The organism is Pseudomonas sp. KCJK8993 (genome assembly GCF_046230915.1).
In the GTDB taxonomy this organism is placed as follows: domain Bacteria; phylum Pseudomonadota; class Gammaproteobacteria; order Pseudomonadales; family Pseudomonadaceae; genus Aquipseudomonas; species Aquipseudomonas piscis.
Genome location: NZ_JBJJLO010000048.1, coordinates 1 through 44,464, shown reverse-complemented (window position 1 = coordinate 44,464; position 44,464 = coordinate 1). Strand labels below are relative to the sequence as shown.

The window sequence follows — 44,464 nt, the reverse complement described above, 5'->3', positions numbered from 1 at the left end:
GATCAGAAGGGCACTCGACCATGATTCAAGATCCCGTCCTGGGTGACTTCCTGCGGCGTATTCCCAAGACCGACCTGCATATCCATCTGCTGGGCGCCATTCGCCCGGATACCCTCGTGGCCCTGGGGCGTAAGCATGGCCTGTCGTTGCCGGCCGGTGACGCGCGGCAAATCTATCGATACCGGGACTTTCCAGGCTTCCTGAATGTCCTGCGCCTGGCCGGGCAATGCCTGGTGGACCGGGAGGACTTTGCCCGGGTGGCCTACGAACTGTTGGAAGACGCCCACCGCAAGGGCAATTGCCGGCACCTGGAGTTGTCGTTCAACCCCACGGTGTTCCTCGATAACCAGGTGCGCTACCGCGTGGTGGTGGATGGCCTGATCGACGGCATGAACGCCGCCCGGAGCGATTTCGCCATGTCCAGCTTGCTGGTTCCCTGTATCGACCGCGAACGTCCGGCAGGGGTGGCCCGGGCCATGGTCGAGCAAGTGCTGGAGCATCGACGTGACGAAGTGGCCGGCATCGGCATGGACTTCGCCGAGGGCAAGGGGCCGCCGCAACGGTTCATCGAGGCCTACCAACTGGCGGCGCGCCATGGCCTGCGGCGCACCGCCCATGTCTGCGAGGACAACCAGCCCCTGGCGCTGGCGCCGCCCACTCACCTGCGGACCTGCATCGAGGCGCTGGCCTGCGATCGCGTCGACCATGGCTACAACCTGCTGGCCGACCCGGAAGCGGTGATTGCGGCCCGGGAGCAGGGCATTGCCTTCAACGTCACCGTGTGCACCGCCAAGAAAAGCAACCTGGGCAACCGCATGGACGCAATCAAGCTGATGCACGATGCCGGCCTGCGCTTGAACATCGGTACCGACGATCCCTACCTGCACCACACCGACCTGGAACACTCCTGGGCCAAACTGTTCAGCCACTGCGGCTGGGGTATCCACCAGGCTCGCCAGCTGGCCCTGGCCGGGGTCGATGCCTGCTGGCTGGATGCTGCTGCCAAGCGGACGTTGCATGAGACGTTCTCCCGGGAAATCGACCGGCTCATCGTCCAGGTCTGGTCCCGGATCAAGCCGCCCTACATCGGCGAACGGGCCGCCTAGGCCAAGCTGTCGCGACGTTCGGGAGTCATCATGATGAGCCATGCCAAGCCCCGGCACCTGCGCCGCTCACAGTGGACGGCGGTGGTGCTGTTGATGTTGATGGGCATCGTCAATTATTTCGACAGAAGCACGGTGGCGATCGCCAACCATTTGTTGAGCGCCGACCTGTCGCTGTCCGCCACGCAGATGGGCTGGATTTTCTCGGCCTTCTCCTGGGCCTATGCCTTTGCGCAATTGCCCAGTGGGGCCCTGGTGGACCGCAAGGGGGCGCGACTGGTGCTCGGCTGGGCCCTGGCGGCATGGTCCGCGGCCCAGGCGGTCTGTGGCCTGGCCACCTCGATGTCGCAGTTGCTGGTGGCGCGGGTCTGCCTGGGCGTCGGCGAGTCACCGCAATACACCGGCGGGGTCAAGGTGGTCAGCGACTGGTTCCCGGTGAGCGAACGCGGCCTGCCCACCGGTGCGTTCCTGGCTTCCACCACCCTGGGCTCGATGATTGCGCCGCCGTTGCTGACCAGCTTGATGGTCACTTTCGGCTGGCGCGGCATGTTCGTCATCATGGGCGTGGTGGGCGGCTCGCTGGCGGTGGTCTGGCTGGTGGTTTATCGCGATCGCAACGAGGGGCGGCTCGGCCCCGAGGACCAGGCCTACTTCCAGGACGACACCGAGGTAGCGGTGCCCAAGGCCAGCTTCGCCGACTGGAAGGGCTTGTTCCTGCATCGCACCACCTGGGGCATCGCCCTGGGGTTCGTCGGCGTGATGTACATGGTGCTGCTGACCCTGGCCTGGTTGCCCGGGTACCTGGCCGGAGAGCGCCAATTGGGCGTGGAAGGCACCGGCTGGGTGCTGACCATTCCCTACCTGTTCGCGACACTGGGCATGTTCAGCAGTGGCTGGGTGGCCGATCGCTTGATCGCAGCCGGTACCAGTCCCATCGCCAGCAGGAAGCTGCCATTGATCGCCGGCTTGTTGGGCGGCGCGTTGTTCTGCGTGCCTTCGGTGTTCGTCGACAGCATCGTTGCCTGCATCGCCTACCTGTCGCTGGCGATGTTCTTCGTCAACTTGGCGGGTGGTTCGGCCTGGGGCCTGGTGAGCGTGGCGGCGCCGCCCCAGCTGGTGGCGTCGCTGGGCAGCATCCAGAATTTCATCGGCTTTTTCGGCGGCTCGTTCGCCCCGGTGGTGAGCGGCTGGATCATCGACCGTACCCACTCCATTGCCCTGGCCTTCGTATTGGCGGCGGGCGTGGCCTGCCTGTCGGCCTTGGCCTATTTCCTCTTGGTCGACCGGCCGATAGCCGCCACGGGCGACCAGGGCCCCACTCAACGCAATGAACCCGACGTGATAATAAAAACAGGAGCCTGATCCGATGTTACCGACCACCCTTACCCACGATTTCATCAAGGGCCTGCCGAAGGCCGAATTGCACCTGCACCTGGAGGGCACGCTGGAGCCCGAACTGAAGCTGGCCCTGGCAGAGAGGAACCGGGTCGATATCGGCCAAACCACCATCGAGGAGATCAAGCGCAGCTACAGGTTCGATTCGCTGTCGTCATTCCTGCAGGTGTACTACCCGGCGATGAACGTCCTGCAGCAGGAGGAGGACTTCTATCAATTGGCCATGGCCTACCTGCACAAGGCCCGGGAACACAATGTCCGCTATGTCGAGCTGTTCTTCGATCCCCAGGCCCACACCAGCCGTGGCATCGCTTTCGAAACCGTCATCAACGGCTATCACCGGGCTGTCCGCGAGAGCCGTGCCCTTGGCGTGGAAACCGCCCTGGTCATGTGCTTTTTGCGGGACATGTCCGCACAGTCGGCCGCCGACACCCTGGAACAGGCCTTGGTGCACCGGGACAAGATCCTCGGGGTCGGCCTGGACTCCGACGAGAACGGCAACCCGCCAAGCAAATTCCGCGAGGTGTTCGGCAAGGCCAGGCAGGCGGGTTTCCACCTGACCATGCATTGCGACATCGACCAGCACAATTCCATCGGCAATATTCGCCAGGCCTTGCTGGACATCCAGGTCGACCGCCTGGATCACGGCACCAACATCGTCGAGGACCCGGAGCTGGTGGCCTATGTGCGGGACAAGGGGATCGGCCTGACGTGCTGCCCGGTGTCCAATGGCTTCGTCGGCGACATGAAGGGCAATGAGATCCTGCAATTGCTCAGGGCCGGGGTGAAGGTCACGGTCAACTCCGATGACCCGGCGTACTTCCAGAGCTATGTGTCCGACGACATGTTCGCCCTGGCGCAGAACTACCCGATGACCCCGGCCGAGATGGTGCAACTGGCGCGGAACTCCTTCGATGCCAGTTGGGCGTCGGCTGACAGGAAGGCTGCGTACCAGCAGGAGATTACCGACTACGTGGCGGGTTATTGAGGGAGAAGGACGGCCTGCCCGAGAATATCGGCAGGCCGGTGTTCCGCGAGCCTTTTAGGCACGCAGTCCATTGAGCAACAGGTCTGTGGCGATGTTCTCCAGGCCCAGTGATGCAACACGGCCCGCCAGGGCCGACTCTGCCAGGCCGGCGAGGGCGTAGTTGAAGAGGTCGGTCAGGCCGATCGCCGTGAGGCCGATCTTGAACAGCCCCTCTTTTTGCCCTCGGATGAAGAAGGCTTCCATGATCTGTTCATAGGTCTGCAGTTTCTGGTCGACCTCCTGTGCACGCGGGGTCTGCGGGGAGCGTCCATAGCTCAGCAGAAAGGCGCAGGCGTCCTTGTGGGCCAGGTGGTTGTGCACCAGCCTGGAGAAGGCCTCCACCAACGGCAAGCTATCCTGCAGGGCTGATTGCGCGGCCTCCAGCATGGTGCTGACGCAGCGCTCGCGCAGTGTGTCGATCAGCTCTTCGCGCGTCTTGGCGTATCGGTAGAGGGTGGTCTTGCCGATGCGTACGGTTGTAGCCAGCTCCTGCAGGGAGGCACGTGGATTACGAGCCAAGGCAATGACGAGTTCGCTGATGACGTGCTCGTCAATGACTGCTGTTCGCATGTGAGTTCCTTCCTTCACTGGGACAAACGCAAAAGTCTACATGGCCAGTCGGTGATTGGGGCAAATTGGCGGATACCGCGCTATCGGTTCCCCATAGCGCGGCATTGCGGGTTCAGTACCAGGCACCTCCCAGCGCCCGGTACAGGGCAACCAGTGCCAGTTGCTGCTCAGTGCTGATCCGGATCAGGCCGAGCTGATCATTGAAGTGGCTGCGCTGGGCCTCCAGGTAACGCAGGTGATTGTCCACGCCCCGCTCGTAGCGAGCCTTGGCCAGGACCAGGGCCTCGCCACTGGCTCCGGCCAGTTCGTTTCTTGCCTGGACCTCCCGGTGCAGGGTGTCGGTGGCATCCAACGCATCGGCCACTTCCCGGAACGCGGTTTGTACGGTCTGTTCGTAGCTGGCCACGGCGGAGTCCTTGCGTACCTTGGCCAGGTCCAGGTTGGCGCGGTTGCGCCCGCCGTGGAACAGAGGCAGCTCCAGGTTCGGGATGAAGGTCCAGGCACGCGAGCCGCCGTCGAACAGCCGAGACATCTCGGTACTGGAACTGCCGAAGGAGCCGGTCAGGGTGATACGCGGGAAGAACGCCGCCCGGGCGGCTCCGATATCGGCATTCCTGGCCCTTAGTACATGTTCGCTGGCGAGGATGTCGGGGCGTTGCTCCAGCAACTGCGAGGGTGCCCCGGGGGAGAGTTGCTGGAGGATGCGCCTCTGCTCGCCCGGTCGGGTGGGCAACAGCTTGGCAGCATCCTGTGTACCCACCAGCAGGACCAGGGCATTGCGTGCCTGGCGCAGCAGGCGTTCGCTGTTTTCCAGGTCGGCCCTGGCATGTTCCACCAGGCCACGTGCTTCCTGAAAGTCCAGGGCGGTAGCCGTACCGTTGGCCAGCTGTTGCCTGACCAGATTCAGCGAAGCTTGGCGTGCCAGGAGAGTCTGGTGGGTCAGCAGGCGTTGACGCTGGGCTCCCTCCAGATTGAGATAGCCTTGGATTGTCTCGGCAATCAGGGCAATGCGTGCGCTTGCTGCCGTTTCTTGTGCTGCCAGGAAGTGCTCCAGTGCCGAGTCGCTCAGGCTGTTGAGCCGGCCGAACAGATCCAGTTCATATTCGGGGAGACTCAAGCCGACCTTGTAGCTGGATGCGACGCCTTCCTTGCCTGAGCTGGAAAGGTCGGCTGGCACATGGGCGCGATGGGCACTGGCATCGGCGTTCAGCGATGGCAGGCGTTCACTGCGCTGGATGCGGTATTGCGCCCTGGCAGCCTCGATATCCAGCAGGGTCTGGCGGAGCGAGCGGTTGTTGCCCAGCGCCGTCTCGACCACCTTGAGCAAGTGCGGGTCGGTGATGAACGCCCGATATCCCTGGTGCCGAGCCTGGCCTGGGGATACCTGCTCCGGCGACTGTGGCCATTGCTCGGCCACGGGCAAGCCCGGGCGTTGGTGCTCGGGCGCCAGCGAGCAGCCGGCGAGTGCCAGGAGCAAAGCCACCAGGGCTGGGTGTTGGTGATGAATACGTGTCACCGGAGTTACTCCTTCAGTGCTTCTGGAACCGTGTCGTTTGGCTGCTGCATGGGCCGCTTCCTGGGCAACAGGCCCAGGACCGAGACGAAGAAGATCGGTACGAGTATCACCCCCAGGAAGGTGGCTGAGATCATCCCGCCAATGACCCCGGTCCCGATCGCCTTCTGGCTGGCTGCGCCGGCGCCGACGGCCAGAGTCAGGGGTATCACGCCGAGGATGAAGGCCATCGAGGTCATGATGATCGGGCGAAAGCGCAGGCGCGCCGCCTCAACGGCTGCCTCCTTCAATGAGCGGCCTTGTTCGAGCAGATCCTTGGCGAACTCGACGATCAGGATCGCGTTCTTAGCCGCCAGCCCGATGATGGTGATCAGTCCCACCTTGAAATAGACGTCGTTGGGCATGCCGGCGATGGTCACCGCAGCCACGGCACCGAGGGCTCCGATGGGAACGATGAGCATGACACTCATGGGAATGGCCCAGCTCTCGTAGAGCGCCACCAGCAGCAGGAACACCACGACAACCGCTAGAAGCAGCAACTGACCGGCCTGTCCGCTGGCGACTTTTTCCTGATAGGACAGGCCGGTCCACTCGTAGCCGATCCCGGCGGGTAGCTGGCTGGCCAGCTTCTCCATCTCCGCCATGGCCTCACCGGTGCTGGTGCCCGGCGCGGCATCGCCGGCAATCTTGATGCTGGGGTAGGCGTTGTACCTGACGATCTGCACCGGGCCTTCTTCCCATTTCAGCGTTACGAAGGCGCTCAGTGGCACAAGGTTGCCGCTGCTGTTGCCGACATAGAGATTGAGGATGGTCTCTGGCCGGACCCGGTCCTCGGCCCGGGCTTGGATCACTACCCGTTGCTGGCGTCCGGCATTGGAGAAGTCGTTGATCACCGCAGACCCGAAGGCATTGGCCAGCGCGTTGCTGATGGCGTCGAAACCCACCCCCATGGCCTGGGCTTTTTCTCGATCGATGGCTACGCGCAATTGTGGTGCTTCGTTCAGTCCTTCCATCATGGCGTAGAGGATCTTCGGGTTGGCGTTGGCTTTTTCCAGCAATTGGTCCCGTGCTTCGAGCAAGGCTTCACGTCCGACGTTGCCGCGATCCTGCAAGCGCAGGGCAAAGCCTCCGGAATTGCCAAGGCCTTCGATGGGCGGCGGACTGATCGCCAGTACAGTGCCGTCCGATGCCTGGGCAAAACGTTCGTTGAGTTTCTGGGTTTCGACGGCAGCGGATTGTTCGGTGTCGCGTTCGGCCCAATCCTTGAGGCTAGGGAAAATCAGCGCGGCATTCTCGCCCATCCCCGAGAAGCTGTAGCCCATCAAGAGGAACGTGGACGCCGTGGCGGGGCGAGCTAGCAGGTACTGTTCCAGTTCGTCGCTGACGGCCGATGTGCGCTCGCGGGTGGCTCCGGGCGGCAACTGGATGTCGACGATCGTATAACCCTGGTCTTCGTTGGGCACGAATGATTCCGGGAGCCGCAGGTAGGTCAGGCCCAGCACTGCCAAGAGGCCCGCGTAGATCAGCATGTAGCGCCCGGTCTGTTTCACCAGGCGAGTGTTGAGCACGCTGTAGCGCTCGGTCAGGGCAGCGAAATACCGATTGAACGCGCCGAAGAACCCGCGCTTTGGCTCATGGCCGTGAATCACCGGCTTGAGTAGGGTGGCGCAGAGTGCGGGGGTGAAGGTCAGGGCGAGGAAGCCGGAGAACAGGATGGAAATGGCCAGCGAGATGGAGAATTGCCGGTAGATCACCCCTACCGACCCCCCCATCAGGGCCAGCGGCAGGAACACCGCGGCCAGGACCAGGGTGATCCCGATGATGGCGCCGGACACTTGTTGCATCGCCTTGGCCGTGGCCTCGACCGGAGACAGGCCCTCCTCGGCCATGATCCGCTCGACGTTCTCCACCACCACGATGGCGTCGTCTACCAGGATGCCGATGGCCAGTACCATGCCGAACATGGTCATCATGTTCACCGAGAAGCCCAGCAGGTACATCACGCCCAAGGTGCCCAGCAGGCACACCGGCACCACGATGGCCGGGATCAGGGTGTAGCGCAGGTTCTGCAGGAACAGGAACATCACCAGGAACACCAGAACCATCGCCTCGAGCAGCGTGTAGATGACTTTCTCGATCGCGACCTTGACGAATCTGGAAGTGTCGTAGGGCACGACGAACTCGACGTTGTCCGGAAAGTACGGGGATAGTTCGGCGAGGCGTGTCTTGACGGCCTCGGCGGTGGCCAGGGCGTTGGCACCTGGCGACAATTGCACGGCGCTGCCTACGGCAGGTTGTCCGTTGAGGCGGGTGGCAAAACTGTAGTCCTGGCTACCAATCTCCACACGTGCCACGTCGCGGAGCTTGACCTGGGAACCATCGGTGTTGGCCCGCAAGACGATTTCGCCGAATTCGGCTGGCGTGCTCAGGGTGCCCTTGACCGCCAGGGTCGCGGTGACCTGTTGTTTGCCGGGTGTTGGCGCGGCGCCGAAGCTGCCAGCGGGGACTTCGACGTTCTGGGCTTTGATCGCGTTGCTCACGTCGTCGATGGACAACCCGAAGCCGATCAGCTTCTGGGTATCGACCCAGACTCGCATGGCCCCCTCTGCGGCAAAGAACTGCAGCTTGCCGACTCCCTGCAAGCGGCGGATCTCCGGGTTGATGGTGCGCGCCATGTAGTCCGCCAGGGCGCTGGTGTCATCGCCGGCTTGACTGTTCTTGTACTTGAGGGCGTAGATCATCAGGAAGCCGGAAGTGGTCTGCTCGACCTCCAGCCCTTGAGTGAGCACCGGTTGGGGTAGCCTGGCCTCTGCCTGCTTCAGGCGATTCTGCACGTCGACCTGGGCCAGGTCCGGATCGGTTCCCGGACTGAAGGTCACGATGATTTCGGCCACGCCGTTGGAGTTACTGGCGGACTCGAAATAGAGCAGGCCCTTGGCGCCGCTGAGTTCTTCCTCGATGACACTGGTAACGGAGTTGGTCAGCGTCGTGGCGGAGGCGCCAGGATAGGTTGCATAAATGTTGATCTGTGGTGGGGCGACATCCGGGTATTGCGCCACTGGCAAGGAGGGGATCAGCAAAAGCCCGAACATCGAGATGAACAGGGCCACGACCCAGGCAAAGTTGGGACGCTGGATAAAAAACGCAGGCATGGTGGGTTCCTCTGCTTCTTGCCGCTTCAGTCAGTCGACGTCTGTCGCGGATGATTTGCCGAAGGCGTGAGGTTGACCTTGTCGCCTGCGCTCAGGCCGTCCAGGTTGCTCACCACCACCAGCTCGCCGGTCTTCAGACCCTCGGTGATGTGCCAGCGTGATGCATGCATGTCTCCCGTCTGGACCAGGCGTGGTTCGAGCAGATTTTCATCATTCACCACCCAGACCTGTGCCTGACCCTGCTTGTCACGCTGGATGGCCCGTTGCGGCACCAGGACCGCCTGGTGATCGGTGCCCTGGGGAGCGCTGACCCGAACATACATGCCAGGCAGCAGCAAGCGATCTTCATTGGCAAAGTGTCCGCGCAGGGTTACCTGTCCGGTACCGGGATCGACCGCTACATCGGCAAACAGCAATTCGCCTTCGCGGTTGTATCGGGTGTCGTCTATCTGTACCCGCAGGCGTTGGTCGGAGTCGGTCGAGAGTGTGCCGTCGGCCAATGCGGCCTTGAGCCTGATGGCTTGCGAGGCTGACTGGTTGAAGTCCACATAGATCGGGTCAAGCTGCTTGATCTCGGCCATTAGCGAGGCCTCGCCCTGGCCGACCAGTGCTCCCTCTGTGACCATAGCCTTGCCGATCTTGCCGGAAATAGGAGCCCTGACGTAGGCGTAGCCCAGGTTCAGTTGGGCCGTCTCCAGGTCTGCCCGTGCGCTGTGCTGTGCCGCCTTGGCGCGTTCCAGCGTGGCGACAGCGGTGTCGAAATCCTCCGAACTGATGGCATTGATCGCGACCAGAGGTTCGTAGCGCTTGACCTTCGATTGAGCATCCATGACATCGGCGCTGGCTTTTGCCAATTCACCCTGGGCCCGGGCGAGCGCCGCCTTCATGGGGGCCGGGTCGATCTCGAACAGCAGGTCTCCGCTCTTGACCTCGGCCCCTTCTTCGAAATGGCGTTTGGTGACGATACCGGCAACTCGGGCACGGATTTCCGCAACGCGTATCGGTTCGACCCGCCCGGGTAGCTGGGCGGTCAGTTGCAGTGTCTGGGAGGCGACTCTCTCGACGCTGACCAGCTTGATGGTCGGCTCTTGTGCAGGTTGCTCCTGCAGGCATCCCGCAAGGCTGGCCGGCGTCAGGCAGGTTACTAGTGCCAGGACTCGGCAGCGGACTTTGCTATCCATTTTTCCCCTCAAAGGCTTAACGGTTTAAAGGGGTGGGATGATTTCATTTGGATTTTTTTGGAGCAATATTGATCCACAATGATTTACAGTGTTTCATTTGGTGCTAAATGTTTCATGGTGCTCCCGTCAGGTGATCGGGTCACCACCGGCTAGCAGGGAGTAGGAAGTGTTCAGGAACAGCCCAGACGAGCGCACATTGCGCTTATTGGCCCAGGCCATTGCAGCTCGGCCCCACGCCACCTTGAGGGAGCTTGCAACGTTGGCGGGGATGAGCAAGGCGAGTCTCCATCGGTTCTGCGGTACGCGGGACAACTTGGTCGAGATGCTTCTCGATCATGCTTCGAAGGTGCTCAATCATCTGGTTATTGGGGCAGAGTTGCATGCCTCCAGTCCGGGTAGCGCCCTGCAACGTTTGACCGCCAGGCACCTGGAGCAGAGCGAGTTCATTCATTTCCTGATGTTCCAGACTCCCCCCGATACCTTGAGGGAGTCCAACGGTGGCGAGCGTTGGCGGGGCTATATCCAGGCCCTGGACGAGTTTTTCCTACAGGGGCAGCAAGCAGGCGCTTTCCGTATCGAGCTGTCAGCAGTGGCCATGTCGGAATTGTTCATGGCGACGGTATGGGCGGTCATCGATGCCGGGCGGCGAGGGCGGATTGCTCGTGCCGGATGCAGCCATATGATCGAGACCTTCTTCCTTTCGGGAACTGGACGGCAGCGGGGTGATTGAGACCTGTGCGGTTCAGTGACTCATATCGCTACGACCATCGCTCACCAGAGCGATGTAGCCAGGTTCACGAGTCTCGTTGGTGGAGAGCCGCTTGCCGATACCTCGCGCAGGGGAAGAATCAGCCGGTTCTATTCACCCGCCGCCCACCGCGATAGGCTCCTGGCGGAAGCCCAGTCCATTGCTTGAAGGCACGTTGGAACGCACTGGGTTCGGAGTAGCCCAGCAGGTGTGCCAGGTCTGCGACGCTCATCGTTCCGCGTGCCAGTTGGGCGCAGGCCAGGTCGCGCCGCAGGTCTTCGCGGATACCGAGGAAGCTGGTGCCCAGGCTTGCCAGCTTGCGTGCCAGGGTTTGTCGGGAAAGCCCCAGGGCCTGGGCTGCAGCGATCTCGGACAGGCTGGCGAAGGGCTCGGCCGCGCAAAGCAGGCTGCGCAGCTGGGTCTCGAGGTGGGGCGCGGGAGCTTGCGCGATCAGGGTCGGCACCAAGTGGCGGGTGAAACGTGCCACTTCCTCGGGGCGACGCATGATCGGGGCACGCAGGCTGGCCACTGGTAGTTCCAGCAGGGCCCTGGTACCGCACAGGGGCTGGTGGCCGAACAGGAAGCGCGATTGCGGGGCGAACGTGGCGAGTTGCTCGGGAAGGACAATCTGGCGCAACGGCAGGGTTTGCCCTGTGAGCCAGCTTGCGCTGTGCCAGAGCGCCAGTAGCAACATATGGGGCCAGAGCGTGGAGTCGGCCTGGGCTTTTGTTCGGGGAACCAGTACCAAGCGGGCACTGTTGAGGTCCTTTTCCAGCTGCCAGGGCCGTGCACCATCGAACAGTTGGTAAAAACGCGCTGCTTCTTCAAGAGCGTCGGCCAGGGTGGGTAGGTGCACCAGCAGTCGCAGCAATTGCGCGAAGCTTCCCAGCGGGACGGGCCGGGCGAAGAACCCGAAGGCTTCGTCGTGACTGGCTCCTACGGCCAGCCGGCTCAAGGCCCGGTAGGTGAGAGGAGCCAGCCGATGACCGTCACGCAGCATCTCCCTGGACAACCCGCAGCGTTGCAGCAGGGCGTCGTGGGTGGTTGCATCCAGGCGCAACTGGGCCAGCAGTTCGCGGGCAAAGCGGGCGGGAATGGTCGGGGCAACGATCCAGTCGGTCATGTCAGTTGAGGCAAAGCGTCATTGGCGGTTGCGCCAGGGTCCTACAAATTGATGCGACCTACCACCCGGGAGCAGCGCAATGAATAACAAGACCTTGCCCGAGCAGCACGACTACATGCACAGCGGTTATGCCAGGACCCATCCCTCGACCGCCGGCAGCCAGGAAGCCGTGGCACCGGCGCTGCTGGAAAACCTTGTCAGGGACTTGCAGCGCGATGGCTTCGTGGTGCTCGAGCGCCTGTTCGATGAGCAGCAGGTGGATGAGATGCGCAGGGCGCTTGGTGGGCTCTTTTCGCATCACACCGGACGCAATGCCTTCGAGGGCATGCGTACCCAGCGTTTGTATGCGGTGATCGCCAAGACCTTGGCTTGCAACCCTCTGGTGGAGCATCCGCTGGTGCTCGGACTGCTGGATCGGATCCTGGCACCGAACTACCTGCTGTCCCAACTGCAGGCCATCAATATCCTGCCGGGAGAGTCCGCGCAGAGCCTGCATTACGATGATGCGTTCTATCCGATGGCGCGTCCGCGGCCACCTTATGGCGCAGCCACGGTCATGGCGGTGGATGACTTCACCGCGGACAACGGCGCCACCCTGGTCATCCCCGGTAGCCATCTCTGGGATGGTCGCCTACCCACCGAGGCGGAGCGGGCCTGCGCGCAACCGGTGGTGATGCCCAAGGGATCGGTGGTGTTCTTTCTCGGCACGCTCTGGCATGGCGGTGGCGCCAATCGCAGCCAGGTACCGCGCTTGGCCCTGACGGCACAGTATTGCGAGCCCTGGGCACGCCAGCAGGAGAACTTCAGCCTGTCGATCCCGCGCGATACCGTGCGCCAGTGCAGCGAACACATCCAGCGTTTGCTGGGCTACTCGATCCATGCGCCGTTCATGGGCATGGTCAATGGCATGCATCCCAAGCGGGTACTGGAGGAGCCCTCCAGCTTGGGCGCCGACTGAGTGCCAATGGCCGTTGGCCCGGTCGAGCCGCTAGCCGGGCCAACAGCGTTTTGCCCGTCAGTCGGTATGCACTGTGAAGATCAGCCGGCGGACAGAATAAACTTTTGAATACCCGGGATATTCTGTAGCCTTGCGCGGCTCCAACGTTGTCCGTGCCTGATGAACTCACTCTCCCGGCGGGGCCCTGAGCGGTCCGGAGCCGGTGGTATACTCGACTTTCGCGCCCAAGCGCCTGCAGGTCTTGCGAACATGACGCAAATTTCCGAACGCCTTCTGGTTCAAGCCCACCTCGACGCCAAGCAACCCGTGCCGTTGAGTGCCGAGCAAGAAGCCCATTTCCGTACCGCCATCGCGGCTGAGCTCAAGGCCCAGGACGCGGTGCTGGTTGCCCACTTCTATTGCGATCCGGTGATCCAGGCCCTGGCCGAAGAGACCGGTGGCTGTGTTTCCGACTCCCTGGAAATGGCCCGTTTCGGCAATGCCCATCCGGCCAAGACCGTGGTGGTGGCCGGGGTGCGCTTCATGGGCGAGACGGCGAAGATCCTCAACCCCGAAAAACGCGTGCTCATGCCGACCCTGGAAGCCACCTGTTCCCTGGACCTGGGGTGCCCGGTGGATGAGTTCTCGGCGTTCTGCGACCAGCATCCCGAGCGCACCGTGGTGGTGTATGCCAACACCTCCGCTGCGGTGAAGGCCCGGGCCGACTGGGTGGTGACTTCCAGCTGCGCCCTGGAGATCGTCGAGAGCCTGATGGACAACGGCGAGAAGATCATCTGGGGGCCCGACAAGCACCTGGGCACCTACATCCAGCGCCAGACCGGCGCCGACATGCTGCTGTGGGACGGTGCCTGCATCGTCCACGAAGAGTTCAAGTCCAAGCAGCTCGAAGACATGCGGGCGTTGTATCCGGATGCGGCGATCCTGGTGCACCCGGAGTCGCCCAGCTCGGTGATCGAACTGGCCGATGCGGTGGGTTCCACCAGCCAGTTGATCGCTGCGGCGCAGCGCCTGCCGAACAAGACCTTCATCGTCGCCACCGACCGCGGCATTTTCTACAAGATGCAGCAGCTGTGTCCGGACAAGGTGTTCATCGAGGCACCTACTGCGGGCAACGGCGCGGCCTGCCGCAGTTGTGCCCACTGTCCGTGGATGGCCATGAACACCCTGGAGCGTACCCTGCATTGCCTGCAGCAGGGCAGCAACGAGATCCATGTGGACCCGGCGCTGATCCCCAACGCCATCCGCCCGCTCAAGCGCATGCTGGATTTCACCCAGGCCGCGCGGATGAAGCTGGCCGGCAACGCCTGAGGCTGTTGTCACGGACAAGAAAACGCCCCGATCCGTCGGGGCGTTTTTCATTGGGGACGGATTATTTCTTCCGCTTGGGGATGCGCACCAACTGGGTGTTGGAATAGATGTCGTGCCAGCTGCGTTTCTGCTTGTCCACCAGCACCCAGAAAAAGCCCAGGCCGGCACATAGCCAGGAGGCGATGGACACCATGAAGCGCAGCAGCGCTTGCCACAGGCTGATACGGCTGCCGTCGGCGTTCTGTACCCGGATGCCCCAGACCTGCATGCCCAGGGTCTGGCCGGAGTGGGTCCAGAACTTGGCGAAGAAACCGAACAGCACGAACAACAGGACCGTGGAGTACAGCGGATCACCATCCAGGGCCCCGGACTCGGTCAGGGCGCGCATGCGGGTTTCGCCAATGATCTGCATCTGGATCAGCTTGTAGATGCCGCCCGTGACGATCAGCAGGGCGACGCACAACAGGAAGTCATAGAACATCGCTGCCAGGCGACGGCCCAGGCCGGCGGCGGGGTATTCGCCCTGGGGGCTTAGCAGGTGTTTGGGCATGACAGGCTCTCGTCTGGAAAAAGAAGCCATTTTACGGATTTGCGCGCACAAAAAAGCCCCTGATGTCAGCATCAGGGGCTTTTTCGTTGCAGACGATTAAGCTTCAGCTTGTACTTCGTCAGCCTGCATGCCTTTCTGGCCTTGCACAGCGATGAAGGTCACTTTCTGGCCTTCTTTCAGGCTCTTGAAGCCGTTACCTTGAATGGCGCGGAAGTGTACGAACAGATCCGGACCGCTCTCTGGAGTGATAAAACCAAAACCTTTCTCGTCGTTAAACCACTTGACGGTACCGCTCTGACGTTGGGACATTTCTTATTTCCTTTGACGCTAAAAAATTAATGACAGTCTCTTCCTTGGGGAAGAGTACTGGGCTGGGTTGCAGGAAAGTAAGAGACGTCGAACGGGTGTAGCAAACTTGTTAGCTACTGCCCAGGTCACGATTCCAAGCGACCCATGCAAACACAGTGGGGAGACTCTACGCCAACTATGGGAGAAAAAACAAGCCCCGCGAAGCCCCGGTTTTACACAGCTTGCCGAGGTTTGGCGGAACTAGCGTGCACGGCTTATTCGATAGAGTTGTTCAATTGTTTTCGAGCGTTATAAGTGCCTTTCAGTATCGAAAATATGCACTGTTTTATGGCGGTGGCGTTACAGATTAGTGCACTTTTAACGCAACCGCGTTACTTATAGAAACAGTCGTTTAGCCGCGATAGTAGCGTTGAGGCACGAATGGCATTTTGCTTACAAGCATTGGCACCTTTTTCCCACGAACTATTGCGCAAACCTGCGTGTCGAGCGCTGTGTACCGGATATCCAGGTAACCCATGGCCAGCGGGCCGCCCAGGGTCGGGCCGAAACCGCCGCTGCAGACACTGCCGATGATATTGCCGTCGGCATCGACGATTTCCGCACCTTCGCGAACCGGCGTGCGCTCCTGGGGCAGCAGGCCGACACGCTTGCGCGCCACGCCCTCTTGCTGCTGGGCGAAGATCACTGCGGCACCGGGGAAGCCACCCGCCCGTGGGCCATCGGCCCGACGGGCCTTGGAGATGGCCCAGAGCAGGCTGGCCTGGATCGGCGTGGTCTGTTCGTTCATGTCATGGCCATAGAGGCAAAGGCCGGCTTCCAGGCGCAGCGAATCGCGGGCGCCGAGGCCGATCGGGGCCACTTCCGGTTCGGCCAGCAGGGCGCGGGCGATCTTCTCGGCCTGGGCCGTGGGGATCGAGATTTCGAAGCCGTCTTCGCCGGTGTAGCCCGAACGACTGACGAAGCAGTCGACGCCCAGCAGCGTCACCGGCTTGAACTGCATGAAGGTCATCTGCGCCACTTGCGGCGCCAGGCGCGCCAGCACGGTGACTGCCGCCGGGCCTTGCAGGGCCAGCAGGGCACGCTCCTCGAACAGCGGCTGGATCTCGCACTGCTCGCCAATGTGCCGGCGCAGGTGGGCCAGGTCCTGGTCCTTGCAGGCGGCGTTGACCACCAGGAACAGTTGCTCGTCGCCCAGGTTGGCCACCATCAGGTCGTCGAGAATGCCGCCTTGTTCATTGGTGAACATGGCGTAGCGCTGCATGCCCACCGGCAGGTCGATGATATCCACCGGCACCAGGGTCTCCAGGGCCTGGGCGGCGTTGGCGCCGCGCAGCAGGATCTGGCCCATGTGGGACACATCGAACAGCCCGGCCTGCTCGCGGCTGTGCTGGTGTTCCTTCATCACGCCCAATGGGTACTGCACCGGCATGTCGTAGCCGGCGAACGGCACCATGCGCGCGCCGAGTTCCAGGTGCAGGCTGTGCAATGGGGTTTTCAACAGTGTTTGGGTGGACATGGCGACTCCTGAAAAATGGACCGAGACCCAGTGTGGGTATCAGCACTCGATGATGTTCACGGCCAGACCGCCACGGGCGGTCTCCTTGTATTTGCTTTTCATGTCGGCGCCGGTCTGGCGCATGGTGCGGATGACCTTGTCCAGGGACACGAAGTGCTGCCCGTCTCCGCGCAAGGCCATGCGCACCGCGTTGATGGCTTTCACCGAACCCATGGCGTTGCGCTCGATGCAGGGCACCTGCACCAGCCCGCCGATGGGATCGCAGGTCAGCCCGAGGTTGTGCTCCATGCCGATTTCCGCGGCGTTCTCCACTTGCTGCACGCTGCCGCCCAGGACTTCGCACAGGGCACCGGCGGCCATCGAGCAGGCCACGCCCACTTCACCCTGGCAGCCGACTTCGGCGCCGGAGATCGAGGCGTTTTCCTTGTACAGGATGCCGATGGCGGCGGCAGTCAGGAGAAAACGCACCACCCCGTCCTCGTTGGCCCCGGGAATGAAGCGCATGTAGTAGTGCAGGACCGCCGGGATGATGCCGGCCGCGCCGTTGGTGGGGGCGGTGACCACCCGACCGCCATTGGCGTTTTCCTCGTTGACCGCCAGGGCGTAGAGGTTGACCCAATCCAGTACCGACAGCGCATCGCGCAGCGCGGCTTCCGGGTGCTTGCACAACTGCCGGTACAGGGCCGGGGCCCGGCGCTTGACCTTGAGCCCGCCAGGCAATATCCCTTCATGCCGGCAGCCGGCATCCACGCAATCCTGCATGACCTGCCAGATCTTCAGCAGGCCCTCGCGGGTCTGGGCTTCCGGGCGCCAGGCGCTTTCGTTGCCCAGCATCACCTGGCTGATGGACAGGCCGTAGGTGCTGCAATGCTGCATCAGCTCCCGGGCGGTCTTGAAAGGAAAGGTCAGTGGCGTGGCGTCCTCGACGATGCGGTCGGCGCCGGCGGCGTCTTCATCGACGACGAAACCTCCGCCCACGGAGTAGTACTCGCGGCTGCGGATCTGCAATCCGGCGCTATCGAAGGCACGGAAGATCATGCCGTTGGGGTGATAGGGCAGGGGCTTGCGGATCAGCGCCAGGTGTTCTTTCTCGTTGAACGCGATGCGCTGTTCGCCGAGCAGGTTGATGCTTGCGCTGCTGCGTATCGCGTGCAGGCGAGCGCCGATGCTTTCGGTATCCACGGTGTCCGGGTGTTCGCCTTCCAGGCCCAGCAGCACGGCCTTGTCGCTGCCGTGGCCCTTGCCGGTGGCGCCCAGCGAGCCATACAGCTCGACCTTGACGCTGGCGGTGGCGGCCAGCAGCTGTTCACGGCGCAAGCCCTCGACGAAGCGCGCGGCTGCGCGCATCGGGCCGACGGTGTGGGAGCTGGAGGGGCCGATGCCGATCTTGAACAGGTCGAACACGCTCAGGGACATGTTGGTTCTCCGGTTTCTTGTTATAGCGGCAGCTGTAAGCCGCAAGCCGCAAGCCGCAAGTCAGAAGTCGGGCAACTCTTGCTTGCAGCTTGAGGCTATTAGCTTGTGGCTGCCTTAAGCGTAGTTTTCGATCGACGGGCAGGCGCACACCAGGTTGCGGTCGCCGAACACGTTGTCGACCCGGCCCACCGGTGGCCAGTACTTGCCTTCGACCAGCGACGCCACCGGATACACCGCCTGCTCGCGGCTGTACGGGTGCGTCCACTCGCCCACCAGTTCCGCCGCAGTGTGCGGAGCGTTCTTCAGTGGATTGTCATCCTTGTCCAGGGTGCCGTTCTCCACGGCGCGGATCTCCTCGCGGATGCGGATCATGGCGTCGCAGAAACGATCCAGTTCTTCCTTGGACTCGCTTTCGGTCGGTTCGATCATCAGCGTGCCGGCCACCGGGAACGACATGGTCGGGGCATGGAAGCCGAAGTCGATCAGGCGCTTGGCCACGTCGTCGACGCTGATGCCGCTGCTGTCCTTGAGTGGACGCAGGTCGAGGATGCATTCGTGGGCCACCAGGCCGTTGCTACCGGTATAGAGCACGGGGTAGTGCTCTTCCAGGCGCCGGGCGATGTAGTTGGCGCTGAGGATCGCCAATTGCGAGGCACGCTTGAGCCCGGCACCGCCCATCATGCGGATGTACATCCAGGTGATCGGCAGGATGCTGGCGCTGCCGAAAGGCGCGGCGCTGACGGCGCCCTGCTTGTTGTCCAGCACCGCGTGGCCCGGCATGAACGGTGCCAGGTGCGACTTGACGCCGATCGGGCCGACACCCGGGCCGCCACCGCCATGGGGAATGCAGAAGGTCTTGTGCAGGTTCAGGTGGGACACGTCGCCGCCGAACTTGCCCGGGGCGCAGAGGCCGACCATGGCGTTCATGTTGGCGCCGTCGATGTACACCTGGCCGCCATTGTCATGAATGATGCCGCAGATCTCGCGGATGCCTTCCTCGAACACGCCGTGGGTCGACGGGTAGGTGATCATCAGCGCGGCCAGGTGCTCACGATGCTCGATGGCCTTGGCTCGCAGGTCCTCGATATCCACGTTGCCCCGGGCGTCGCAGGCGGTGACCACCACGCGCATGCCGGCCATGTTGGCGGTGGCCGGGTTGGTGCCGTGGGCCGAGGATGGAATCAGGCAGATATCGCGGCGGCCTTCGCCACGGCTCTGGTGATAGGCACGGATCGCCAGCAGGCCGGCGTACTCGCCCTGGGAGCCGGCGTTGGGCTGCAGCGACACGGCGTCATAGCCCGTGGCGGCGCAGAGCATCGCCTCCAGTTCGTCGGTCAGTTGCTGGTAGCCGGCGCTTTGCTCGGTCGGGGCGAAGGGGTGCAACGCGCCGAACTCGGCCCAGGTGATCGGGATCATCTCGCTGGCGGCGTTGAGCTTCATGGTGCACGAGCCCAGCGGGATCATGGTGCGATCCAGGGCCAGGTCCTTGTCCGCCAGCTTGCGCAGGTAGCGCATCAGCTCGGTTTCCGAGTGGTAGCGGTTGAACACCGGGTGGCTGAGGATCGCCGACTGGCGTACCAGCGCCGCTGGAATGCGGCTGGAGACGGCCTGGGCCACGCTGGCGAAGTCCGGTACCGGCTTGCCTTCGGCCAGCAGCTGCCACAGGGTTTCGACGTCGGCCTGGGAGCAGGTCTCGTCCAGGGACAGGCCCAGGCGCTCGGCGTCGATCACCCGCAGGTTGATGCGCTGCGCACGCGCTTGTTCATGCAATGCGCCAGTGCGGGCGCCGGTGTGCAGGCTCAGGGTATCGAAGAAGTCCTGCTGTTCCGGGGCCAGGCCGAGTTGCGCCAGGCCCTGGGCGAGGATCGCGGTCAGCTGGTGGATGCGCTGGGCGATCTGCACCAGGCCCTTGGGACCATGGTACACGGCATACATGCTGGCGATGTTGGCCAGCAGGACCTGGGCGGTGCAGATGTTGCTGGTGGCCTTCTCGCGACGGATGTGCTGTTCGCGGGTCTGCATGGCCAGGCGCAGCGCCGGCTTGCCGAAACGGTCCACCGAGACGCCGACCAGGCGGCCAGGCATGTCGCGCTTGAACGCATCGCGCGTGGAGAAATAGGCCGCGTGCGGGCCACCGAAGCCCAGTGGCACGCCAAAGCGCTGGGCGCTGCCGATGGCTACGTCGGCGCCGAATTCGCCCGGCGGGGTCAACAGGGTCAGGGCCAGCAGGTCGGCGGCCACGGCCACCAGGGCATTGGCCCCATGGAAACGTTCGGCCAGCTCACGGTAGTCGAACAGGTCGCCATTGCTGGCCGGGTATTGCAGCAGGGCGCCGAAGAACGGGCTGACATCGGTCAGCTGGCGTTCGTCGCCCACCACCACTTCGATGCCCAGGGGTTCGGCGCGGGTGCGCAGTACGTCCAGGGTCTGCGGGTGGCAATGCACGGAGGCGAAGAAGGCATGGCTGCCCTTGTTCTTGCTCAGGCGCTTGCAGAAGGTCATGGCCTCGGCGGCGGCGGTGCCTTCGTCGAGCAAGGATGCGTTGGCGATCGGCAGGCCGGTCAGGTCGCTGATCAGGGTCTGGAAGTTCAGCAGGGCTTCCAGGCGGCCTTGGGAGATCTCTGGCTGGTATGGGGTATAGGCGGTGTACCAGGCCGGGTTTTCCAGCAGGTTGCGCAGGATCGGCGAAGGCGTATGGCAGCTGTAGTAGCCCTGGCCGATGTAGGTCTTGAACAGCTGGTTGTTGGCGGCGATGGCCTTGATCGAAGCCAGGGCATCGGCTTCGCTCTGGCCGGCGCCGAGTTCCAGCACGCTGGTGCCCTTGATGCTCTCGGGGATCACGCTGGCGCTCAGGGCTTCCAGGGAGTCGAAGCCCAGGCGGTTGAGCATGGCTTGCTCGTCGTCCTGGCGTGGGCCGATATGGCGGCTGATGAATTCGTTGGCGGTGGTGAGGTTGACGGTCATCACGGATTCCTCAGGCTTGGGCGTTGGCTTTGATCAGGCGGTCGTAGGCGTCCTGGTCGAGCAGTTGGCCAACAGTGCCGGCATCGGCAGGAATGAAGCGGAAGAACCAGCCTTCGCCCAGCGGGTCTTCGTTGACCAGTTCCGGGCGGTCTTCCAGGGCCGGGTTGATGGCGACCACTTCGCCGTCCAGGGGCATGTACACGCCGCTGGCAGCCTTCACCGATTCCACGGTGGCGGCTTCGGCGCCCTTGTCGTAGCCCTGCAATTCGGGCAGTTGCACGAACACCACATCGCCCAGGGCGTTCTGCGCGAAAGCCGTGATGCCAACGGTGACGCTGCCATCGGCTTCAGCACGCAGCCATTCGTGATCTTCGGTAAAACGCAACTCGCTCATGGAAACTCCTCAGGGGCCAGATTTCGTCTGGTGGACGCGATTGAATGCTCGTGCGGGGCCGAGCCGAATGGCGATATCCATAGCAAGAACATGGCCAATTTTTATTTATTCTTTATAAATCAATGGCTTGAGTTATTTTGGCGAGCAAATGACTGGATCGGCTGTAGCGAAATCGCTACAGCCCTGGCTGCGAAAAAAACGCTTTGGGGATCAAAGTCTTGGAGAACAGAGGCTTGGCGCGGCTGTAGCGATATCGTTCCGCTGTAGCGCTTTCAGTACAGATGGAGGTCGCTTTTCGCCCGTTTTTTGTAGGAGCGCAGCTTGCTCGCGATAGAGGCCGAGGGCGCTGCGCAGGCTCCAGGCATCGCGGCGTCGTTGAGATTTTCGCGAGCGAGCTTCGCTGCTAAAGAAGCAGTGCAGTCTGCTTCAGGGCTTGCCGGGGATACCGTACTTGCGCAGGCGATGGGCGATGGCGGTGTGGGAGGTCTGCAGGCGGTTGGCCAGCTGCCGGGGCGAGGGGGAATGGGCATAAAGGCTTTCCAGCAGCTCTTTCTCGAAACCTTCCACCGCCTGCTCCAGGCTCTCGACCTCGGCATCGTTCTGGCGCGCCACCGAGGTCCCGGCGATGTCCAGGTCGCCGATGTCCACCAGGTTGCCGTCGCAGATCGCCGCCGCGCGAAAGATCACGTTCTGCAGCTGGCGCACATTGCCCGGCCAGCGGTTGCCCAGCAGCGCTGGGTAGGTGCCCGGGGTCAGCCGGCATACCGGGCGCTGGATCTGGGTGCAGGCCTGCTGCATGAAGTAGCGGGCCAGCAACAGGATGTCCTGGCCGCGTTCGCGCAATGGCGGTACTTGGATGGTCAGCACATTGAGGCGGTAGAACAGGTCCTCGCGGAAGCTGCCCTCGGCGACCATTTTCTCCAGGTCGCGATGGGTAGCGCTGAGGATGCGCACATCGACCTTGATCTCGCGGTCGCCACCGACCCGGCGAAAGCTGCCGTCGTTGCGAAAGCGCAGCTACTTGGCTTGCAGGTAGGGCGACATCTCGCCAATTTCATCGAGGAATACCGTGCCCTGGTTGGCCAGTTCCATCAGCCCTGGCTTGCCCCCGCGCTGGGCTCCGGTGAAGGCGCCGGGGGCATAACCGAACAACTCGCTCTCGGCGAGGTTTTCCGGCAGCGCCGCGCAGTTCAGGGCCAGGAACGGCGCGCTATGGCGAGCGCTGATGGCGTGGCAGGCGCGGGCCACCAGTTCCTTGCCGGTGCCGGTTTCACCCTGGATCAGCAACGGCGCATCCAGGGCCGCGACCCGTTGCGCCCGAGCCTTGAGGGTGCGGATCGCCGGCGACTCGCCGAGCAGGGCATCGAAGCCCTCGGCATGATCGTGGTGCAGGGCCGACAACTGCTCGCCGATGCGATTGGGCTGGTACAGGGTCAGCAGGGCGCCGGCATCGGTGATGGGCATGGCGTCGAGCAACAAGGTCTGGCCATTGACCGTGACCTCCCGCAGCGGCAGGCGAAACCCCTGTTCCAGCAGCGTAGCCAGCAGGCCGGGGTCGGCGAACAGCTCGGCCACGCTTTCTCCCGCAGGCTCGCGGCCGTACAGGGCCACCAGCGCCGGGTTGGCCAGCAGCACCTTGCCGGCGCTGTCCAGGGCCAGCACCGGGTCGGTCATGGCGGCCAGCAGGGCATCGAGCTGCAGGTGGCGGCGTTGCCCGGGGAGGATGTCGACCACCGTCACCGCTTGCACGCCGCGCACGTTGAACAGGGCGTCGCGCAGTTCATCCAGGACTTGCGGGCTCAGGGTCGGGGCGTCGATGTAGACGTTGGGCGGCACCATTTCCACCGCATCCAGGTTGAGGTTGCGCCCGCCCAGCAGGGCCAGGACTTCCTGGGTGATGCCGACGCGGTCGATGAAGCTGACGTGGATACGCATGGGGGTGGCGGAGGGTTCTGGGGCACTGGAGGGGTGCCAGTATGCCTTGGGCGCGGGGCTTAGTCGAAATCGCCGTGGCCGGCGCCGGCGCAAGGTCCGGGGCAGGTGCGCAAGTCTGCCGGCGTGACTGGCGCCGGCAGGCTGGCAACTGCCCGGGGCTTATTCCAGGTGTTCGGGATTCATCGGGTCGCCGGACTTGATGTCCAGTTGCTTGCGCACGTCTTCGAACATTTCGTCGTAGTACTTGTGCAGGGAAGAGATATTGGCGCTCTTGGGCATCCCGTGTTGCTGGGCGATACGCGCGGCATGGCGAGCGAAATCGAAGGCCTGGTCCTTGGCCAGGAAGAACTGTTCCTTGAGGGGCTTGTCCTCGATGGTGCCGTGCAGGGTGAACTGCATGCCCCGGCCCTCCTTGGGGTCCTGGGCCAGTTCGTAGTCGATGCACAGGTTGTAGCTGTAGTCGTCCTTGTTCAGCGCATGGCGCTCGATATGCAGGTGACCGGGCTCAAACATGGCCATAGGCGTTGTCCTCCTGGGCGTTGAAGAAGGGACAGGCCGCGGGCCTGCCCGTATTCTGGCAGCGGGCGTCTACAGGTAGCTGATGCCGGGTTTCGCCGTGCTGATGCGCGTGCCGGCCTGGCCCTGGACGATGGCTTCGATGTCCGAGAGTGAACCGATCACCGCGACTTTTCCAGTCTGCCGGGCGAATTCGCAGGCCGCCTGGACCTTGGGGCCCATGGAGCCGGCGGCAAAGCCCAGCTTCTCGATTTCGTCCGGATGGGCCTGGGCGATGGCCTTCTGGGTCGGCTTGCCGAAGTCGACGAACGCCGCGTTGACGTCGGTGGCGATCACCAGCAGGTCGGCTTCCAGTTGTCGGGCCAGCAGTGCCGAGCACAGGTCCTTGTCGATCACCGCCTCGATGCCCTTGAGCTTGCCGTCCTCGCCATACAGGGTCGGGATGCCGCCACCGCCGGCGCAGATCACGATGCTGCTTTTCTCCAGCAGCCACTTGATCGGGCGGATCTCGAAGATGCGCTTGGGTTTCGGGCTCGCCACCACGCGGCGGAACTTGTCGCCGTCCGCAGCGATGGCCCAGCCTTTTTCCTTGGCCAGGCGCTCGGCTTCTTCCTTGTCATAGACCGGGCCGATGGGCTTGGTCGGGTTCTTGAATGCCGGGTCCTTGGCGTCCACTTCCACCTGGGTCAGCAGGGTGGCGAACGGCACCTCGAAGTCCAGCAGGTTGCCCAGTTCCTGTTCGATGATGTAGCCGATCATGCCCTCGGTCTCGGCCCCGAGCACGTCCAGCGGGTAGGGCGAGACCTGGGTGTAGGCCGCCGCCTGCAGCGACAGCAGCCCCACTTGCGGACCATTGCCGTGGGCGATCACCAGCTGGTTGCCGGGATGGATCTTGGCGATCTGTTCGGTGGCGATGCGGATGTTGGCGCGCTGGTTGTCCGCGGTCATGGGCTCACCACGGCGGAGCAGGGCGTTACCGCCCAATGCAACGACGATACGCATAATGCAGTCCTTCTAGAGTCCGGTGCCGGCGCTACCTGGGCAGCGCCGGTGCCGAAGGGGAATTACAGGTCGGCCAGGGTCGAGACCAGGATCGCCTTGATGGTGTGCATGCGGTTCTCCGCCTGCTCGAAGGCGATGCAGGCCGGGGACTCGAATACGTCATCGGTGACTTCGATGCCGTTGGCCAGGTGCGGATATTGCTCGGCGATCTGCTTGCCGACCTTGGTGTCGCTGTTGTGGAAGGCCGGCAGGCAGTGCATGAACTTGGTCCGTGGGTTGCCGGTGGCCTTCATCAGCTGGGCGTTGACCTGGTAGGGCAGCAGTTGCTCGATGCGCTCGGCCCAGGCTTCCACCGGCTCGCCCATGGAGACCCAGACGTCGGTGTGGATGAAGTCCACGCCCTTGACCGCGGCTTTCGGGTCCTCGGTGAGGGTGATGCGCGCACCGCTTTCCTCAGCGTATTTCTTGCAGCGCTCGACCAGGTCGTCATGGGGCCACAGGGCCTTGGGCGCGCAGATGCGCACGTCCATGCCGAGCTTGGCGCCCACCAGCAGCAGCGAGTTGCCCATGTTGTTGCGAGCATCGCCCAGGTAGGCGTAGCTGATCTCGTGGATCGGCTTGTCGGCGTGCTCACGCATGGTCAGCACGTCGGCGATCATCTGGGTCGGGTGGTATTCGTCGGTCAGGCCGTTGAACACCGGCACCCCGGCGAACTTCGCCAGTTCCTCGACGATCTCCTGCTTGAAGCCGCGATACTCGATGGCGTCGTACATGCGCCCCAGCACCCGGGCGGTGTCCTTCATGCTTTCCTTGTGGCCGATCTGCGAGGAGTTGGGGTCGATGTAGGTGACGTTGGCCCCTTGGTCATAGGCCGCTACCTCGAAGGCGCAGCGGGTACGGGTGGAGGTCTTTTCGAAGATCAGGGCGATGTTGTTGCCCTTCAGGTGCTGCTGCTCGGTGCCGGTGTACTTGGCGCGCTTGAGATCGCGGGACAGGTCCAGCAGGTAGCGCAGCTCACGCGGGGTGTGGTGTTCCAGGCTCAGCAGGTTGCGGTTGTGGATGTTGAAGGCCATGGTGATTTTCCTCGAATTCGCTGATCGGCCCGACCGGCGCCGGGCAGGCGCGGTCGGACAGTGGGTCGTCTAAAGGCTCAGTAGTCGATCGGGTCGCGCACGATCGGGCAGGTCATGCAATGGCCACCGCCACGGCCGCGGCCCAGTTCGCCGGCGCTGATGGTGATGACTTCCACGCCGGCCTTGCGCAGCAGGGTGTTGGTGTAGGTGTTGCGGTCGTAGCCGATGACCACGCCGGGCTCCACGGCCACCACGTTGTTGCCGTCGTCCCATTGCTCGCGTTCGGCGGCGAAGCTGTTGCCGCCGGTCTCCACGACCCGCAGGGCCTTGAGGTTGAGGGCGGCGGCCACGGTGTCGAGGAAGTTGGTCTTCTCGCGCTGGATAGCGATGCCGTGGGGCTTGCTCTCGTCAGGGCGCAGGGTGAAAGGAACGATCTGATTGACCACTTCGGGGAAGATGGTGACCAGGTCGCGGTCGCAGAAACTGAACACGGTGTCCAGGTGCATCGCTGCGCGGGATTTCGGCAGGCCGGCAACGATCACCCGCTCCACGGCCTTGTTCTTGAACAGGTTGCGCGCCAGTTGGCCGATGGCCTGGTGGGACGAACGCTCGCCCATGCCGATCAGGACCACGCCGTTGCCAATGGGCATGACGTCACCGCCTTCCAGGGTGGAGGCACCATGTTCCTGGTCGGGGTCGCCGTACCAGATCTGGAAGTCGGCGTTGGTGAACTCGGGGTGGAACTTGTAGATGGCGGTGGTCAGCAGGGTTTCCTGGCGTCGCGCCGGCCAGTACATGGGGTTGAGCGTCACGCCGCCATAGATCCAGCAGGTGGTATCGCGGGTGAACTGGGTGTTGGGCAGCGGCGGCAGGATGAAGCTGGCGTGGCCGAGGAAGTCGCGGAACATCTCGATGGGCCTGCCGCCGAAGCTGCTGGGCAGGTCGTCGGCCGAGACCCCGCCGATGAGGAATTCGGCGATCTTGCGCGGCTCCAGGCTGCGCAACCACGAGCCGACTTCCTCCACCAGCCCCAGGCCCACGGTGTTGGCGGTGATCTTGCGCTCCAGGATCCAGTCCAGGGCTTCGGGGATGGCGACGATGTCGGTCAGCAGGTTGTGCATCTCCAGCACATCGATATCCCGCTCGCGCATCTTGGTGACGAAGTCGAAGTGATCGCGCTTGGCCTGGGCCACCCACAGCACGTCGTCGAACAGCAGTTCATCGCAGTTGTTCGGAGTCAGCCGCTGATGGGCCAGGCCTGGGGAGCAAACCATGACTTTGCGCAGTTTGCCGGCTTCGGAATGGACGCCGTACTTAACTTTTTCCGTGGTCATTACTGTGATCCTCCAGAGACAAAACAATCAGGGGGTGTTGCCGGTGCAGCTACAGGGTCAGGAAGCCGTCGTAGAGGCCGTAGGCCGCCAGGGCGGCGCCCAGGAGCACGGCCGCGAAGATCAGCTTCTCGACAGGAGTGAAAACCGGTTTGTGCAATTCCATCTTGGCCTTGGCGAAGAGCACCGCGCCGGGGGCGTAGAGCAGGGCCGAGAGCAGCAGGTACTTGACCCCGCCGGCGTACAGCAGCCACACCGCGTAGAGCAGGGCGATGGCGCCGATCACCAGGTCCTTCTTGCGCTCGGCCAGGGCTTGCTCGTAGCTTTCGCCACGCACTGCCAGGAGCACCGCGTAAGCCGCCGACCAGAAGTACGGCACCAGGATCATCGAGGTGGCGAGGTAGATCAGCGACAGGTAGGTGCCCTTGGAAAACAGGGTGATGACCAGGAAGACCTGCACCATGGCGTTGGTCAGCCACAGGGCGTTGGCCGGTACGTGGTTGGCGTTCTCGCGGCGCAGGAACTCCGGCATGGTGTGGTCCTTGGCGGCGGCGAACATGATCTCGGCGCACAGCAGGACCCACGACAGCAGCGCTCCCACCAGCGAGATGATCAGGCCGATGCTGATCAGCAGCGCGCCCCAGTGGCCCACCACGTGTTCCAGGACTGCGGCCATGGATGGGTTCTGCAGCTTGGCCAGTTCCGGCTGGGTCATGATCCCCAGGGACAGCACGTTCACCAGCACCAGGAACAGCAGCACGGTGATGAAGCCGATGACGGTGGCCTTGCCCACGTCGGAGCGTTTTTCCGCCCGGGAAGAGAAGATGCTCGCGCCCTCGATGCCGATGAACACCCAGACGGTGACCAGCATCATGTTGCGCACCTGGTTCATCACGCTGCCCAGGTCCGGGTTCTTCACGCCCCAGATGTCAGCGGTGAAGATGTCCAGCTTGAAGGCGAAGAGCGCGATCAGTACGAACAGCAGCAGCGGCACCACCTTGGCCACCGTGGTCACCAGGTTGATGAAGGCCGCTTCCTTGATCCCGCGCAGCACCAGAAAGTGCACGGCCCAGAGCAGGACCGAGGCACCGATCACCGCCGCAGGAGTGTTTCCCTCCCCAAATATCGGGAAGAAGTAACCCAGGGTGCTGAACAGCAGGACGAAATAGCCGACGTTGCCCAACCAGGCGCTGATCCAGTAGCCCCAGGCCGAGGAGAAGCCCATGTAGTCGCCGAATCCGGCCTTGGCGTAGGCATAGACACCGCCATCCAGGTCAGGTTTTCGATTGGCCAGGGTTTGAAAGACGAATGCCAATGTCAACATGCCGACTGCAGTAATTGCCCAACCAATAAGAACTGCCCCGACATCGGCGCTGGCTGCCATGTTCTGCGGCAGGGAAAAGATCCCCCCGCCAATCATGGAACCCACTACCAGGGCGACTAACGCGCCCAGTTTTAGTTTTCCGGGAGATTCAGACATTGCATGACTCCAATGCAGGAGAAGAGAGACTTCAGATTAAGTCTGTCGCCAATCCAAACTGCTGACTTGGATCAGTCAATTGCTGCATTTCGTTGTGAATGAATGACTTAAGGTTTGTAGCCAGAGGTAGAATGCAGCCCTGCAAGGCCCATCCCATGAGGCTTCGATCTCCTTTCAAGAGGTGACTTCCATTATCGATGTCGATTGACGCTAGACCCTTTCAAAGATTATGCAAATCCTGTCTCTTGCTAATTAAGGCGAAGGTGGTGATGGCACTTGGTACATACTCTTAACGAAATACTCGGTTATTCAGTGTGTTCTGGCAGGTAGTGGCAGAGTATCCGAATAAAGGATGGTTAATTGACTGTTACTATCAGAATCAAATTCCTAGAAAGTTATTTAATTGCGTCTAATTTTATCGCCAGGGCGACTCGCTGATATAAGGAGTAGGGATGTCACAACCGGCACAGAAACTTCAATTGGGTGCGCTGATCGCGTTGGTGGTGGGCTCGATGATTGGCGGGGGGATCTTTTCCCTGCCGCAGAACATGGCGGCCCGGGCCGACGCCGGGGCGGTACTGATCGGCTGGGCGATTACCGCGGTCGGCATGCTGACCCTGGCCTTCGTGTTCCAGACCCTGGCCAATCGCAAGCCTGAACTGGATTCCGGGGTCTACGCCTATGCCAAGGCCGGCTTCGGCGACTACATGGGTTTTTCTTCGGCCTGGGGCTACTGGATCAGCGCCTGGCTGGGCAACGTCGGCTACTTCGTCCTGCTGTTCAGTACCCTGGGCTACTTCTTCCCGGTGTTCGGCCAGGGCAACACCCCGGTGGCCATCGGTTGTGCATCGCTGCTGCTGTGGGCCGTGCACTTTCTGGTACTGCGCGGGATCAAGGAAGCCACGTTCATCAACCAGCTGACCACGGTGGCCAAGATCGTGCCCCTTGTGATGTTCATCGTGATCGCCGCGGTGGCCTTCAAGGCGGAGATCTTCACCCGCGATATCTGGGGACGCGCCAACCCGAATTTCGGCGGAGTGCTGGACCAGGTGCGCAACATGATGCTGGTCACGGTATTCGTGTTCATCGGCATCGAGGGGGCCAGTGTGTATTCGGCGCGGGCGCAGAAGCGCGCGGATGTCGGGCGGGCCACGGTGATAGGTTTCCTCGGCGTGCTGGCGTTGTTGGTGCTGGTCAACGTGCTGTCGCTGGGGATCATGAGCCAGCCGGAACTGGCCAGGTTGCAGAACCCGTCCCTGGCGGCGGTACTGGAGCATATCGTCGGGCCCTGGGGCGCCTTGTTGATCAGCGTCGGCCTGGCGGTATCGCTGCTGGGGGCCCTGTTGTCCTGGGCCCTGTTGTGCGCGGAGATCCTCCACGCTACCGCGAGCGACCGGACCATGCCGGCCTTCTTGCGCAAGGAAAACGCCAACCATGTACCGGTCAACGCCCTGTGGCTGACCAACGTGATGATCCAGGCGTTCCTGTTGATCACCCTGGTGTCCGCCGGCACCTACACCAAGCTGATCTACCTGGCCTCGTCGATGATCCTGGTGCCCTACCTGTGGTCGGCGGCCTATGCGGTGTTGCTCAGTGGCCGCGGCGAAACCTACGAGCAAGCCTCGGGGGAACGCCTCAAGGACCTGTGCATCGCCGTGGTCGCCCTGAGCTATGCCATCTGGTTGCTGTATGCCGGCGGGGTCAAGTACCTGCTGCTCTCGGCGCTGCTCTACGCGCCGGGAGTGATCCTGTTCGCCAAGGCCAAGCACGAGCAGGGCGAGCCGTTGTTCACCCTGCCGGAGAAGCTGATCTTCAGTGCCGTGATCGTCGGTGCGTTGCTGGCCGCCTATGGTCTGTACAGCGGCTTGCTGGCGCTATGAATCCGCAGCAGCGGCTCCTGCTGCCCTACCAGGGGCCCTATGACTGGCAGGCCATGCTGGGGTTCTTCGCGGTGCGCGCCATCGGCGGCCTGGAGGTGGTGCAGGACGGTGTCTACGCTCGCAGCTTCGAGCTCGACGGGCGACAGGGCACCCTGAGCCTGCGGCCCGGGCCTGGCGAGCAGTTGGATTTGCGCTTGAACCTGGGGGGCGAGGAACCGTCCCCGGCGCTGATCGACCAGGTGGTGATGCGCGTGCGCCGACAGTTCGACCTGGATGCCGACGTACTGCGCATCCACCATGAGCTGGCCGCCGACCCGTTGTTGCAACCCTTGCTGCAGGCGCGTCGCGGGCTGCGTGTTCCGGGTGCCTGGGATGGCTTCGAACTGGCGATCCGCGCGGTACTGGGCCAGCAGATCACGGTAGCGGGTGCGATCCGCCTCGCCACTCGGCTGGTGGCCGTGCATGGCCAGCCCCTGGCACTCGCCGATCCCGGCTGGCCGGGCCTGACCCAGGTGTTCGCCACGCCCGCCGCCCTGGCCGTGGCGGACCTGGCTGCCCTGGGCATGCCCGCCAGCCGTGGCCGGACCTTGTCCACCATGGCCCAGGCATTGCTGGCGGATCCGGGTTTGCTCGACCCCAAGGCCAGCTTGCAGCAAGGGCTCGATGGCCTGCTGCGGCTGGTGGGCATCGGTGACTGGACGGCGCATTACATCGCCTTGCGGCACATGCGTGAGATGGACGCTTTCCCGGCGGCCGACGTGGGCCTGCTCAATGCCATGGCCACCCTCCAGGGCCAGCGGCCCAGTGCCCGGCAACTGCTGGCCCGCGCCGAGGCCTGGCGGCCCTGGCGCGGTTATGCGGCGCAGCAGTTGTGGACATTGGGTAGCTGAGGAGCCAGGCGCCTACCACCAGCGGGCGCGATGGGCGCCCAGGGGGCCGGCCGGGCAATCCCACTGGATCGGCGTGCCGCTGATCTGCAGGGGCACGCGCAGGCGACGGGCCGGGCCCCAGGCGGTCTGCTCCAGCACCAGCCCCTGGTCGTCCTGATCTTCCCCGCGCAACCCGCTGGTGGCTGGCCCCTGGCCTGAATGCTCGACCAACAACTGCGCGGTACGCGCCAGGGACAGGCGCGCCTGGCCACCGTGGCGCCAGGACGGATCCAGGGCCCGCAGGGCACTGGCGGCCATCAGGTAGCCAGTGGCGTGGTCCAGGGCCTGGACCGGCAATGGCGTGGGGCGCTGCGCAGCTTTCCAGGCCATGCCCGCCTCGGCGATCCCGCTGCTCATCTGCACCAGGCTGTCGAACCCCCGGCGGTTGCGCCACGGACCGCTCCAGCCGTAGGCGTTGAGGCTCACCTCGATCAGTCCCGGGGCTAGGCGCTGGCGCTGCTCGCTGTCATAGCCCAGCCCGTCCAGGGCGTCGCCGCGGTAGCCATGCAGCAGCAGGTCGGCCTGGGCCAGCAAGCCTTCGAAGGTGGCGCGGTCTTGGCGATCGTGCAGGTCCAGGCGGGCGCAGCGCTTGCCCAGGGTCATTTCCGGTTCGACGGCCGGTTCGTTCCACCAGGGTGGATCGATGCGCAGCACGTCGGCGCCGAGCCCGGCCAGCAGGCGGCTGGCCACGGGGCCGGCCAGGACCCGGGTCAGGTCCAGGACCTTGAGCCCGGCCAGTGGCCGTTCGCTGCAACCGCTCCAGGCCTTGCCCCGGGGTTCGCCACCGGGCAGCCAGTGCACCAGGGGCTCGCCGGCCACTGCCTGGCCCTGGGGGTGGGCCTGCCATTGGGCCCAACTGCGCATCTGCGCCGCGCAGCCGCCTTGCTCGACCATGGCCTGCTCCAGTTCCAGGGCGTTCCAGCCGGCCACCCGGGTGGCCATGGTCGCGCGGTCGCTGGCGGCGCCCAGGACCTGCTCGGCTACCGCCCGATGGTGAGGAGCGTTGGTATGCAGGCGAATCCAGCCATCGCAGGTGGCGTAGTCACCGGCGATCGGGTCCCAGAGTGCGGGCGGGTTCCAGCCCTGGGGACGTAGCGAGCTGGCGAACCAGAACGAGGCCAGGCGCCGGTCGACGCTGACAGCCGGCCGGCGGCCGGTGTGGTGGTACAAGAATTCGGCGAGTGCCTGCCCGGCGGCGCCGATGCTGGCGCTGGCCAGGTCACTGACGGCGAAGGCCGAGGGCAGGGCGCCCTCGCCTTGTTCGGTGAGATGGGACGGCGGCAGGTCCAGGGCGGCTTGAATGGATGTCAGTAGCGGGTGCATGGACGGCTCCTCTCGACAAGAGGAGGGCATTGCACCCTGAAACCCCATGGCCTGTCGAGGCGCAGGCGCGGGTCTTGTGACGCGGGTTGCCGCGTCACAAGGGCCGGACTCAGACGCGGAACTGGTCCATCAGCTGCATCTGCTGGGTGGCCAGGGCATTGAGCTGGCTGCTGACCTGGGCCGACTCGCTGGCCTGTTCGGTGAGGGTCTCGGTGACGCTGCGGATCGCCGAGACATTGCGGTTGACCTCTTCGGCCACCGCGCTCTGTTCTTCGGCGGCACTGGCGATCTGCAAGTTCATGTCGCTGATCACCGTCACCGCGTCGCTGATCTTGCCCAGGGCCTGGACCGCTTGCTGGATCTGCCCGGCATTGCTCTGCGCCTGATCCTGGCTGGCATGCATGGTGGTCACCACGTCACGGGTGCCGCTCTGGATGCGCTCGATCACCACGCGAATCTCTTCCACCGAGTCCTGGGTGCGCTTGGCCAGGTTGCGTACTTCATCGGCCACCACCGCGAAACCACGGCCGCTTTCACCGGCACGGGCAGCCTCGATGGCGGCGTTGAGGGCCAGCAGGTTGGTCTGCTCGGCGATGCTGCGGATCACCTCCAGCACCGAACCGATCTGCTCGCTGCTCACCGCCAGGGCCTCGACTTCACCCACCGCCTTGCTCACCTCGTCGGCCAGCAGGCTGATGTCCTGGGTGCTGCGTTCGATGATGGTCAGGCCTTCCCTGGCCGACTGGTCGGCGCCGCGGGCGGCCTGGGCGGCATTGGCCGCACTGCTGGCGACCTCGTGGGCGGTGGCGCTCATTTCGTTGGAGGCAGTGGCCACCTGGTCGATTTCGCGGAACTGGACCTGCATGCCTTCGCTGGTCTGGCGGGCGATTTCCGAAGACTGGTCGGCGGTGCCGCGGGCTTCGATGATGCTTTGCTTGATCTGGGCGATGGTCGGTTGCAGCTTGTCGAGGAAGCGGTTGAACCAGCCCACCAGCTCACCCAGCTCGTCCTTCTTGCTGTAGTCCAGGCGCTGGGTCAGGTCGCCGTCGCCGCTGGCGATGGCCTTGAGCATCTGCGCCACGCTGTTGATCGGCCGGGTCACGCCCGACGCGCTGAGCCAGATCAACGCCAGGCCCAGCAGGCCGGCGCCGATGGCGACCAGCACGGTCTTGAGCGTGCCGCTGGTCTGGGCGTCGTCCAGCAGTGTCTGCAGCTTCACCGAGTCGGCCAGCAGCACCTGCCGGGGCAGGTCGATGGTCACGCCCCAGGGCTTGGCATCGGCGATCGGGCTGAAAGGGTAGACCGAGCGGATCAGCTCGCCTTGCTGCAGGGTCTTGGCCTGGTTGCCGGTCACCGCCGCGAGCAGGTCCTTGCCTTCTGTGCCCAGGGTATCGTTGATGTTCTTGCCCACCTGGCCGGCATCGGCGCCGACCGCCGCCAGCAAGCCGCTGCCAGCGACGATCATCATGTGCCCGGCGCCATCGAACAGGAATCGCTGGGCTTCGCCGGCGGCGGCCTGGAGCGAGTCCAGGGCGATGTCGATGCCCATCACCCCGATCACCTTGCCATCCACCAGCAGGGGCTGGGAGATGGTGGTCATCAGCACCTGCTTCTTGTCCTCGCCGATGGTGTCGGCATAGGGATCGAGCAGGCAGGTGCGGCGGTTGTCCCGGGGGCAGGTGTACCAGATGTTGTAGGGGGTACCGCTGAGGTTGAGGGTGGTCTTGGTCAGGTCGTCCTCGACCATCACCGTGTTGAGCCCTTGGCCACCGGAACGGCTCCAGTAGGTGGCGAAGCGTCCGCGCTCGTTGGAGGCGCGGGCCGTATCGTTGGCGAACTCACTGTCCTTGCCATCCAGGGCGTTGGGTTCGTAGGCCAGCCAGATACCGAGCACCCGGGCGTTGCGCTCGAAGGCAGTCTTGAGGCTGTGGTTGAGCTCCTCGCGCAGGGCCGAGGCTTCCAGCCCGCGCTTGCTGGCCATCTGGCGCAGGTCGCGGACCTGGTCCGCCAGGGCGTTGAGCGCCAGCTGGCTCTCGCCGAAGGTCTTCTGGATGCGCACCGCCTGGTCGGCCGCCTTGGCCTGCAGCAGGTCTTCGACCCCGGCGGTCAGCATGCGCGTGCTGGAGGCGTTGACCAGCTGATTGTTCTGCCGGCTCTGGTACAGGTTCATGCTGACGATCAGGGCCACGACCCCCAGCAGGCACAGTCCGGACAGCAGCACGATCTTCAGGCGAATGGAGAGAGTCGAACATGGGGCGATCTCGCGAAAGGACAGATGCAAAGCACGGAGTCGGACGACCCCGCTCGCCAAGTCCATTTCAGCGCCATGCCCGGAACATCGGCTCGGGTGGCCTTTGCGTGAGGCGCCGCCGACGAACGGTCGTGTCCTTGGCATATATGCCGCATGTCATAGGGCATAACCGCCAATAACGGGTTTCAGGAGGCTTGCGGCAGGCTCTCGGGGCGTGACCAGATCCACAGGTTGCCCAGGGTCATGCCGGCGATGGCGGCATACAGGGTCCAGTGGTGATTGAGCAGGCCCAGCATCAGGCCGGCGCACAGCAGCATGCTGACGGTGGCGCTGACCTTGGTCTTGCGGCTGACGATCCGGCCATTGCGCCAGTTGCTCAGGATCGGCCCGAACAGGCGGTGGTTCTCCATCCAGGCGCTGAGCCTTGGCGAGCTCTTGGTGGCGGCCCAGGCGGCCAGGAGGATGAACTCGGTGGTCGGCAGGCCCGGCACCACGATGGCGATCAGGCCGATGGCCAGGCTGACATAGGCCAGCGCGCCGAACAGCAGGCGGGAGATTTTCGAAGCGGGGGGGCGAATGGGGGTCATGGCGTCGATGCTGAGGTAACGCGTGGTACGGCTGATCCGCGAGACGGGCCGCGGCAGAGGATACCGCTGTGGGCCAGGACACTCCACCGTGCCCTGGCCACAGTCGCGGGGGATCAGGCCGGTTGTGCCGCGCTGGAGTAAGCCTGTTCCAGCAGCACGGTGAAGCGATTGAAGGCATCCAGGGCGCCCTTTTCCGCGGCTGCTTCTTCCTCGGCGCTGAACTCCAGGCCGTCGAGGATGCGGGTGAAGGTCTTCCAGCCTTCGGCGCGGCCACCGGCCGGTTCGCCCAGGTGGCGGGCACCGAAGGTTTCGCTCAGGCCCAGGCCCACGGCGCGCTTGATCAGGAACGCGGCGCCAAGCTTGGAGCCCTCGGAAACGAAGATCCAGCCCAGGGCCTCGGCCTTGCTCGGATTGCGCACGGCACCGGCGACCGGCGCCGGTACGTCGGTGTCCAGGTCGGCGAGGTCGGCCTTGGCCGCTTCGGCGCGGCAACGCTGGGCCAGGTCAGGGACGATCGCGATCAGCTCGGGATCGTTGTACAGCTCCACCAGTTCCGACTGGAACAGGTACTGGGCCACCACGAAACGGGCGAAGGCGCCCTGGGTTTCGAAGGGCGCGTGGGCCTTGACCAGGGCATCGAGCTTGGAATGCGGCTCGTGGGTGATCTGGTTCAGGCGCTGGGAGCGCAGGTGATGAGGTTGGGCGCAAGCCTGGGCGGTCATACCGATGTCCTTGAGAATGAGAGGCACTTAGTGACTAGACGAACAAGAAGACGCGACACAGTAAAAAATCCTCACTGCCCTGAATGAAAAAGAGCAGTGAGGGGCAGGGTCAGATATCCCAGACCAGGTTCACCGAGAAGTTACGGCCGGGCATGGTCAGGCGGTCGAGGTTGGCGGGGGCTGTGGCGCCAGCTTCGCCGACACCGTCGTAGCCACGTACGTCATCCCAGTTCCAGTATTTCTTGTCGGTGAGGTTGTACAGGCCGGCATTGACGGTCAGGTCGTCGGTGACCTTGTAGAAGCCGGTGAGGTCGAGGATGCCGAAGCCGGGGGTCTTGAACTGGCTGCTGGCGCCATCCGGAGCCTTGAAGGTGGTGCTGTCGACTCGGTCCTTGCGCTTGACCAGGGTCCAGCTCAGCAGCGTGCCATAGTCGTCCTGTTCATAGCCCAGGCCGAACACGCCCTTGAGTGGATTGACGCTGTTGATCGGCTCTCCAGTATCATTGTTGCGCCCATGGGCGTAAGCCACCGAGCCAATACTGTACAGGCCCTGGGGGGCGCCGAAGGCATCCAGGTTCAAGCGGCCCTTGGCTTCGGCACCCTTGATGGTGGCGCGCTTGATGTTGTTGCTCTGGATGACTGCTGTTTGTTGCGCGCCTGGATTGATCGCGTCTTCGTTGATGAAGTCGCGGTACTGGTTGTAGAACACCGAGACGTCGAAGGAACCGGCGTCGAACTTGCCCCGCAGGCCGGTCTCGATGCCTTTGCTGGTCTCAGGCTTGAGGTTGGAGTTGGGCTCGACCACATAACCGTCTGCGAGGTTCTCGAAACGCCCGTAGAGCGCCTTGGCTGACGGCGTGCGGAAGCCCTCGGCATACTGGCCATAGGCGGTGTAGTGCTTGTCGAAGGCGTAGGTCAGGCCGAACTTGGGCGAGACCCGGTGCCAGGTCTTCTCATCGACATTGACCTGGGTAGTGCCTTTGGGATTGACGGCATTGAGGAACTCCTGGGTCGTATGCGGCTTGAGCTGGATGTAGTCGTAGCGCAGGCCCGGGGTGAAGGTCCAGGCATTCCAACCGATCTGGTCCTGGGCGAACAGCGCGTAGCTATTGATGGTTGGGTCAGGGAAGTCACTGGACTTGTTCAGCACGTCGGCAGTGCTGATGGCTCCAACCCTCGGGCAGCCGCGGCCGACGCTCAGGCAGACACCGTTGCCGGTACGCGAGCCGGTGACTTTCTGGCGCTTGAGCGTAGTGCCGTAGGTCAGTTGGTGATCGGTTTCAGCGATAGCGAACGCCTTGTCCAACTGAGCGTCGAACACCCATTGTTGCTCCTCGTATTTGGTTTCACGGGTACGCAAGACCTTACGAGTAATGGGGTAGTAGAACTCCTCGGTGCCCTGGGTGGTCTTGGCGACCTGATGGTTCAGGCTCCACTTGACGTTGTCCGCCAGGAGGCTGTCCAGGGCGAAATTGTGCTCCAGGCCGAATCGCTCGCGGGTGAGAGTATCGTTGCCCTTGCGCCATTGATACATGCCTCCGGGCAGGATAGTGCCGGGAATGGCAGGTTTGCCTTTGTCGAACGGGCCGCCATAGGCGCTTTTCTGGTTGGTATCGCGGTCGTCCTTGTATTTCTCGTAGGTCAGGCCCAGGCGGGCGTCGTCCGCATAGTTCCAGCCCAGCTTGGCCAGCACATTGGTGGTGCGCACATCTTCGGGGTTGGCGGCGGTACGCGCCAGGCCCGTGCCGTGGTTGCCGCCGTAGGATTCGGTTTCGTGGCCATCGCGCCGGCTCAGGTGCAGCAGGCCGTCGAACTCGCCGACCCGACCGGCGAAGCTACCGGACTTGAGCCAGCTTTCGTCCGCCGAGCTATAGCCGGCCTTCAGCCGCGCTCCGAAGTCCTGGCCGGGCTTGATGATGTCGTCGGGGTCCAGGGTGTAGTAGCTGACCGCGCCGCCGATGGCGTTGCTGCCGTACAGCACCGAGGCCGGGCCGCGAAGGATTTCCACGCGCTTGACGATTTCCGGGTCGACGTAGTTGCGGTTGGTCTTGGCGTAGGGGCCGCTGAAGAACTGATTCGGGACTTCGACGCCGTCCACCTGGGTCAGGATCCGGTTGCTGTCGATGCCGCGGATATTGTAGCCGCTGATACCGGCGCGTTGGCCGGCGCCACCTACCGACACGCCGGGCTCGTAGCGCACCAGGTCCTTGATAGTGGTGACGTTCTGCCGGTCGAGCTCTTCCCGGGTGTGCACGCTCACGGTGCTGGGGACCGAGGTGATGTCCTGTTCCTGGCGGGTGGCACTGATGGTCACTTGCTGCAGGTTCACCGCATTCGGACTGCTGCGCTTTTCCAGCACGATGTTGTTGCTGCCCAACTTGCGATAACTCAGGTGGGTGCCGGCCAGCAGCCGATCCAGGGCTTTCTCCGGCGTCAGCGAGCCGCGTACTCCAGGAGAAACCACGTCCTTGCCCAATTCGGCCGGCAGGCCGACCTGCCAGCCTGTCATCGTGCTGAAGGCGTTGAGCGCCGATACCAGGGGTTGCTGGGCAATGGCGAAGTTGTAGGTGCCCATGCGCTGGCTGGAACTGCCCGGGGTTTGCGCGGCCACAACGGGCGCAGCATGGGTGCCGGCCAGCAGGATGGCCGCGGTGAGCAGTGACAGGGTGCAGTGATGCAGGCGGGAGTGAGGAACTGAGGATCGGCTGTTGAGGCAAGAAGACATCGAAAGCGCTCCGGGTCGCACGAATCTTTATAGGTGCAGATTCACATGCAAAAATGCGAATCAGTTGCATTGGCTATAACGAGACGTACGGCCCGGGGTTATCGCGTAAAAATAATTGTTCTCAATTGAGAATGACTAGCGCCGGTAGCTCCGACAGCCGCGCCGAGGTGATGTGGGCCAGGGAGCGGACCACATCCAGGGGCTGGTCCAGGCGGTAGTTGCCGGTTACCGCGACATTGGCCAGTTTTTCGTTGTTGTTGACGATCCAGCCGGGATAGTAGCGACGCAGCTCCGCCAGGACCTGGCTCAAGGGGCAGTTCTCGAACACCAGCCGGCCTTCGATCCAGGCCAGGTCCTTGCTGGCATCGAGTTTGGCCGGTTGCTCGAACCCTTGAGGGCCGACGCGTACGCTTTCGCCAGCACTCAGGCGCAGGCGCTGGTCGGCGTGGGTTGCCCGCAGGTCGAGGTCCCCGCGTTGTACCTGGACCTGGGCGATACCGTCCAGGTAACGCACGGCAAACGCGGTATCGCGCACGCTGGCACGCACCGGACCGGCGTCCAGCTCCAGGGGCAGTCCGCGATTACCGGGGATCTCGAAGAACGCCTCGCCCTGGTACAGCCGAGCGGTGCGCCGGTGCTCGTCGATATCGCTGGAGAACGCCGAGTTGGTATTGAGCAATACTTGGGAGCCATCCTCGAGTTGCAGGCGCTGGCGCTCGCCCACCAGGGTCAGGTGGTCGGCCTGCAGGCGCAGGGGCAGGTTGCTGAAGCTGAACAATCCAAGGACCAGCACGGCGGCGGTGGCCAGGGGTTTCCAATGTGGGCGCAGGCGGGCCAGGGGCGAGACCTTCGCGGGAGCGGCCAGGGCCAGGGCGGACTGCGCCACTTGCGGGCCATCCCAGATGGCCTGGGCCTTGGCGAAGGCCTGGGCGTTGCGCGGTGACGCCGCCAGCCACTGGTGAAATTGACTCATCTGTTCCTGGGTCGGGTGTTCCAGTTCGATCAGCCAGTCCAGGGCCTGGTCCATGGCCTGGATATTCGGATTCTGGCCGGCAGGGGTGGGGGGCTCGGCGCTGTGAAAGTCCGTCACGGGTGTTCCTCGGCCACGTCTGTGCGCAGCTGTTTTTTCAAGATAGAGCGAAAGCCGGGCAAGGGTAGCAAAAGCCCCGGGGCTGACGCAGTCATTCTGCCTGGTCGTCGAGCCTCATTGGCCTTCGAGGCGTTCGGCGACACCGATGCAGATGGCCATGATCAGTTTCAGTTCCTTTTGTACCGTGCTCGGGGAGACCCCCAGTTCGTCGGCGATTTCCTGATAGCTGTGACCGTGCAGGCGGCTGAGGATGAAGATTCGCTGCTGGCGGGCACTGAGTTGACCCAGGCTGAGGTTCAGGCGTTCCAGCAACTGCTCGGCGTGGGCGGCGTCCTCGGCGCTGCTGAGGGGCGCGGCAACGCTCTCCAGCACCTGGGGCGGTACGTCTTCGAGCAGGGTCCGGTCCTGGATGCGCCGGGCACGCAGGTGGTCGAGCGCCAGGTTGCGGGCGGTCTGGAACACGAACGGTTCCAGGTGGGTGATGGTGCGCTCGGCCAGCGCCCGGGTCACGCGCAGGTAGGTCTCTTGCAGCAAGTCTTCAGCGGTGCTGTGGTTGTTGACCATCCGCTCCAGCGTGCGTAGCAGGGACGTTCGTTGAGTGAGGAATACATGGTTGAAGTGCGTCTGACTCACAGCAAGGCCTGATCCATTTTTTAGCGGATGATAATGATTGTCATATGCATCCGTGGTCAAGCCTTGTGTGATCCATCCCGTCAGGCAGTGGACACTCTCCTGGCGGGAACCTCTGCCATTGGCCGATGGTCAGCCGATTATTCGGCGTTGCACAGGGCCAGGCAGTTATCCAGCATGCGGTTGGAGAAGCCCCATTCGTTGTCGTACCAGGCCAGGACCTTGAGCAGGCGACCGCCGCTGACCTTGGTGTGGTTGGCGTCGAAGATCGACGACAGCGGGTTGTGGTTGAAGTCACTGGAGACCAGCGGCAGGGTGTTGTAGCCGAGGATCTTCGAATGCTGGCTGGCGCTCTTGAGCAGGGCGTTGACCTCCTCGGCGCTGGTGTCGCGCTTGAGGGTCACGGTCAGGTCCACCAGGGATACATTGATCACCGGCACCCGCACCGCCATGCCGGTCAGCTTGCCGGCCAGCTCCGGCAGCACCAGGCCCACGGCCTCCGCTGCGCCGGTCTTGCTCGGGATCATGTTCTGGGTGCCGGAGCGAGCGCGGTAGGGGTCGGTGTGATAGACGTCGGTGAGGTTCTGGTCATTGGTGTAGGCGTGGATGGTGGTCATCAGGCCGTTCTCGATCCCCAGCTCGCGGTGCAGCACCTGGGCCACCGGGGCCAGGCAGTTGGTGGTGCAGGAGGCGTTGGAGATGATCTGGTGCGACTGGCGCAGGATGTCGTGGTTGACCCCGTAGACCACGGTGGCATCGGCGCCCTTGGCCGGGGCCGAGATGATCACTTTGCGCGCGCCGGCCGTAAGATGGGCAGCGGCCTTGGCCCGGTCGGTGAACAGCCCGGTGCATTCGAACACCACGTCGATCTTTTCCGCGGCCCAGGGCAGCTCGCCCGGGTTGCGGATGGCGCTGACCGCGATGCGGTCGCCGTTGACGGTCAGGCTCTCCTGGTCATGCTGGATATCGGCGTCGAACAGGCCGTGGACAGTGTCGTGCTTGAGCAGGTGGGCATTGATAGCGCTGTCTCCGAGATCGTTGATGGCGACGACCTGCAGGTCCTGGCGATAGCCTTGGGTATAGAGCGCGCGCAGGACGTTGCGGCCGATGCGGCCAAAACCATTGATTGCGATTCGAAGAGTCATGGGTAAGCGCCTGTTGTAGGATTTGTTGTTGGAATTACAAGATTATTCGCATGGAAATAGAAAACAAGCCTTTTTAGTGGCAGTATTTTGTTTTATCTACAACGAGTGACCTGAATCAACTGGTCCGAATGGTCAGGAATTTCCTCCGCTGTCCCCTAGCGGCGGGGCTTTGGACCAGCATAGACAAACAGGTCGCCACATCCGTTAGCCTGGAGTTCTACACATGCATCCCCGCGTTCTTGAGGTCACCGAACGGCTCATCGCCCGTAGTCGCGCCACTCGCCAGGCCTATCTCGCCCTGATTCGCGGTGCGGCCAGCGACGGCCCGCAGCGCGGCAAGCTGCAATGCGCGAACTTCGCCCATGGGGTGGCCGGTTGTGGCGCCGAAGACAAGCACAGCCTGCGGATGATGAACGCGGCCAACGTGGCGATTGTTTCGTCATATAACGACATGTTGTCGGCGCACCAGCCCTACGAGCATTTCCCCGAGTTGATCAAGAAGGCCCTGCGCGAGATCGGTTCGGTGGGCCAGTTCGCCGGCGGCACCCCAGCCATGTGCGACGGCGTGACCCAGGGCGAGGCGGGGATGGAACTGAGCTTGCCGAGCCGCGAGGTCATTGCGTTGTCCACGGCGGTAGCGCTGTCGCACAACATGTTCGACGCCGCCCTGATGCTCGGCATCTGCGACAAGATCGTCCCGGGCCTGATGATGGGAGCCCTGCGCTTCGGCCACCTGCCGATGATTTTCGTCCCGGGCGGCCCCATGGTCTCGGGGATCTCCAACAAACAGAAGGCCGACGTGCGCCAGCGCTATGCCGAAGGCAAGGCCAGCCGTGAAGAGCTGCTGGAATCGGAGATGAAGTCCTACCACAGCCCGGGCACCTGCACCTTCTATGGCACCGCCAACACCAACCAGTTGCTGATGGAGGTCATGGGCCTGCACTTGCCCGGCGCGTCCTTCGTCAACCCCAACACGCCGTTGCGCGATGCCCTGACCCATGAGGCGGCGCAACAGGTCACCCGCCTGACCCGCCAGAGCGGCGCCTTCACGCCCATTGGTGAAATCGTCGACGAGCGTTGCCTGGTCAACTCCATCGTCGCCCTGCACGCCACCGGCGGCTCCACCAACCACACCCTGCACATGCCGGCCATCGCCCAGGCCGCGGGCATCCAGCTGACCTGGCAGGACATGGCCGACCTCTCCGAGGTGGTGCCGACCCTGTCCCACGTCTATCCCAACGGCAAGGCCGACATCAACCACTTCCAGGCCGCCGGCGGCATGTCGTTCCTGATCCGCGAACTGCTGGAGGCCGGGCTGCTCCACGAAGACGTCAACACCGTGGCCGGCCCGGGCCTGAGCCGCTACACCCAGGAGCCGTTCCTCGATAACGGCAAGCTGGTATGGCGCGACGGCCCGATCGAAAGCCTCGACGAAAGCATCCTGCGCCCGGTGGCCCGGGCCTTCTCGCCGGAAGGCGGGCTGCGGGTCATGGAAGGCAATCTGGGGCGCGGGGTGATGAAGGTCTCCGCCGTGGCCCCCGAGCACCAGGTCGTCGAGGCTCCGGCCATGGTGTTCCAGGACCAGCAGGACCTGGCCGACGCCTTCAAGGCCGGCCAGTTGGAAAAAGACTTCGTGGCGGTGATGCGCTTCCAGGGCCCGCGTTCCAATGGCATGCCCGAGCTGCACAAGATGACCCCTTTCCTCGGGGTGCTGCAGGACCGTGGCTTCAAGGTGGCACTGGTCACCGACGGGCGCATGTCCGGCGCCTCGGGCAAGATCCCAGCGGCCATCCACGTCAGCCCCGAGGCCCAGGTCGGCGGGGCGCTGGCCCGAGTGCGGGATGGCGACATCATTCGCGTGGATGGCGTCAAGGGCACCCTGGAGCTTAAGGTGGACGCCGAACAGTTCGCCGCCCGCGAGCCGGCCAAGGGCCTGCTGGGCAACAACGTCGGCACCGGCCGCGAACTCTTCGCCTTCATGCGCATGGCCTTCAGCTCGGCGGAGCAGGGCGCCAGCGCCTTCACTTCTGCCCTGGAGACACTGAATTGAAACTGGCCCTGGTCGGTGACATCGGCGGCACCAACGCCCGGTTCGCGTTGTGGAAAGACCAACAGCTGGACGCGATCCAGGTCCATGCCACGGCGGACTACAGTTGTCCGGAAGATGCCATCAAGGCCTATCTGAAGGAGCAGGGCCTGGCCCTGGGCGCGGTGGGTTCGGTGTGCCTGTCGGTGGCCGGGCCGGTCAGCGGCGACGAGTTCCGCTTCACCAACAATCACTGGCGCCTGGACCGCCAGGCGTTCTGCCAGGCGCTGCAGGTCGAGCGCCTGCTGTTGGTCAACGATTTCTCGGCCATGGCCCTGGGCATGACCCGGCTGCAACCGGATGAGTTCCGCGTGGTCTGCGAGGGCGTTGCCGAGCCGCTGCGCCCGGCGGTGGTGATCGGCCCGGGCACCGGCCTGGGGGGGGGCACCCCGCCGAACTTCGGCGATGGTCGCTCCCTGGCCCCGCCGGGGGGGGGCGGGCATGTCGGCCCGCCCCTGAGCCGCCCCCCGGCAAACCCACCCTGGGCACACCTCCCCCCCCAGATCGGCCATGTCCGCGCCCAGCCCCCCCT

Annotated in this window: 34 protein-coding genes and 1 pseudogene; 10 read left to right on the top strand and 25 right to left on the bottom strand. The window is 63.7% G+C overall.

From position 1 onward, the window contains the following. The 3 genes from ACK6AU_RS16925 to add all read left to right on the top strand — a co-directional run. The coding region (locus tag ACK6AU_RS16925) for an adenosine deaminase (RefSeq protein ID WP_409300179.1) at positions 1 to 1,106 on the top strand (1,106 nt) is incomplete at its 5' end. 33 nt (positions 1,107 to 1,139) lie between these two features. Continuing rightward, on the top strand, positions 1,140 to 2,465 hold the full coding sequence (locus ACK6AU_RS16920) for an MFS transporter (protein ID WP_409300177.1): 1,326 nt from the start codon (positions 1,140 to 1,142) through the stop codon (positions 2,463 to 2,465). Positions 2,466 to 2,469: 4 nt separating this feature from the next. After that, the gene (gene add / locus ACK6AU_RS16915; RefSeq protein WP_409300175.1) at positions 2,470 to 3,486 is read left to right on the top strand and encodes an adenosine deaminase; all 1,017 of its coding nucleotides are present in this window, start codon (positions 2,470 to 2,472) and stop codon (positions 3,484 to 3,486) included. Positions 3,487 to 3,540: 54 nt separating this feature from the next. Here the strand turns inward: add and ACK6AU_RS16910 are convergent, their stop codons facing one another. From ACK6AU_RS16910 to ACK6AU_RS16895, 4 genes are all read right to left on the bottom strand, one after another. Beyond that, a complete protein-coding gene (locus tag ACK6AU_RS16910) occupies positions 3,541 to 4,095 on the bottom strand; it encodes a TetR/AcrR family transcriptional regulator (protein WP_185700494.1) in 555 nt (184 codons plus the stop codon). 112 nt (positions 4,096 to 4,207) lie between these two features. Continuing rightward, positions 4,208 to 5,611, bottom strand: coding sequence for an efflux transporter outer membrane subunit (locus ACK6AU_RS16905; RefSeq protein WP_185700495.1), 1,404 nt, complete (start codon positions 5,609 to 5,611; stop codon positions 4,208 to 4,210). Between the two features lie 5 nt (positions 5,612 to 5,616). Continuing rightward, positions 5,617 to 8,760, bottom strand: coding sequence for a multidrug efflux RND transporter permease subunit (locus tag ACK6AU_RS16900; RefSeq protein WP_409300172.1), 3,144 nt, complete (start codon positions 8,758 to 8,760; stop codon positions 5,617 to 5,619). Between the two features lie 26 nt (positions 8,761 to 8,786). Next, positions 8,787 to 9,941: an efflux RND transporter periplasmic adaptor subunit gene (locus tag ACK6AU_RS16895; protein WP_185700497.1), complete on the bottom strand. Its 1,155-nt coding sequence runs from the start codon at positions 9,939 to 9,941 to the stop codon at positions 8,787 to 8,789. A gap of 166 nt (positions 9,942 to 10,107) precedes the next feature. Between ACK6AU_RS16895 and ACK6AU_RS16890 the strand changes: the two genes are divergently transcribed. Next, on the top strand, positions 10,108 to 10,671 hold the full coding sequence (locus tag ACK6AU_RS16890; protein ID WP_185700498.1) for a helix-turn-helix domain-containing protein: 564 nt from the start codon (positions 10,108 to 10,110) through the stop codon (positions 10,669 to 10,671). 118 nt (positions 10,672 to 10,789) lie between these two features. Here ACK6AU_RS16890 and ACK6AU_RS16885 read toward each other — a convergent pair whose 3' ends face one another. Then, on the bottom strand, positions 10,790 to 11,812 hold the full coding sequence (locus tag ACK6AU_RS16885) for an AraC family transcriptional regulator (RefSeq protein WP_185700499.1): 1,023 nt from the start codon (positions 11,810 to 11,812) through the stop codon (positions 10,790 to 10,792). A 79-nt stretch (positions 11,813 to 11,891) separates the two neighbouring features. Here ACK6AU_RS16885 and ACK6AU_RS16880 point away from each other — a divergent pair, with 79 nt between their 5' ends. Further along, complete coding sequence (locus ACK6AU_RS16880) at positions 11,892 to 12,770, top strand: phytanoyl-CoA dioxygenase family protein (RefSeq protein ID WP_409300169.1); 879 nt, start codon at positions 11,892 to 11,894, stop codon at positions 12,768 to 12,770. Positions 12,771 to 13,019: 249 nt separating this feature from the next. Beyond that, positions 13,020 to 14,078 carry a quinolinate synthase NadA gene (gene nadA, locus ACK6AU_RS16875; RefSeq protein ID WP_185700501.1) on the top strand — a complete coding sequence of 353 codons (1,059 nt, stop codon included), beginning with the start codon at positions 13,020 to 13,022 and terminating at the stop codon, positions 14,076 to 14,078. A 61-nt stretch (positions 14,079 to 14,139) separates the two neighbouring features. Here nadA and ACK6AU_RS16870 read toward each other — a convergent pair whose 3' ends face one another. The 12 genes and pseudogenes from ACK6AU_RS16870 to arcD (ACK6AU_RS16815) all read right to left on the bottom strand — a co-directional run bounded on the left by ACK6AU_RS16870 (position 14,140) and on the right by arcD (ACK6AU_RS16815) (position 28,564). After that, the gene (locus ACK6AU_RS16870; protein ID WP_185700502.1) at positions 14,140 to 14,628 is read right to left on the bottom strand and encodes an RDD family protein; all 489 of its coding nucleotides are present in this window, start codon (positions 14,626 to 14,628) and stop codon (positions 14,140 to 14,142) included. A gap of 96 nt (positions 14,629 to 14,724) precedes the next feature. Further along, complete coding sequence (locus tag ACK6AU_RS16865) at positions 14,725 to 14,937, bottom strand: cold-shock protein (RefSeq protein WP_007977299.1); 213 nt, start codon at positions 14,935 to 14,937, stop codon at positions 14,725 to 14,727. A gap of 391 nt (positions 14,938 to 15,328) precedes the next feature. Continuing rightward, positions 15,329 to 16,453, bottom strand: coding sequence for a glycine cleavage system aminomethyltransferase GcvT (gene gcvT, locus ACK6AU_RS16860; protein WP_409300167.1), 1,125 nt, complete (start codon positions 16,451 to 16,453; stop codon positions 15,329 to 15,331). Between the two features lie 39 nt (positions 16,454 to 16,492). Continuing rightward, on the bottom strand, positions 16,493 to 17,869 hold the full coding sequence (locus ACK6AU_RS16855; RefSeq protein WP_185700504.1) for an L-serine ammonia-lyase: 1,377 nt from the start codon (positions 17,867 to 17,869) through the stop codon (positions 16,493 to 16,495). A gap of 114 nt (positions 17,870 to 17,983) precedes the next feature. Continuing rightward, positions 17,984 to 20,833 (bottom strand): aminomethyl-transferring glycine dehydrogenase, encoded by a 2,850-nt coding sequence (gcvP, locus tag ACK6AU_RS16850; protein WP_409300164.1) that lies wholly within the window; start codon positions 20,831 to 20,833, stop codon positions 17,984 to 17,986. A 10-nt stretch (positions 20,834 to 20,843) separates the two neighbouring features. Further along, positions 20,844 to 21,227, bottom strand: a complete 384-nt coding sequence (gcvH, locus tag ACK6AU_RS16845; protein WP_185700506.1) for a glycine cleavage system protein GcvH — start codon at positions 21,225 to 21,227, stop codon at positions 20,844 to 20,846. 426 nt (positions 21,228 to 21,653) lie between these two features. Further along, positions 21,654 to 23,162: pseudogene (locus ACK6AU_RS16840) on the bottom strand (sigma-54-dependent transcriptional regulator). Positions 23,163 to 23,321: 159 nt separating this feature from the next. Next, positions 23,322 to 23,681, bottom strand: coding sequence for a DUF5064 family protein (locus tag ACK6AU_RS16835; protein ID WP_185700508.1), 360 nt, complete (start codon positions 23,679 to 23,681; stop codon positions 23,322 to 23,324). 69 nt (positions 23,682 to 23,750) lie between these two features. Further along, the gene (gene arcC / locus ACK6AU_RS16830) at positions 23,751 to 24,680 is read right to left on the bottom strand and encodes a carbamate kinase (protein WP_185700509.1); all 930 of its coding nucleotides are present in this window, start codon (positions 24,678 to 24,680) and stop codon (positions 23,751 to 23,753) included. 62 nt (positions 24,681 to 24,742) lie between these two features. Then, on the bottom strand, positions 24,743 to 25,753 hold the full coding sequence (locus ACK6AU_RS16825) for an ornithine carbamoyltransferase (protein WP_409300161.1): 1,011 nt from the start codon (positions 25,751 to 25,753) through the stop codon (positions 24,743 to 24,745). 77 nt (positions 25,754 to 25,830) lie between these two features. Beyond that, positions 25,831 to 27,087, bottom strand: a complete 1,257-nt coding sequence (gene arcA, locus ACK6AU_RS16820) for an arginine deiminase (protein ID WP_409300159.1) — start codon at positions 27,085 to 27,087, stop codon at positions 25,831 to 25,833. 49 nt (positions 27,088 to 27,136) lie between these two features. Continuing rightward, positions 27,137 to 28,564, bottom strand: a complete 1,428-nt coding sequence (gene arcD / locus ACK6AU_RS16815; protein ID WP_409300157.1) for an arginine-ornithine antiporter — start codon at positions 28,562 to 28,564, stop codon at positions 27,137 to 27,139. 452 nt (positions 28,565 to 29,016) lie between these two features. Here arcD (ACK6AU_RS16815) and arcD (ACK6AU_RS16810) point away from each other — a divergent pair, with 452 nt between their 5' ends. After that, positions 29,017 to 30,444 (top strand): arginine-ornithine antiporter, encoded by a 1,428-nt coding sequence (gene arcD / locus ACK6AU_RS16810; RefSeq protein WP_409300155.1) that lies wholly within the window; start codon positions 29,017 to 29,019, stop codon positions 30,442 to 30,444. Next, positions 30,441 to 31,334 (top strand): DNA-3-methyladenine glycosylase family protein, encoded by an 894-nt coding sequence (locus ACK6AU_RS16805; protein ID WP_409300153.1) that lies wholly within the window; start codon positions 30,441 to 30,443, stop codon positions 31,332 to 31,334. Before arcD (ACK6AU_RS16810) ends, ACK6AU_RS16805 begins: the two co-directional genes overlap by 4 nt. A gap of 12 nt (positions 31,335 to 31,346) precedes the next feature. Here the strand turns inward: ACK6AU_RS16805 and ACK6AU_RS16800 are convergent, their stop codons facing one another. The 8 genes from ACK6AU_RS16800 to gap form a co-directional block, all read right to left on the bottom strand. Further along, positions 31,347 to 32,696 carry a CoA transferase gene (locus ACK6AU_RS16800; RefSeq protein ID WP_409300151.1) on the bottom strand — a complete coding sequence of 450 codons (1,350 nt, stop codon included), beginning with the start codon at positions 32,694 to 32,696 and terminating at the stop codon, positions 31,347 to 31,349. Positions 32,697 to 32,805: 109 nt separating this feature from the next. Next, complete coding sequence (locus ACK6AU_RS16795) at positions 32,806 to 35,013, bottom strand: methyl-accepting chemotaxis protein (protein ID WP_409300149.1); 2,208 nt, start codon at positions 35,011 to 35,013, stop codon at positions 32,806 to 32,808. Positions 35,014 to 35,132: 119 nt separating this feature from the next. Then, entirely contained in the window at positions 35,133 to 35,534 is a 402-nt protein-coding gene (locus ACK6AU_RS16790; RefSeq protein WP_185700516.1) for a YbaN family protein, read from the bottom strand. Between the two features lie 113 nt (positions 35,535 to 35,647). After that, positions 35,648 to 36,256, bottom strand: coding sequence for a biliverdin-producing heme oxygenase (locus ACK6AU_RS16785; protein WP_185700517.1), 609 nt, complete (start codon positions 36,254 to 36,256; stop codon positions 35,648 to 35,650). Between the two features lie 109 nt (positions 36,257 to 36,365). Beyond that, a complete protein-coding gene (locus ACK6AU_RS16780) occupies positions 36,366 to 38,981 on the bottom strand; it encodes a TonB-dependent receptor (protein WP_409300146.1) in 2,616 nt (871 codons plus the stop codon). 121 nt (positions 38,982 to 39,102) lie between these two features. Next, positions 39,103 to 40,071, bottom strand: a complete 969-nt coding sequence (locus ACK6AU_RS16775) for a FecR domain-containing protein (protein ID WP_185700519.1) — start codon at positions 40,069 to 40,071, stop codon at positions 39,103 to 39,105. Between the two features lie 114 nt (positions 40,072 to 40,185). Then, entirely contained in the window at positions 40,186 to 40,704 is a 519-nt protein-coding gene (locus tag ACK6AU_RS16770; RefSeq protein WP_409300144.1) for an RNA polymerase sigma factor, read from the bottom strand. Between the two features lie 137 nt (positions 40,705 to 40,841). Next, entirely contained in the window at positions 40,842 to 41,846 is a 1,005-nt protein-coding gene (gene gap, locus ACK6AU_RS16765) for a type I glyceraldehyde-3-phosphate dehydrogenase (protein WP_185700521.1), read from the bottom strand. Positions 41,847 to 42,069: 223 nt separating this feature from the next. On the opposite strand from gap, the gene edd reads away from it, so the two are divergent. Together edd and ACK6AU_RS16755 are read left to right on the top strand one after the other, a co-directional pair. Next, a complete protein-coding gene (edd, locus tag ACK6AU_RS16760) occupies positions 42,070 to 43,896 on the top strand; it encodes a phosphogluconate dehydratase (protein ID WP_022640445.1) in 1,827 nt (608 codons plus the stop codon). Then, on the top strand, positions 43,893 to 44,464 hold a 572-nt coding region (locus tag ACK6AU_RS16755), incomplete at its 3' end, for a glucokinase (RefSeq protein WP_409300141.1). The genes edd and ACK6AU_RS16755, both read left to right, overlap by 4 nt.

What these genes read in the sequence shown, in the direction of transcription:
- ACK6AU_RS16920 (WP_409300177.1), top strand. Translation starts at nt 1,140, where the DNA reads ATGAGCCATGCCAAGCCCCGGCACCTGCGCCGCTCACAGTGGACGGCG.
- add (WP_409300175.1), top strand. Translation starts at nt 2,470, where the DNA reads ATGTTACCGACCACCCTTACCCACGATTTCATCAAGGGCCTGCCGAAG.
- ACK6AU_RS16910 (WP_185700494.1), bottom strand. Translation starts at nt 4,095, where the DNA reads ATGCGAACAGCAGTCATTGACGAGCACGTCATCAGCGAACTCGTCATT.
- ACK6AU_RS16900 (WP_409300172.1), bottom strand. Translation starts at nt 8,760, where the DNA reads ATGCCTGCGTTTTTTATCCAGCGTCCCAACTTTGCCTGGGTCGTGGCC.
- ACK6AU_RS16895 (WP_185700497.1), bottom strand. Translation starts at nt 9,941, where the DNA reads ATGGATAGCAAAGTCCGCTGCCGAGTCCTGGCACTAGTAACCTGCCTG.
- ACK6AU_RS16885 (WP_185700499.1), bottom strand. Translation starts at nt 11,812, where the DNA reads ATGACCGACTGGATCGTTGCCCCGACCATTCCCGCCCGCTTTGCCCGC.
- ACK6AU_RS16880 (WP_409300169.1), top strand. Translation starts at nt 11,892, where the DNA reads ATGAATAACAAGACCTTGCCCGAGCAGCACGACTACATGCACAGCGGT.
- nadA (WP_185700501.1), top strand. Translation starts at nt 13,020, where the DNA reads ATGACGCAAATTTCCGAACGCCTTCTGGTTCAAGCCCACCTCGACGCC.
- ACK6AU_RS16870 (WP_185700502.1), bottom strand. Translation starts at nt 14,628, where the DNA reads ATGCCCAAACACCTGCTAAGCCCCCAGGGCGAATACCCCGCCGCCGGC.
- ACK6AU_RS16865 (WP_007977299.1), bottom strand. Translation starts at nt 14,937, where the DNA reads ATGTCCCAACGTCAGAGCGGTACCGTCAAGTGGTTTAACGACGAGAAA.
- gcvT (WP_409300167.1), bottom strand. Translation starts at nt 16,453, where the DNA reads ATGTCCACCCAAACACTGTTGAAAACCCCATTGCACAGCCTGCACCTG.
- ACK6AU_RS16855 (WP_185700504.1), bottom strand. Translation starts at nt 17,869, where the DNA reads ATGTCCCTGAGCGTGTTCGACCTGTTCAAGATCGGCATCGGCCCCTCC.
- gcvP (WP_409300164.1), bottom strand. Translation starts at nt 20,833, where the DNA reads ATGACCGTCAACCTCACCACCGCCAACGAATTCATCAGCCGCCATATC.
- gcvH (WP_185700506.1), bottom strand. Translation starts at nt 21,227, where the DNA reads ATGAGCGAGTTGCGTTTTACCGAAGATCACGAATGGCTGCGTGCTGAA.
- ACK6AU_RS16835 (WP_185700508.1), bottom strand. Translation starts at nt 23,681, where the DNA reads ATGGCCATGTTTGAGCCCGGTCACCTGCATATCGAGCGCCATGCGCTG.
- arcC (WP_185700509.1), bottom strand. Translation starts at nt 24,680, where the DNA reads ATGCGTATCGTCGTTGCATTGGGCGGTAACGCCCTGCTCCGCCGTGGT.
- ACK6AU_RS16825 (WP_409300161.1), bottom strand. Translation starts at nt 25,753, where the DNA reads ATGGCCTTCAACATCCACAACCGCAACCTGCTGAGCCTGGAACACCAC.
- arcA (WP_409300159.1), bottom strand. Translation starts at nt 27,087, where the DNA reads ATGACCACGGAAAAAGTTAAGTACGGCGTCCATTCCGAAGCCGGCAAA.
- arcD (WP_409300157.1), bottom strand. Translation starts at nt 28,564, where the DNA reads ATGTCTGAATCTCCCGGAAAACTAAAACTGGGCGCGTTAGTCGCCCTG.
- arcD (WP_409300155.1), top strand. Translation starts at nt 29,017, where the DNA reads ATGTCACAACCGGCACAGAAACTTCAATTGGGTGCGCTGATCGCGTTG.
- ACK6AU_RS16805 (WP_409300153.1), top strand. Translation starts at nt 30,441, where the DNA reads ATGAATCCGCAGCAGCGGCTCCTGCTGCCCTACCAGGGGCCCTATGAC.
- ACK6AU_RS16800 (WP_409300151.1), bottom strand. Translation starts at nt 32,696, where the DNA reads ATGCACCCGCTACTGACATCCATTCAAGCCGCCCTGGACCTGCCGCCG.
- ACK6AU_RS16795 (WP_409300149.1), bottom strand. Translation starts at nt 35,013, where the DNA reads ATGGACTTGGCGAGCGGGGTCGTCCGACTCCGTGCTTTGCATCTGTCC.
- ACK6AU_RS16790 (WP_185700516.1), bottom strand. Translation starts at nt 35,534, where the DNA reads ATGACCCCCATTCGCCCCCCCGCTTCGAAAATCTCCCGCCTGCTGTTC.
- ACK6AU_RS16785 (WP_185700517.1), bottom strand. Translation starts at nt 36,256, where the DNA reads ATGACCGCCCAGGCTTGCGCCCAACCTCATCACCTGCGCTCCCAGCGC.
- ACK6AU_RS16780 (WP_409300146.1), bottom strand. Translation starts at nt 38,981, where the DNA reads ATGTCTTCTTGCCTCAACAGCCGATCCTCAGTTCCTCACTCCCGCCTG.
- gap (WP_185700521.1), bottom strand. Translation starts at nt 41,846, where the DNA reads ATGACTCTTCGAATCGCAATCAATGGTTTTGGCCGCATCGGCCGCAAC.
- edd (WP_022640445.1), top strand. Translation starts at nt 42,070, where the DNA reads ATGCATCCCCGCGTTCTTGAGGTCACCGAACGGCTCATCGCCCGTAGT.